This is a genomic window from Pedobacter sp. AC464, assembly GCF_979253075.1.
On record NZ_CEEDBV010000001.1, the window covers coordinates 1,037,659 to 1,095,329 of the forward strand.

At 39.3% G+C, this 57,671-nt stretch carries 51 protein-coding genes, 1 tRNA gene and 1 other RNA gene (1 of these 53 running past the window's edge); 20 read left to right on the top strand and 33 right to left on the bottom strand.

Annotated features, from left to right (window positions below):
* Both lepA and AC0IWT_RS04475 read left to right on the top strand, forming a co-directional pair.
* Positions 1 to 1,640, top strand: the 3' portion of a protein-coding gene (gene lepA, locus AC0IWT_RS04470) for a translation elongation factor 4 (protein WP_056872297.1). It extends 148 nt beyond the left edge of the window; 1,640 of the gene's 1,788 nt are visible here — the last part of the coding sequence; its start codon lies beyond the left edge, outside the window; it ends in the stop codon at positions 1,638 to 1,640.
* A 130-nt stretch (positions 1,641 to 1,770) separates the two neighbouring features.
* The gene (locus AC0IWT_RS04475) at positions 1,771 to 2,652 is read left to right on the top strand and encodes a bifunctional 5,10-methylenetetrahydrofolate dehydrogenase/5,10-methenyltetrahydrofolate cyclohydrolase (RefSeq protein WP_471796163.1); all 882 of its coding nucleotides are present in this window, start codon (positions 1,771 to 1,773) and stop codon (positions 2,650 to 2,652) included.
* Between the two features lie 173 nt (positions 2,653 to 2,825).
* Here the strand turns inward: AC0IWT_RS04475 and AC0IWT_RS04480 are convergent, their stop codons facing one another.
* On the bottom strand, positions 2,826 to 3,161 hold the full coding sequence (locus AC0IWT_RS04480) for a Rieske (2Fe-2S) protein (RefSeq protein ID WP_471796164.1): 336 nt from the start codon (positions 3,159 to 3,161) through the stop codon (positions 2,826 to 2,828).
* A 106-nt stretch (positions 3,162 to 3,267) separates the two neighbouring features.
* Here AC0IWT_RS04480 and AC0IWT_RS04485 point away from each other — a divergent pair, with 106 nt between their 5' ends.
* Both AC0IWT_RS04485 and AC0IWT_RS04490 read left to right on the top strand, forming a co-directional pair.
* The gene (locus tag AC0IWT_RS04485) at positions 3,268 to 3,891 is read left to right on the top strand and encodes a 7-carboxy-7-deazaguanine synthase QueE (protein WP_471796165.1); all 624 of its coding nucleotides are present in this window, start codon (positions 3,268 to 3,270) and stop codon (positions 3,889 to 3,891) included.
* Between the two features lie 38 nt (positions 3,892 to 3,929).
* Positions 3,930 to 5,816, top strand: a complete 1,887-nt coding sequence (locus tag AC0IWT_RS04490; protein WP_471796166.1) for an OmpA family protein — start codon at positions 3,930 to 3,932, stop codon at positions 5,814 to 5,816.
* Positions 5,817 to 5,834: 18 nt separating this feature from the next.
* Here the strand turns inward: AC0IWT_RS04490 and AC0IWT_RS04495 are convergent, their stop codons facing one another.
* The 3 genes from AC0IWT_RS04495 to recQ all read right to left on the bottom strand — a co-directional run bounded on the left by AC0IWT_RS04495 (position 5,835) and on the right by recQ (position 9,640).
* A complete protein-coding gene (locus AC0IWT_RS04495; protein ID WP_471797204.1) occupies positions 5,835 to 6,536 on the bottom strand; it encodes a YqjF family protein in 702 nt (233 codons plus the stop codon).
* A gap of 17 nt (positions 6,537 to 6,553) precedes the next feature.
* Positions 6,554 to 7,366, bottom strand: coding sequence for a 3-deoxy-8-phosphooctulonate synthase (kdsA, locus tag AC0IWT_RS04500; protein ID WP_471796167.1), 813 nt, complete (start codon positions 7,364 to 7,366; stop codon positions 6,554 to 6,556).
* Between the two features lie 84 nt (positions 7,367 to 7,450).
* Complete coding sequence (recQ, locus tag AC0IWT_RS04505) at positions 7,451 to 9,640, bottom strand: DNA helicase RecQ (RefSeq protein ID WP_056872303.1); 2,190 nt, start codon at positions 9,638 to 9,640, stop codon at positions 7,451 to 7,453.
* Positions 9,641 to 9,731: 91 nt separating this feature from the next.
* Here recQ and AC0IWT_RS04510 point away from each other — a divergent pair, with 91 nt between their 5' ends.
* Positions 9,732 to 10,700: a KpsF/GutQ family sugar-phosphate isomerase gene (locus tag AC0IWT_RS04510; RefSeq protein ID WP_471796168.1), complete on the top strand. Its 969-nt coding sequence runs from the start codon at positions 9,732 to 9,734 to the stop codon at positions 10,698 to 10,700.
* Positions 10,701 to 10,714: 14 nt separating this feature from the next.
* Positions 10,715 to 11,806, top strand: coding sequence for a mannose-1-phosphate guanylyltransferase (locus AC0IWT_RS04515; RefSeq protein ID WP_471796169.1), 1,092 nt, complete (start codon positions 10,715 to 10,717; stop codon positions 11,804 to 11,806).
* On the opposite strand, the gene AC0IWT_RS04520 is transcribed toward AC0IWT_RS04515, so the two are convergent.
* Both AC0IWT_RS04520 and rlmB read right to left on the bottom strand, forming a co-directional pair.
* Positions 11,803 to 12,552 carry a DUF5995 family protein gene (locus AC0IWT_RS04520; RefSeq protein WP_471796170.1) on the bottom strand — a complete coding sequence of 250 codons (750 nt, stop codon included), beginning with the start codon at positions 12,550 to 12,552 and terminating at the stop codon, positions 11,803 to 11,805. The two genes, AC0IWT_RS04515 and AC0IWT_RS04520, sit on opposite strands and share 4 nt — an antisense overlap.
* 53 nt (positions 12,553 to 12,605) lie before the next feature.
* On the bottom strand, positions 12,606 to 13,373 hold the full coding sequence (gene rlmB, locus AC0IWT_RS04525; RefSeq protein ID WP_471796171.1) for a 23S rRNA (guanosine(2251)-2'-O)-methyltransferase RlmB: 768 nt from the start codon (positions 13,371 to 13,373) through the stop codon (positions 12,606 to 12,608).
* Positions 13,374 to 13,571: 198 nt separating this feature from the next.
* Between rlmB and dnaB the strand changes: the two genes are divergently transcribed.
* Complete coding sequence (gene dnaB, locus AC0IWT_RS04530; protein WP_471796172.1) at positions 13,572 to 15,134, top strand: replicative DNA helicase; 1,563 nt, start codon at positions 13,572 to 13,574, stop codon at positions 15,132 to 15,134.
* A 62-nt stretch (positions 15,135 to 15,196) separates the two neighbouring features.
* Here dnaB and chrA read toward each other — a convergent pair whose 3' ends face one another.
* Both chrA and AC0IWT_RS04540 read right to left on the bottom strand, forming a co-directional pair.
* Positions 15,197 to 16,414, bottom strand: a complete 1,218-nt coding sequence (gene chrA, locus AC0IWT_RS04535) for a chromate efflux transporter (protein ID WP_471796173.1) — start codon at positions 16,412 to 16,414, stop codon at positions 15,197 to 15,199.
* Between the two features lie 40 nt (positions 16,415 to 16,454).
* Positions 16,455 to 16,790 carry a tetratricopeptide repeat protein gene (locus AC0IWT_RS04540; RefSeq protein WP_471796174.1) on the bottom strand — a complete coding sequence of 112 codons (336 nt, stop codon included), beginning with the start codon at positions 16,788 to 16,790 and terminating at the stop codon, positions 16,455 to 16,457.
* A gap of 61 nt (positions 16,791 to 16,851) precedes the next feature.
* Here AC0IWT_RS04540 and AC0IWT_RS04545 point away from each other — a divergent pair, with 61 nt between their 5' ends.
* From AC0IWT_RS04545 to AC0IWT_RS04565, 5 genes are all read left to right on the top strand, one after another.
* Positions 16,852 to 17,589 (top strand): electron transfer flavoprotein subunit beta/FixA family protein, encoded by a 738-nt coding sequence (locus AC0IWT_RS04545; RefSeq protein ID WP_471796175.1) that lies wholly within the window; start codon positions 16,852 to 16,854, stop codon positions 17,587 to 17,589.
* 68 nt (positions 17,590 to 17,657) lie between these two features.
* A complete protein-coding gene (locus AC0IWT_RS04550) occupies positions 17,658 to 18,629 on the top strand; it encodes an electron transfer flavoprotein subunit alpha/FixB family protein (protein ID WP_471796176.1) in 972 nt (323 codons plus the stop codon).
* Between the two features lie 71 nt (positions 18,630 to 18,700).
* Complete coding sequence (locus AC0IWT_RS04555) at positions 18,701 to 19,315, top strand: bifunctional nuclease family protein (protein ID WP_471796177.1); 615 nt, start codon at positions 18,701 to 18,703, stop codon at positions 19,313 to 19,315.
* A gap of 176 nt (positions 19,316 to 19,491) precedes the next feature.
* Complete coding sequence (locus AC0IWT_RS04560; protein ID WP_471797205.1) at positions 19,492 to 20,877, top strand: nucleoside permease; 1,386 nt, start codon at positions 19,492 to 19,494, stop codon at positions 20,875 to 20,877.
* Positions 20,878 to 20,897: 20 nt separating this feature from the next.
* Positions 20,898 to 22,019, top strand: coding sequence for a DUF3667 domain-containing protein (locus AC0IWT_RS04565; protein ID WP_471796178.1), 1,122 nt, complete (start codon positions 20,898 to 20,900; stop codon positions 22,017 to 22,019).
* Between the two features lie 64 nt (positions 22,020 to 22,083).
* Here AC0IWT_RS04565 and AC0IWT_RS04570 read toward each other — a convergent pair whose 3' ends face one another.
* The 9 genes from AC0IWT_RS04570 to AC0IWT_RS04610 form a co-directional block, all read right to left on the bottom strand.
* Positions 22,084 to 23,373 (bottom strand): citrate synthase, encoded by a 1,290-nt coding sequence (locus tag AC0IWT_RS04570; protein ID WP_056872316.1) that lies wholly within the window; start codon positions 23,371 to 23,373, stop codon positions 22,084 to 22,086.
* 135 nt (positions 23,374 to 23,508) lie between these two features.
* Complete coding sequence (locus AC0IWT_RS04575; RefSeq protein ID WP_471796179.1) at positions 23,509 to 24,036, bottom strand: DUF3347 domain-containing protein; 528 nt, start codon at positions 24,034 to 24,036, stop codon at positions 23,509 to 23,511.
* 96 nt (positions 24,037 to 24,132) lie between these two features.
* Positions 24,133 to 24,678: a porin family protein gene (locus AC0IWT_RS04580; protein ID WP_157274976.1), complete on the bottom strand. Its 546-nt coding sequence runs from the start codon at positions 24,676 to 24,678 to the stop codon at positions 24,133 to 24,135.
* A gap of 147 nt (positions 24,679 to 24,825) precedes the next feature.
* A complete protein-coding gene (locus AC0IWT_RS04585; RefSeq protein WP_056872449.1) occupies positions 24,826 to 25,326 on the bottom strand; it encodes a hypothetical protein in 501 nt (166 codons plus the stop codon).
* 122 nt (positions 25,327 to 25,448) lie between these two features.
* The gene (gene miaA, locus AC0IWT_RS04590; RefSeq protein WP_471796180.1) at positions 25,449 to 26,378 is read right to left on the bottom strand and encodes a tRNA (adenosine(37)-N6)-dimethylallyltransferase MiaA; all 930 of its coding nucleotides are present in this window, start codon (positions 26,376 to 26,378) and stop codon (positions 25,449 to 25,451) included.
* Complete coding sequence (locus tag AC0IWT_RS04595; protein WP_471796181.1) at positions 26,375 to 27,175, bottom strand: GNAT family protein; 801 nt, start codon at positions 27,173 to 27,175, stop codon at positions 26,375 to 26,377. Before AC0IWT_RS04595 ends, miaA begins: the two co-directional genes overlap by 4 nt.
* A gap of 56 nt (positions 27,176 to 27,231) precedes the next feature.
* On the bottom strand, positions 27,232 to 27,594 hold the full coding sequence (locus AC0IWT_RS04600) for a hypothetical protein (protein WP_056872321.1): 363 nt from the start codon (positions 27,592 to 27,594) through the stop codon (positions 27,232 to 27,234).
* 42 nt (positions 27,595 to 27,636) lie between these two features.
* A complete protein-coding gene (locus tag AC0IWT_RS04605; protein WP_471796182.1) occupies positions 27,637 to 28,737 on the bottom strand; it encodes an MBL fold metallo-hydrolase in 1,101 nt (366 codons plus the stop codon).
* Between the two features lie 113 nt (positions 28,738 to 28,850).
* Positions 28,851 to 30,203 (bottom strand): Gfo/Idh/MocA family protein, encoded by a 1,353-nt coding sequence (locus tag AC0IWT_RS04610; protein ID WP_471796183.1) that lies wholly within the window; start codon positions 30,201 to 30,203, stop codon positions 28,851 to 28,853.
* Positions 30,204 to 30,365: 162 nt separating this feature from the next.
* Here AC0IWT_RS04610 and AC0IWT_RS04615 point away from each other — a divergent pair, with 162 nt between their 5' ends.
* Positions 30,366 to 31,376, top strand: coding sequence for a LacI family DNA-binding transcriptional regulator (locus AC0IWT_RS04615; protein ID WP_056872324.1), 1,011 nt, complete (start codon positions 30,366 to 30,368; stop codon positions 31,374 to 31,376).
* A gap of 337 nt (positions 31,377 to 31,713) precedes the next feature.
* On the opposite strand, the gene AC0IWT_RS04620 is transcribed toward AC0IWT_RS04615, so the two are convergent.
* From AC0IWT_RS04620 to AC0IWT_RS04635, 4 genes are all read right to left on the bottom strand, one after another.
* Complete coding sequence (locus AC0IWT_RS04620) at positions 31,714 to 31,893, bottom strand: hypothetical protein (protein ID WP_010602585.1); 180 nt, start codon at positions 31,891 to 31,893, stop codon at positions 31,714 to 31,716.
* Between the two features lie 180 nt (positions 31,894 to 32,073).
* A complete protein-coding gene (locus AC0IWT_RS04625; protein ID WP_471796184.1) occupies positions 32,074 to 32,658 on the bottom strand; it encodes a biliverdin-producing heme oxygenase in 585 nt (194 codons plus the stop codon).
* Between the two features lie 65 nt (positions 32,659 to 32,723).
* On the bottom strand, positions 32,724 to 33,143 hold the full coding sequence (locus AC0IWT_RS04630) for a response regulator (RefSeq protein WP_471796185.1): 420 nt from the start codon (positions 33,141 to 33,143) through the stop codon (positions 32,724 to 32,726).
* A 1-nt stretch (position 33,144) separates the two neighbouring features.
* Positions 33,145 to 35,358 carry an ATP-binding protein gene (locus AC0IWT_RS04635; protein WP_471796186.1) on the bottom strand — a complete coding sequence of 738 codons (2,214 nt, stop codon included), beginning with the start codon at positions 35,356 to 35,358 and terminating at the stop codon, positions 33,145 to 33,147.
* 139 nt (positions 35,359 to 35,497) lie between these two features.
* Here AC0IWT_RS04635 and AC0IWT_RS04640 point away from each other — a divergent pair, with 139 nt between their 5' ends.
* Entirely contained in the window at positions 35,498 to 35,875 is a 378-nt protein-coding gene (locus AC0IWT_RS04640; protein ID WP_471796187.1) for a response regulator transcription factor, read from the top strand.
* Here the strand turns inward: AC0IWT_RS04640 and AC0IWT_RS04645 are convergent.
* Genes AC0IWT_RS04645 through AC0IWT_RS04655 form a run of 3 tightly spaced genes read right to left on the bottom strand, consistent with a single transcriptional unit; the run spans position 35,872 to position 37,225 of the window.
* A complete protein-coding gene (locus AC0IWT_RS04645; protein WP_471796188.1) occupies positions 35,872 to 36,678 on the bottom strand; it encodes a mechanosensitive ion channel family protein in 807 nt (268 codons plus the stop codon). The two genes, AC0IWT_RS04640 and AC0IWT_RS04645, sit on opposite strands and share 4 nt — an antisense overlap.
* 23 nt (positions 36,679 to 36,701) lie before the next feature.
* Positions 36,702 to 36,854: a hypothetical protein gene (locus tag AC0IWT_RS04650; RefSeq protein ID WP_157274980.1), complete on the bottom strand. Its 153-nt coding sequence runs from the start codon at positions 36,852 to 36,854 to the stop codon at positions 36,702 to 36,704.
* A gap of 5 nt (positions 36,855 to 36,859) precedes the next feature.
* Positions 36,860 to 37,225 carry a SpoIIAA family protein gene (locus tag AC0IWT_RS04655; RefSeq protein ID WP_471796189.1) on the bottom strand — a complete coding sequence of 122 codons (366 nt, stop codon included), beginning with the start codon at positions 37,223 to 37,225 and terminating at the stop codon, positions 36,860 to 36,862.
* Between the two features lie 149 nt (positions 37,226 to 37,374).
* Between AC0IWT_RS04655 and AC0IWT_RS04660 the strand changes: the two genes are divergently transcribed.
* A complete protein-coding gene (locus AC0IWT_RS04660; RefSeq protein WP_471796190.1) occupies positions 37,375 to 38,493 on the top strand; it encodes an alpha/beta hydrolase in 1,119 nt (372 codons plus the stop codon).
* 57 nt (positions 38,494 to 38,550) lie between these two features.
* Here the strand turns inward: AC0IWT_RS04660 and ku are convergent, their stop codons facing one another.
* Positions 38,551 to 39,321: a non-homologous end joining protein Ku gene (gene ku, locus AC0IWT_RS04665; RefSeq protein WP_471796191.1), complete on the bottom strand. Its 771-nt coding sequence runs from the start codon at positions 39,319 to 39,321 to the stop codon at positions 38,551 to 38,553.
* Positions 39,322 to 39,460: 139 nt separating this feature from the next.
* On the opposite strand from ku, the gene AC0IWT_RS04670 reads away from it, so the two are divergent.
* Positions 39,461 to 41,731, top strand: coding sequence for a glycosyltransferase family 4 protein (locus tag AC0IWT_RS04670; RefSeq protein WP_471796192.1), 2,271 nt, complete (start codon positions 39,461 to 39,463; stop codon positions 41,729 to 41,731).
* Positions 41,732 to 41,791: 60 nt separating this feature from the next.
* On the opposite strand, the gene AC0IWT_RS04675 is transcribed toward AC0IWT_RS04670, so the two are convergent.
* Positions 41,792 to 43,267 carry a glycoside hydrolase family 130 protein gene (locus AC0IWT_RS04675; protein ID WP_056872333.1) on the bottom strand — a complete coding sequence of 492 codons (1,476 nt, stop codon included), beginning with the start codon at positions 43,265 to 43,267 and terminating at the stop codon, positions 41,792 to 41,794.
* 152 nt (positions 43,268 to 43,419) lie between these two features.
* Positions 43,420 to 44,505: a metallophosphoesterase gene (locus tag AC0IWT_RS04680; RefSeq protein ID WP_471796193.1), complete on the bottom strand. Its 1,086-nt coding sequence runs from the start codon at positions 44,503 to 44,505 to the stop codon at positions 43,420 to 43,422.
* Between the two features lie 140 nt (positions 44,506 to 44,645).
* Here AC0IWT_RS04680 and AC0IWT_RS04685 point away from each other — a divergent pair, with 140 nt between their 5' ends.
* Complete coding sequence (locus AC0IWT_RS04685) at positions 44,646 to 45,848, top strand: DUF763 domain-containing protein (RefSeq protein WP_471797206.1); 1,203 nt, start codon at positions 44,646 to 44,648, stop codon at positions 45,846 to 45,848.
* A gap of 55 nt (positions 45,849 to 45,903) precedes the next feature.
* On the opposite strand, the gene AC0IWT_RS04690 is transcribed toward AC0IWT_RS04685, so the two are convergent.
* Together AC0IWT_RS04690 and gltB are read right to left on the bottom strand one after the other, a co-directional pair.
* Positions 45,904 to 47,370: a glutamate synthase subunit beta gene (locus AC0IWT_RS04690; protein ID WP_471796194.1), complete on the bottom strand. Its 1,467-nt coding sequence runs from the start codon at positions 47,368 to 47,370 to the stop codon at positions 45,904 to 45,906.
* 3 nt (positions 47,371 to 47,373) lie between these two features.
* Positions 47,374 to 51,873 (bottom strand): glutamate synthase large subunit, encoded by a 4,500-nt coding sequence (gene gltB, locus AC0IWT_RS04695; RefSeq protein WP_471796195.1) that lies wholly within the window; start codon positions 51,871 to 51,873, stop codon positions 47,374 to 47,376.
* A 422-nt stretch (positions 51,874 to 52,295) separates the two neighbouring features.
* On the opposite strand from gltB, the gene ffs reads away from it, so the two are divergent.
* An RNA gene (gene ffs, locus AC0IWT_RS04700) (signal recognition particle sRNA small type) lies at positions 52,296 to 52,395 on the top strand.
* Positions 52,396 to 52,480: 85 nt separating this feature from the next.
* A complete protein-coding gene (fsa, locus tag AC0IWT_RS04705; protein ID WP_056872338.1) occupies positions 52,481 to 53,140 on the top strand; it encodes a fructose-6-phosphate aldolase in 660 nt (219 codons plus the stop codon).
* Between the two features lie 65 nt (positions 53,141 to 53,205).
* On the opposite strand, the gene AC0IWT_RS04710 is transcribed toward fsa, so the two are convergent.
* The 3 genes from AC0IWT_RS04710 to AC0IWT_RS04720 all read right to left on the bottom strand — a co-directional run bounded on the left by AC0IWT_RS04710 (position 53,206) and on the right by AC0IWT_RS04720 (position 55,148).
* Positions 53,206 to 53,700 carry a D-glycero-alpha-D-manno-heptose-1,7-bisphosphate 7-phosphatase gene (locus AC0IWT_RS04710; RefSeq protein WP_471796196.1) on the bottom strand — a complete coding sequence of 165 codons (495 nt, stop codon included), beginning with the start codon at positions 53,698 to 53,700 and terminating at the stop codon, positions 53,206 to 53,208.
* A gap of 107 nt (positions 53,701 to 53,807) precedes the next feature.
* A complete protein-coding gene (locus AC0IWT_RS04715) occupies positions 53,808 to 54,101 on the bottom strand; it encodes a hypothetical protein (protein ID WP_471796197.1) in 294 nt (97 codons plus the stop codon).
* Positions 54,102 to 54,104: 3 nt separating this feature from the next.
* Positions 54,105 to 55,148: an MFS transporter gene (locus tag AC0IWT_RS04720; RefSeq protein WP_471796198.1), complete on the bottom strand. Its 1,044-nt coding sequence runs from the start codon at positions 55,146 to 55,148 to the stop codon at positions 54,105 to 54,107.
* Positions 55,149 to 55,509: 361 nt separating this feature from the next.
* Here AC0IWT_RS04720 and AC0IWT_RS04725 point away from each other — a divergent pair.
* Positions 55,510 to 55,582: transfer RNA gene (locus AC0IWT_RS04725), tRNA-Lys, on the top strand.
* A gap of 170 nt (positions 55,583 to 55,752) precedes the next feature.
* Here AC0IWT_RS04725 and AC0IWT_RS04730 read toward each other — a convergent pair.
* Positions 55,753 to 57,618, bottom strand: a complete 1,866-nt coding sequence (locus AC0IWT_RS04730; protein ID WP_471796199.1) for an alkaline phosphatase — start codon at positions 57,616 to 57,618, stop codon at positions 55,753 to 55,755.
* Positions 57,619 to 57,671: the final 53 nt, after the last annotated feature.

Here is a 57,671-nt window from a genome sequence, read left to right on the forward strand (position 1 = left end):
GAGGCATTACGATTAAAAGTCATGCCATACAAATGAACTACAAAGTTGGAGATATCGAGTACAATTTCAATTTAATTGATACACCCGGACACGTAGATTTTTCATACGAAGTTTCGCGTTCAATAGCGGCCTGCGAAGGGGCTTTGTTAATTGTTGATGCTTCTCAGGGAATTCAGGCACAAACGATTTCGAATTTATATTTAGCTTTAGAACACGACCTTGAGATTATTCCGATCTTAAATAAAATGGACCTTCCGGGTGCAATGCCTGAGGAAGTTAAGGATCAGATTATTGATTTAATCGGTTGTAAGCGTGAAGAAATTATTCCTGCATCCGGCAAAACCGGAATGGGTATTCCTGATATTATTCAGGCTATCGTAGATCGTGTTCCTGCACCCGTAGGCGAACCTGATGCACCTTTACAAGCCTTAATTTTTGACTCCGTTTTTAACTCCTTCCGCGGCATTATCGCTTACTATAAAGTGGTTAACGGTGAAATCAAAAAAGGCGATAAGGTTAAATTTATCAATACCGGTAAAGAATATCTGGCTGATGAGGTTGGTATTCTAAAACTAGATATGGCTCCCCGCAACGTGGTAAAAACCGGAGATGTTGGTTATATAATTTCCGGCATTAAAGAAGCGCGTGAGGTAAAAGTTGGGGATACGATTACGACCGTTGCCAGACCTTCTTTGGATGCAATACAAGGCTTTGAGGAAGTTAAGCCAATGGTTTTTGCAGGAATTTATCCAGTTGATACGGATGAGTTTGAAGAACTTCGCGAAGCGATGCACAAACTTCAGTTAAATGATGCATCTATAGTTTTCGAACCGGAAAGTTCGGCGGCACTTGGCTTTGGTTTCCGTTGCGGATTCTTAGGCATGTTGCACATGGAAATTATCCAGGAGCGTTTAGAACGTGAATTCGATATGACCGTGATTACGACCGTTCCCAACGTTTCATACATTGCCCACACCACTAAAGGCGATGAAATTATTGTTAACAATCCTTCAGATTTGCCAGACCCTAGCAAACTGGATTCGGTTGAAGAACCATACATCAAGGCAAACATCATTACCAAAGCTGAATTTGTTGGTCCGGTAATGTCTCTTTGTATTCAAAAACGCGGAATTATCGTAAACCAGTCCTACTTAACCTCTGACCGGGTAGAATTGGTTTTTGAAATGCCAATGGGTGAAATTGTATTCGATTTCTACGATAAACTAAAAACGATTTCAAAAGGCTACGCATCTTTTGATTATCATCAAACGGGTTATCGCAAATCAGACTTAGTTCGTTTGGATATGCTATTGAATGATGAACCTGTTGATGCCTTGTCATCACTTATCCATCGTAGTAATGCCTACGATTTTGGAAAGAAAATTTGTGAGAAGCTGCGAGAATTAATTCCCCGTCAGCAGTTCGAAATTAAAATTCAGGCATCAATTGGCGCAAAAGTCATTGCCCGCGAAACGCTTAGTGCTTTGCGTAAAGATGTTACAGCCAAATGTTATGGCGGCGATATATCGCGTAAACGTAAGTTGTTAGAGAAACAGAAAAAAGGTAAAAAACGGATGCGCCAGGTTGGAAATGTGGAAATTCCACAAACAGCCTTCATGGCCGTTTTGAAATTGGATTAAATAGGTATCAAGATACAAGTGTAAGGTATCGAGATTTCCTGCGAATTTAAATAGTACTTAAAATCATAAAGTGTAATCAAGTAGAAAATTAATTTTTGATACTTGATTTTCTTTACCCGATGCTTTTAAAATGGAATTATTAGACGGCAAATACGTATCAGAAAAAATTAAAGTTCAAATTGCTGAAGAGGCTGCAGAGTTTTTAACTAAAAGCGGTCGCAAGCCCCATTTGGTTGCTATTTTAGTTGGTAACGATGGAGGTAGCGAAACATATGTGGCCAGTAAGATGAAAAACTGCGAAAAGGTTGGTTTTAAGTCGTCTCTGCATCGGTATGATAATTCGGTTACAGAAGCTGAATTATTGGCAAAAATTGAAGAAATTAATCAGGATGATGATGTTGATGGGTTAATTGTTCAATTGCCTTTACCGAAACATATAGACCCTGAAAAAGTCACTGAAACCATCGATTACCGCAAAGATGTTGATGGTTTTCACCCTGTTAATTTAGGAAGGATGATGCGTAATCTACCTTGTTTCATCCCTGCTACGCCTTATGGAATTTTATTAATGCTTCAGGAATACAATATCGATACCACCGGAATGCATTGCGTTGTGGTGGGAAGAAGCAATATTGTTGGCAGTCCGATGAGTATTTTGATGGCCCGCAACACAAACCCAGGCAATTGCACGGTAACGCTTACGCACTCCCGCACTAAAGATTTAAAAGAGCAGGTGCTACAAGCTGATATCATCATCGCTGCGATTGGAAAAAAGAATTTTATTACTGCGGATATGGTAAAACCTGGTGCAGTTGTTATTGATGTCGGAATCAACCGCGAAAATTCCTCTGAAACAAAATCGGGTTTCAAACTTTATGGTGATGTAGACTTTGAAAACGTCGCTCCGAAATCGTCATTTATCACCCCGGTTCCGGGTGGAGTTGGTTTAATGACAATTGTTGGCTTATTGAAAAACACACTGGCTTCAGCCAGAAAAGAAATATATGCTTAAGCGAAAAGGTAATCAAGAAAGATATAGCAAGCTTTAAGACACGGAATAATAAAAAAGCAACCTACAAAATAGGTTGCTTTTTTATTATAGCCTTTAATGCACATTTATCCAGCTAGATTTAAATAGATAAAAAGCTTAGACTAAATTAGTTTAACCTTTTAGAGCTTACTAATCTAGCCCCAAAGTTTAGTCCACCAGCTTTCTTCAAACCCAATATAAAGTCCATCTTCACGTACTTCATTTGCGTAAATATTAATGTAATCGCCTTGCCCCTCTGCACCGCGGCCGGTTTCAAGGTTGTAAGCATAGCGGTGTATAGGGCAAATCAAGTGACCATTTTTACACCAGCCACCAGAAAAATGACCTCCGGCATGGGGACAAGAAGATTGTGTTGCGATAATTTTGTCGTCATTATTGATAATGCAAAGCTGTTTTCCACCAACTTCAACAGTTTTTATCGTGTTAACGTGAGGAATTTGAGCTTTATTCAATGCCTTAAACCACTTCATGGTACTAAAATAGCTATTTAAATATCAGTGTTATTTCATCTTTGAGTTAATTTTTGAAAGAGAAACTGCTTGCTGGTATTTTTTTAAGATATTTGCATCCTCAAAAATGAAACAAGACATACCAGAAGACGGCACATTACTTCCTTTAATGGAAGAATTTTATACGATACAAGGCGAAGGGTTTAACACTGGCAAAGCGGCTTATTTCATTCGTTTAGGCGGTTGCGATGTGGGTTGCCATTGGTGCGACGTTAAAGAAAGCTGGGATGCTGAAATGCACCCCTTAACAACAGCTGACGTTATTGTCGAAAATGCCGATAAATTCCCAGGCAAGGCTGTTGTAATTACTGGTGGAGAGCCTTTAATCTACAACCTCGATTACCTCACTAAAAAACTAAAAGAACGTGGCATTTTGACTTTTATCGAAACTTCGGGCGCCTATCCACTTTCTGGCACATGGGATTGGATTTGTTTATCACCAAAGAAGTTTAAGGCTCCGCGACCAGACATTACCCAGTTCGCACACGAATTAAAAGTTATCGTTTTTAACAAAAGTGATTTTAAATGGGCCGAGGAATATGCCGCCATGGTATCTCCTACCTGCAAATTGTATTTACAGCCCGAATGGTCTAAATCGAAAGAAATTACGCCATTGATTATTGAATACGTTATGGCAAACCCAAAATGGGAAATTTCGCTTCAAACACACAAATTTTTAAATATTCCTTAAATAGTTTACATTAGCTTTGGTAAGCAAATGTTAATGTAATGAAATTCTGGTTTCTCTTAATCCTTATTCTGCCGGGCTTTTTCTGCGATGCGCAAAATGCTCCAAATAGAAAAGCCCAAACGCTTTTTGATAGAGCTAAACCACTTTTAGAGCAATCGGATTTTGCAGGTGCTGAACAAGCATTAAAAAGTGCTGTTGAGATTGACAACAACTTTCAGGAGGCTTACATTTTATTGGCAGATGTGTTTAAAAGGCAAAAGAAATACGCAGATGCTAAAGCAGCATATCAGCGGGCGATGGTCATCAATAAAGACGTTGCTCCAGCTGTTATCTATAACCTTGCGGAAATGGAATTTGCAACTCAGGATTACCAAAAGGCAAAACAAGATTTTGGCGTATTTCTGGCTTTGGATGGTTCATCTGACAGGGCAAAGCGGGCTAGAAAATACCTTGTAGACTGCGATTTTGCGGCCTTAAACATTAAAAATGCGGTAACCTACACACCAGTTAATCTTGGGAATGGGGTAAATACAATTGATTCAGAATATTTCCCCGCCCTGACGGCTGATGGAGAAAGTTTGATATTTACCCGCCAGATAAATGGAAATGAGGATTTTTGGACCGCAAAGTTTAACGGCAATGTGTGGAGTGCCGCCACGCCTTTATCAACTAATATCAACACACCCAAATTTAATGAAGGTGCCCAAACCATCTCCCCAGATGGGAAATACTTGTTCTTTACCGGATGTAACCGCCCCGATGGACTAGGCCGATGCGATATTTATGTTTCCCATCGTGAAGGTAAAGATTGGGGCGAGCCTTATAATGTGGGCAAACCTGTAAACTCCGAATATTGGGAATCACAACCGGCAATAAGTCCTGACGGCAAAACCCTTTATTTTATTAGCAACCGGCCCGGAGGTTTAGGTGGATACGACATTTGGAAAAGTACAATTACCGATGATGCGAAATGGGGACCTGCCATAAACCTAGGCCCTGAAATTAATACGCCATTTGACGAAAACACACCGTTTTTACATGCTGACGGAAAAACGCTCTATTTTTCTTCTGATGGTTGGCCGGGCTTTGGCAATAAAGATATTTTTTACAGCAGGATGGATGAAGCCGGTAAGTTTCAAAAGCCTTTAAACATAGGCTACCCAATAAATTCTTTTGATGATGAAAGCGGCCTGATTGTAAGTGCTGACGGAAATTCCGGAATGTTTTCTTCAAACTTAAAAGATGGTTTCGGCAAACAGGATATTTATAATTTTGGAATACCGGAAACGGCCAAACCGAAAAAAATATCTTACGTAAAAGGAATTGTAAAAGATAAGGATACCAGGAAAACTATCGAAAGTAACGTTCAGGTTATCGATTTAAAATCAAATAAAACGGTTTTCGGCGATTACACCGACCCCGAAACCGGTCAGTTTCTGGCCGTAATGCCGATTGGAAGCGATTACCTCTTCAATGTAAATGCAGAGGGTTATCTCTTCTACTCCGAAAACTTCGCTCTCAAACCGGAAGATATTAAGAAGCCTTATCAGATAGAAGTTTATATTGAAAAAATAAAACAGGGCGGAAATGTGACCCTTCGGAATATCTTTTTCGATACCGATAAGTACAATCTCCTCCCACAATCGATTAGGGAATTGGATCTGTTAATCGACTTCCTCAACCACAACGAAACCGTCAACATCGAAATCCAAGGACACACCGATAGCATGGGCGATGCGAAATTAAATCAGAAACTATCATTAAACCGGGCTAATGCGGTTTACGAATACTTAATTAAAAATGGTATCGGTGGTAGTAGGCTTACATTTAAAGGTTTCGGAGCAAGCACTCCTGTCGCTAATAACAACACCGAGGTTGGAAGAAAAAGTAACCGCCGGACCTCTTTTGTAATCACGAAAGTTTAGTTATTGAAGAAACCCGGGTTAAAACTTCTTCCCCTTCAAAACCCTGATTTCAGAACCTTCGGCAAGCATTACCGAATCAGGTTTTGCATGGTTTAAAAAAGCAAAGTCTTCACCATAATTTGTGCCAAATTCGACTTCTATAGTGTAATCTTTTACTGAATAAACTTGCCAGCGAGGATGCTCTACGCCATACTCGGAGGTTTTACCTGGGCCAATTTCAGTATAACCCCAATAATGTTCGGTAATAAATTCCTCTTCACTTCCGACAGCAATTTCTTCTGCTTTTGATGCAGCCGTAACAGAAAACTTATGCCAGCTTTTGTTTTTCCAAAGGTAGTTCACTTCAAGCTGATGCTCTTGGTCAATCCATACATGCTTCATGGGCAATGTTTGGTAATTTTCTTTATAAATTGTGTTTGCCACAAAAGTTATCGCAGGCAGAGGAACAATTTCTTTGATAAAAACAACTCCGCGTTTCCACTCGTCACCATCTTTAAATTTAACGTAAAAACGCAAATTTACCTCTTCAAAATTAGTATGAAACGGAATGTTGAAGCCCCGCAGTTTCACATCAATAAACATAAAGCCTACCAAACTCACATAATATTTGCCTTGCCAGTCGTCTAGATCAGTGTGTGGAGGTAAGTACTTCGACAATATATTTTTATCGACCTGATATTGCGCCAAGGCTAATTTGCGCCATTCGGCTGTTAGAAACACTTTAGAAGCTTCCAAAATTACAAAATTGCTTGTCTGATGCGGATTAATTTCGTCAACGTGTCTTCCAGCAAATCAAGATGCAACATATTGGCGGCATCTGATTTTGCGTTTGCGGGGTCTGGATGCGTTTCAATGAATAAACCATCTGCCCCTACTGCAATCGCTGCTTTTGCTATCGTCGAAATAAGCTCTGGCTTACCGCCAGTTACACCGCTACTTTGATTGGGTTGTTGCAGAGAGTGCGTACAATCCATTACAACAGGCACACCGAAACTTTGCATTTCTGGCAAACCCCTGTAATCAACAATTAAATCCTGATAGCCAAAAGTGTTCCCCCTATCGGTTAAAATTACTTTTTCGTTTCCAGCTTCCTTAATCTTTTCAACGGCAAATTTCATGGAACCGGCCGATAAAAACTGACCTTTTTTTACATTGACAACCTTACCAGTTTCTGCAGCTGCAATTAGCAAATCGGTTTGCCGGCACAGAAAAGCAGGAATCTGCAGTATATCAACATAGGCAGCAGCCATGGCAGCTTCTCCACTTTCATGTATATCAGTTACCGTTGGTACGCCAAACTCGCGGCCAACACGCTCCAGAATACGCAAAGCTTTCTCATCGCCAATCCCGGTAAAAGAACTTCCTTTACTTCTGTTTGCCTTTCGATAAGACCCTTTGAAAATATATGGAATTTGAAGTTTATCCGTAATTGTGATGATCTTTTCAGCAATCCGCATCGCAATGTCTTCGCCTTCAATTGCACAAGGTCCCGCCATTAAAAAGAAATTGCCCGATTCTGTGTTTTTAATCTTATCTAAATAATTAAGCATAGCTGATGTTTGAGACCTGAGATGCAACAAGCAAAATTAAAAACGGTTACGCTTCAATTTAAATAGCTGCATCAAAAGCCTAAGTTAGTTTCCTAGTTCCGACATGAACTTTATCCGCATTAATTGTATTTCCTCACGAGTGTAGTCTGTTTCACCCAATTCGTTTAATGCCTCATCAATCGAGTCGCTTTCTGCAGCTCTGAAATAATCGAAGACTTCATCCTGCCTATCATCGTCAATAACCTCATCAATGAAATAGTTCAGGTTAAGTTTTGTACCAGAATTTACAATTGATTCTACTTCTTTAAGTATTTCCTCGTAGGTAATACCCTTCGAATCAGCGATATCTTCTAAACCAATCTGCCTGTCGATGTTTTGGATAATCGATACTTTCATTTGCGATTTATTGGCCTGAGTTTTAATAATCAGGTCAATTGGGCGCTCAATATCATTGTCTTCAACATACTTTTTTATCAATTCTATAAAAGGCGTCCCAAACTTCATTGCCTTACCAGAGCCTACGCCAGAAATCTGACGAAGTTCTTCCATCGTAACCGGATAATGTGTACACATTTCTTCGAGCGATGGGTCTTGGAAAACAACAAAAGGCGGCACACTTTTTTGCTTCGCGATTTTTTTCCGCAAATCCTTAAGCAGTTGCAGCAAATGAGTGTCTAGCGCACCAGTACCGTGCTTCAAATCATCATCGTCATCATCTGCACCGGTTTCAATCGGCTCATTCAAAATGAATTTCAAGCTATAAGGGTTAATGATAAAATCTTTCCCTTGTTTGGTCAGTTTTAATAAGCCATAGTTATCAATATCTTTAAAAAGATAATTATTTAAAACAGCCTGGCGGATGACTGATTTCCAAAGCAATTCACCTTCTTGTTTGCCAATACCAAATTCAGGAACCTTACTGTGCTCGTAAGCGATGGTTTGGGCAGTTTCCAAACCTAAAAACACATTAAGTAAGTGTGCATCGTCGAATTTTTCGCCGGTTTTATCAATAAACTTTAAAAGTGTTGAGAGTTGCTCCTCAGCATCAAACTGCTTTTTCGGTTTCTTACAATTGTCGCACATGCAGTTGCAACCCGTTTCGTTAAAATTTTCTCCAAAATAGTGAAGGATCTGTTTACGGCGGCAAACGCCAGATTCCGCATAATCAATTACTTCTTTCAATATTTGGGTACCAATTTCCCGCTCAGAAACAGGCTTGTCTTTCATAAACTTTGCAAGCTTGTCTACGTCTTTCTGAGCATAAAAAGCAATACAAACACCCTCACCTCCATCCCTTCCGGCCCTGCCAGTTTCCTGGTAGTAGCCTTCCATGCTTTTCGGCACGTCGTGGTGTATAACAAAACGCACATCTGGCTTATCAATGCCCATCCCGAAGGCGATAGTTGCAACAATTACCTCGGCATCTTCCATTAAAAATCTATCCTGGGTTTCTGCCCGTACCTTTGGTTCGAGGCCGGCATGGTATGGGAGCGCACTGATTCCATTAAGATTTAAAGCTTCAGCAACTTCTTCCACTTTTTTTCTGCTCAAACAATAAATAATACCAGATTTTCCCGGGTTGGATTTTATGTATTTGATAATTTCTTTCGTGATATCTCTTTTAGGCCGGATTTCATAAAATAAATTTGGCCTGTTAAACGATGATTTAAATAAAGTAGCCTCAGTCATTCCAAGGTTCTTCATAATATCCTGTTGTACCTTTGGAGTTGCCGTTGCGGTTAACGCAATGATTGGAATATTGTTACCTAACCCGGCAATAACTTGTTTAATTTTACGGTATTCGGGCCGGAAATCGTGACCCCATTCAGAAATGCAATGTGCTTCATCAACGGCGACAAAAGAAATTTTTATCAGGTTTAAAAACTCAATATTATCTTGTTTCGCCAGAGACTCCGGTGCCACATAAAGCAATTTTGTCTGACCGCTCAAGAGGTCAGATTTGACCTGTGTAATTTCTGATTTGTTTAGGGATGAATTAAGAAAGTGAGCAATGCTGTCATTTCCACCAAATGCCCTGAGTTGGTCAACCTGGTTTTTCATTAATGCTATCAATGGCGAAATAACAATAGCTGTTCCTTCACTCATTAAAGCTGGTAATTGATAGCAAATAGACTTCCCTCCGCCCGTTGGCATAATAACGAAAGTGTTATTGCCTTCTAAAATATTTGTAATGATCGACTCCTGATCACCTTTGAAATTATCAAACCCGAAGAAATTTTGCAGGTTATCAAATAACGACTTTTTCACGTCCATTTTGTGTAATAAAATATGCGATGCTATTTTTCTATCCAAAATAACATAATTTTACAAGAAATTCAAGTATCAACAAACAATTTTTTTCTCTTTGAAAAGTAAAAAATCAATTATCCAATCAGCTATAAGCACATTGGAGCTGGAAGCCGCGGCAATTTTAAACGTTGCGAAAAACCTAAGCGACGATTTTGAAAAAGTGGTATCAACCATTTTACAGTGCAAAGGTCGCGTTATCGTTACCGGCATTGGCAAGAGTGCCATAATTGCCCAGAAAATTGTTGCAACCTTTAATTCTACAGGTACACCTGCGATTTTTATGCATGCAGCAGATGCAATACACGGCGATTTGGGAATGATCCAGATTGATGATGTGGTAATTTGCCTGTCGAAGAGCGGCAATACCCCGGAAATCAAGGTGCTGATACCGTTGTTAAAAGGCGCAAAAAACAAGCTCATTGCCATGGTTGGAGAAACAAAGTCGTTTTTGGCCCAGCATGCCGATTTTATACTAAATACTTCGGTGGAGAAAGAAGCCTGTCCGCATAATTTGGCGCCAACAACCAGCACCACTGCACAGTTAGCCATGGGCGATGCGCTTGCAATTTGTTTATTGGAGAGCAGGGCGTTCAATGAATCTGATTTTGCAAAATACCATCCTGGCGGTTCTCTAGGCAAAAAACTTTACCTGAAAGCCGGCGATTTAGCTTCTTCAAACGAAAAACCTTCAATAAGTCCGTTGGCATCAGTTAAAGAGGTTTTAATCGAAATTAGTAAAAACCGTTTGGGTGCAGTTGCTGTTATTGATGAGAAAAATGAGGTCTTAGGAATCATTACAGATGGTGATATTAGGCGGATGTTGGAGAATAATACTGACATTGCAAATTTAAGCGCTCAACAAATAATGGGGAAAACGCCTAAAAGCATTCAACGTGAAGCGCTTGCGGTTGATGCGCTCGCCATGATCAAAAGAAATAACATTACGCAACTATTAGTTTTAGACAAAAATACCTATTTTGGCATCATACACCTGCACGATTTATTGAATGAGGGCATTGTGTAGATTTAAATTTTAAAATGAATAAAGACTTTTATGCTCTAATTATGGCCGGCGGCGTTGGAAGCCGTTTCTGGCCGGTAAGCCGTACAGAATACCCTAAACAGTTTATCGATTTTTTTGGTGTTGGTAAAACATTAATCCAAAGCACGTACGAGCGGTTCCTTCAAATCTGCCCACCTGAAAATATTTTCATCGTTACTAACGAAATCTATTCGGATTTAATTAAGACTCAAATACCGGAAATTACTGAAAACCAAATACTCGCCGAGCCGTTGTTGAGAAATACAGCGCCTTGTATTGCCTACGGCTGTATGAAAATTTCAGAACTGAACCCGAACGCTACAATTGTTGTCGCACCTTCAGATCACACAATTGCCGACATGCCGGGTTTTGTTTCTTCAATAGAACAGTCGTTGAGCGCTGCTTCAGGAAACGACTGCCTGATAACCTTGGGTATAAAGCCTAACCGTCCGGATACGGGTTATGGGTATATTCAACACACAGACCATGTTCTAAATATAGATAAAGACCTGCATAAGGTTAAAACATTTACCGAAAAGCCGAATCTTGAACTTGCCAAGTCTTTCATTCAAAGCGGGGATTTCCTATGGAATGCTGGTATTTTTATCTGGTCGGCAAAGGCTATTTTAAAATCGTTTCAAAAATATCTGCCTGATATGTATGAGATTTTTAGCTCCGGAAGAAACGAAATGAACACTCCAAGGGAAAAGGCCTTTATAAATAATGCTTACTTTCAATGCACCAATATCTCCATCGATTTTGGAATTATGGAAAAAGCGGAAAATGTTTACGTTCTGCCGGCTGATTTTGGATGGTCTGATTTAGGAACCTGGGCTTCGATATACGAAATGGCAGATAAAGACTATGTTGGCAATGCTGTTATTCCGTCTGACCAGGTAATTATGTTCGATTCATCTAATTGTATGGTTAATGTACCAAAGGATAAATTGGTTATTTTGAATGGCTTGCATGATTTTATCGTTGTTGAAAACAATAATATGCTTTTAGTTTGTCCACGCGATGAAGAACAGCGGGTTAAAGAATTTGTTGCCGAGGTGAAATCGAGGTTTGGCAATAAATACATTTAGTCTTTCAAAAACTTAATAATTTCGCCAACGTCTTTTGGCTCAAATGTTCTAACGGTTCTCAATATAAAACTTTGAGAAAAGTTAGGATTTTTTATGCCATTTGCAACCAATGCTATTTTGGAATCAAGGGTGTTAATGTACGGGATGTACATGCCGGGTAAAACCTTCGATAGGCCCACCGCGTTAGCCCAGGCAGCATCTCTTGCTGCAGTAATGCTAAAATTTATTACGGATTCTTTACTTTTATTATCCACATATTTCAACATCTTCATTGGCAGGCAAATCTCCTCCAAATCCTTTTGAACAATATTTATCAGGCTGGCAATGATATCATTTATCAGGTTAAAGTCTTGCTTAAGTAACTGAATGTCTACAGCTTTACTGGTCTCAGCTGCAGCAACGCCTAAGTCGAGATTTATATGCGCATTCATTCCTAAAAGCAAGTGCTGAATTACTGTATAAGGTTGAGAGGCTGCAGCAAAGGCGGCATTCCAAGATGAACTTAATGGCTTCCGTTGCGATTGACAATGATAGGCATCGATATACCTGTTTGCAAAAATAACATCCAGCTTTTCCATTCGCTGCCCGTCTTTAAATAAGCCATCATTAATGCCTTTTTGGACGGCGATGGTCATTTTTCGATAAAGGCAGGCAAAGTATCCGTTTCGTGATTTAACTTTAATACTATCAATGATGATATCATCTAAACGTGATATCACTTCGATTATGGTATTGGCAGGTTGCATAGCGATAATTTTGTTAATAAATTTAACAAATTATCGGCCTAAAAATCAACAAATTATAAAGTTCTTTGTCTTACGGCCTCATACAAAATTACCCCTGCGGCAACCGATACATTAAGTGATTCAATTTTTCCTGCCATCGGGATTTTAGCCAGATGATCCGCTACCCTTAAAAGTTCATTAGAAATGCCTTCGTCTTCGGAGCCCATTACAATTGCAGTGGGCATTGTATAGTCAGGCGCATAAATGAAGTCGTTCGTTTTTTCTGTACAAGCAACAATTTGTAAGCCACTCTCCTGCAGAAAAAGACAGGTTTTATGAAGATTTGAATGCCTGCAAATGGGAATGCTGAAAAGTGCTCCGGCCGATGTTTTTATGGCATCGGCATTAATTTGAGCTGCATTTTTTAACGGCACAACGATAGCGTGAACACCCACGCAAGCAGCCGTACGGGCAATTGCACCCATATTACGTACATCAGTAACGCTATCCAATACTAAAATCAGCGGCACCTCTCCTTTTTCAAAAACAGAAGGAATAATATCTTCAATATTTTGATAAGTGATAGGCGAGATTACCGCAATAACACCCTGATGGTTCTTTTGCGACATCCGGTTCAGCTTTTCAACCGGTACAGAGTTTAATGGAATCAATGTTCCTGCTAACAATGCTTTCAATTCAAGAAATAAATCACCACCCAACCCTCTCTGCACATAAATGGTTTCGATATCCCTTCCTGCTTTAACGGCTTCTATTACCGCCCTTATACCGAATACAAATTCATTATTTTCTTTTACGCGTTGTGGTCTTCTAAAATTATCCATGTTTAAAAATTGTTAGGCAAAAGTATTCAAATAAATGTTTTAGCACTAATCTATAATCTTCTTATTAACATATAATTGTTTAAAAATTTTCCATTTTCCTAAAAACGAAAGAATTTAAATTTATTCTGGATCAATTTGTTAACAAACAACTCAAAACTTATTAAAACAAACCGCCTAACTTTTATCTACTTTTGTTGTATGAGTATCGAAAACGAACAAGGAGGAAAAGGCAACATTTTATCCCGAAAAGCAAGATTGACAAGTACAGTAAGTTCGATGGGTAAACTGCCGCCTCAAGCACTGGATTTAGAGGAAGCAGTTTTAGGCGCACTAATGCTTGAAAAAGATGCCTTGTCTGCCGTTATCGATATCTTAAAGCCTGAAATTTTTTACCAGGAAGCACATCAAAAGATTTTCGCTGCAATACATATGCTTTTCGAAAAATCTAAGCCTGTAGATATTTTAACGGTTACTTCAGAATTACGCCAGCAGGGTACCTTAGAAATGGTTGGCGGTGCATATTACATTACAAATTTAACAAACCGGGTAGCCTCGGCGGCAAATATTGAGTACCATGCCCGGATTATATCTCAAAAATATATTCAAAGAGAACTCATCAGAATTTCTACCGACATTATTACGAATGCTTACGAAGATACCACAGATATTTTCGATTTGTTAGACCATGCGGAGAAAGGTTTGTTCGACATTGCCCAAAATAACCTGCGTAGAGATACACAGAAAATGGACGATATCATTAAACAATCTTTGGCCACGCTTGAGGAACTTAGAACTAAAACAGACGGCTTAACCGGCGTTCCAACAGGTTTTACCGGGCTTGATAGAATAACCGGCGGTTGGCAAAAGCAGGATTTAGTAATTATTGCTGCACGTCCGGCGATGGGAAAAACTGCTTTTGTATTAACCTGTGCAAGAAACGCTACAGTCGATTTCCAAAAACCAACTGTAGTTTTCTCCTTGGAGATGTCATCGGTTCAACTTGTTAATCGTTTAATATCTGGAGAGGCTGAGATTGAGCAGGAAAAGATTAGAAAAGGAAACTTGCAAGAATGGGAATGGCAGCAGTTACACAGCAAAATTGGCCGTTTAACTGAAGCCCCGCTATTGATAGATGATACACCGGCCTTGAATATTTTCGAATTTAGGGCAAAATGCAGGCGACTTAAATCGCAATACGACATTCAATTGGTGATTGTCGATTATCTTCAGCTGATGCATGGCAAAGGCGAAGGTGGAAAAGGTGGCGGAAACCGTGAGCAGGAAATCGGTAGCATTTCGCGGGCTTTAAAATCTGTAGCGAAAGAGTTAGATGTTCCGGTTTTGGCATTATCGCAGTTAAGTAGAGCGGTAGAAAGCAGACCAGGTTTACAGGGAAAAAGGCCAATGCTTTCGGATTTAAGGGAATCTGGTTCGATTGAGCAGGATGCGGATATGGTTTTATTTCTTTATCGCCCTGAATATTATGGAATTACCGAAGATGAACAAGGAAGATCGCAGGCTGGTATTGGCGAGGTAATTATCGCTAAACACCGTAATGGGGAAACTGGAATTGTTCCACTTAGATTCATTGGTAAGTTTGTTAAATTTACCGATTTAGAAGAGGATTTTACCGCTCCGGCCTCATTTTCAGCAGACCCATCGGCTGGCATGTATCCTTCGCAGGATTTTGAAAAGCAAAGTAACGTTATCATTCGCCCATCTAAAATGGACGATTATAGTGATGAAGAGCCACCGTTTTAACCGAACAAGAATTGCTTTAAGATACAGTATTTGTAATTGAGCCTTAAATTAATACATCCGCCTTAAAAAATATAACCAATTAAAATCCCGGCCAAAACAATTACCGGCGGACTTATTTTCGTATAATTAAGCAACAGGAACGTTGCCAGCATAATGGCCAAAAAAAGCCAGTTAAAACCCATTGGAATTAACAGTAGAATAAAAGCCGCGATAATAAAACCAACGCTAACGGCATTGATACCCGAAAGGCTGTGACGAATTCGGGAAATCTTTTTTAGATCATCCCAGAAAGGCACAATAAAAAGAACCAAAATGAGTCCGGGCAGATTAATGCCGACCACACCAATTAAACCTCCAAGTATCTGTCCCCACATGCCATAGCCGAAGTTTTTCATGCTCAGCGCCCCCAGGTAGCTTGTAAATGAAAACGTTGGACCAGGCAAAGCTTGTTGTAAAGCAAATCCAGATAGAAACCCTGATGCATGAAGATAATGCTTCATTTCAACAAACTCTGTGTACATCAGCGGAACCAAAACCTGCCCGCCGCCAAATACAAGTATTCCGTTTCGATAAAAATTTTCGAGTAAACGTATTGGCAAACTAAAAGGAGATGTTCGGTTTATAATTGCGCCAACTAAGGCAAACAAAAGCAATGCACTGAAAAAGTAAATTAACTTTTTAGGGTTAACATTTGAAAACAACTTAACCCTTAACTCTGCTTCCTCTTTGGGCGTTTCAATTGCTGATGAAATCATGCCGCCCACAAGAATTGCCAGCGGAAAAACGTAGGCATTCTTCAACACAAATGTAGCAACCACAGCAGCAATTGAAAGGAAAACAGACATTTGAGAAGTAAGCACTTTTTTAGCTAACTTGAAGGCTCCAAAGGCAACAATTCCCAAAGCAATCGGTTGTATGTATTCCAGGATATCGATAAATTTCTGCTTTTGATCAAGCATCGCATAGCTAATTGCGGCAAAAGTCATAATTGCCGCAGTTGGCAAAATCCAAATCAAAAAGGTAACGATTGCAAGTTTCAGTCGCCCAACTTTCCAGGCGATACCTACCAGAGTTTGCGTAGACGCCGGACCAGGCAGCACCTGCGCCAGAGCGTTTAGTTCCAGAAGTTCTTCTTCTGTTATAAATTTTGTGTTATAAACAAAGTACTTTAAAAGCAGTGCCAGGTGTGCCTGAGCACCTCCAAAAGAGGTAAAAGTAAAAAAAAGTACATTCCTTAAAAAAAGTAACTGCTTTTTAAATTGTAAAGGTTTCGCCTGCATTAATATTGTTTTTTACCCCGCTGTTTTAAAACCTGTACCTTTAATCATCTTCGTAATCTAACCCGGCAGCAGTGTTGTAGGCTCCCTGTAGTTCAGAAAATGCATGCATATCTCTTTTGGTTCTGGCAACTGTCATTCCCTTTTGATAAATTTCGATTGCTTTCTTTTTTGCACCATCCTTTTCGTATAATTTCCCTAAATGGTAGTAAGTTCCTACATAATCAGGATGTTTATCAGTTAATTGAAGGTAAAAAGAATAGGCCTTTTCCTTATCATTTTGAGCGTTATACTCTGTGGCTAAGGCATATAGTATAAATGGATCATTCGGATCGCTCTCCAAAAATTCTAATAACTTACTTAAACGGGTTGATGACATTTTATTTCCTTGCTTTTTTAATTAAATTTGCAGAAAGACCTTATATATTAAACGTAATTATATGAAAATATTAGTTTGTATCAGTAACGTGCCAGACACGACGACAAAAATAACTTTTACCAACGATAATACCGAATTCAATACTGCAGGTGTACAATATATTGTTAACCCTTACGATGAGATTGCGTTATCCAGGGCAATTGAATTAACCGAAGGCGGAAAGGGTACTGTAACTGTAATAAATGTTGGCGAGGCAGGCAACGACCCAACCATTAGAAAGGCGCTTGCCATTGGCGCAGACGACGCCGTAAGGGTGAACGCGGCGCCTAGAGATGCTTATTTTGTGTCAAAGCAGATTGCTGAATATGCAAAAGACAAAGATTTCGATATTATACTTACAGGTCGGGAATCTATTGATTACAATGGTAACCAGGTTGCAGCCATGGTAGGCGAGTTTTTGGATATTCCTTCCATTTCAATCATTAAAAAATTAGACACTGATGGTACTAATGCTACCATAGAACGAGAAATTGAAGGTGGAAAAGAAGTGGTTACCGTGACAGGTAAATTTATTGCAAGTTGCGCTGAAGGCGTTGCTGAGCCAAAAATTCCAAATATGCGTGGCATTATGTCGGCCAGAACGAAGCCATTAAACGTAGTTGAAACTGTTTCGATTGAAGAAGTAACCAAAGTTGCGAAATACGAAACCCCTGCCCCACGTGGCACCGTTAAATTAATACCGGCAGAGCAAACAGAAGAATTAATTAATCTGTTACACAGCGAAGCCAAAGTTATCTAAGCGGCATTATCAATTAACTAAATAATTTATCACAAGTCCTTTTCTTTGAGGGATATAGAATTAAATATATGTCAGTATTAGTATATGTAGAACAAGCTGAAGGAAAATTTAAGAAATCGGTTTTCGAAGCTGTTTCTTATGCCAAAGCTATCGCCGATCAGCAATCAACTAATTTAACAGCAATTTCTATCGGCGACGTAGCAGAAAGCGAGTTGAACGAACTGGGAAAATATGGTGCTTCCAAAGTATTAAATGTAAGCGCAGCGCAATTAAAAACTTTTGTTAACCAGGCTTATGCCAGTGTAATTGCTGCAGCTGCAGAAAAAGAAACTGCCGACATCGTAGTGCTTTCCAATTCGTTTTCAGGAAAAGGTCTTGCTCCCCGCATCGCGGTAAAACTGAAAGCTGGTTTGGCTGATGGCGCAGTAGAGTTACCAAAAATTGACGGCTCAAAATTCGAGGTGAAGAAAACAGCCTTCTCAGGAAAGGCTTTCGCCATCACAGAATTAACTTCTGCAAATAAAATTATTGCTTTAAATCCGAATGCTTTTGGTGTAAAAGAAAATGCAACTGAGGTAGCTATCGAGAATTTCTCAGCAGACATAAAACAATCAGATTTAGGAACGGTAATTAAAGACATTGTTCGTGCAACTGATAAAGTATCATTACCAGATGCAGAGTTGGTTGTTTCTGCCGGCAGAGGCTTAAAAGGCCCCGAGAACTGGGGAATGATTGAAGAATTGGCGGGCTTACTGGGGGCAGCAACGGCTTGTTCTAAGCCAGTTAGTGATGCCGACTGGAGACCGCATTCAGAACACGTAGGCCAAACTGGAATAGCGATTAGTCCTAATTTATATATCGCGATTGGTATTTCAGGTGCTATTCAGCATTTGGCGGGCGTAAGTTCGTCAAAAGTTATTGTGGTGATAAATAAAGATCCGGAAGCACCGTTTTTTAAGGTTGCCGATTACGGTATTGTAGGTGATGCATTTGAAGTTGTTCCAAAATTAATCGAGGCTTTAAAGGCACACAAAGGATAATCATGTTATTAAGAGTGTTGGCTAAGTGCTTAATTAAGCATTTCGTCAGGCCTTAAATGACAGTTTGAAATATGAAAAAAGTAAAATTAGATATCGTGGGCTTATCGTACAGCCAAACTCAGTCTGGGGCTTACGCATTAGTTTTAGGTGAAGTAAATGGCCGAAGACGCTTGCCTATCATTATCGGGGCTTTCGAGGCGCAGGCGATAGCCATTGAGATAGAGAAAATGACGCCTAGCAGGCCGCTTACGCATGATTTGTTCAAGTCGATGGCGGAAACTTTTCATATTCACATTCAGGAAATTATAATTTATAACCTGGTAGATGGAGTCTTTTATGCTAAGTTGATTTGCAGCGATGGCAAAAACACACACGAAATTGATGCGAGAACCTCTGATGCAATAGCCCTAGCCGTTAGGTTTAATGCATTGATTTATACCTATGAATTTATTTTAGCCTCGGCAGGCATTGTGATTGAAGGCAATGATTTTCTTTTTCTTGAAAACATGGATAGCATTGCCAAAGAACCTGATGCGGATACCATTCCAATCGCTACCAGTCAGCAGGGTTTTACAGACCTCACGGTAGAAGAACTGCAGCAAAAGCTTCAGGAAGCAATTGCAGACGAGGCTTACGAAAAGGCAGCCAGGATTAGAGATGAGCTGAATAAAAGAGGCAAATCTTAATCTTCGTAATTCTCTTCGAATACGTTACAAAGCTTTGATTATAGCATTAATCAACAGAAGGAAAATGGATTTAGACCAGCCCAAATTGTTTAAAATAATTTGGGCTCATTTTTTAATTATGATTCAAAATAGTTCTATATTCAGCCTTTACTTTCAAAATCAAACAAAACTATATGATGAACGTTAAGTTTCGCTTAACCATAATGAGCTTTATGCAATTTTTTGTGTGGGGTGCATGGCTTATCACGATTGCGAATTATTGGTTTGGAACAAAACAATGGGACGGAACCCAGTTCGGTGCAATTTTTGCAACGATGGGTTTTGCGTCGCTCTTTATGCCAACCTTAACTGGCATCATTGCAGATAAATGGGTTAACGCAGAAGTTTTGTACGGCATTCTTCATATTCTATATGCCTGTGTTTTGTTTTATCTACCTCAGGTAGAAAGCCCAAATGCCTTCTTTTGGACTATCCTTATTGCCATGTGTTTCTACATGCCAACAATATCATTAAGTAACTCCATCTCCTATACCACTTTAAAATCGGGTAACCTGGACGTGGTTAAAGATTTTCCTCCAATCAGGGTTTGGGGAACGGTCGGCTTTATCGTTGCCATGTGGATTACAAATTTAACGGGAAACAAAGCAAGCGCTTATCAGTTTTACATAGCTGGCTCGGGTGCACTCCTCTTAGGCTTATATGCCTTTACATTACCAAAATGTAAACCTAGCAAGTTAATTTCTGAAAAGGCATCCGTTATACAAACACTGGGTTTAGAAGCTTTTAAGCTTTTTGCAAACTATAAAATGGCCCTTTTCTTCATCTTTTCTATGTTTTTGGGCGGTGCTTTACAGCTTACCAATGCATATGGTGATGTATTTTTGGATGAGTTTAAGCATTTTCCAAAATATGCAGATTCTTTTGTAGTTAAGTATTCTACAATTATCATGTCTATTTCGCAGGTATCAGAAACGCTCTTCATTTTGGCCATTCCATTCTTTTTAAAACGTTTCGGCATTAAGAAGGTAATGATTATTGCAATGCTTGCCTGGGTTTTCCGCTTCGGCCTTTTTGCCTACGGTAATCCTGCAGGTAATTTATGGATGATAATTTTATCATGCGTAGTGTACGGTATGGCTTTCGATTTCTTTAATATTTCGGGCTCATTATTTGTAGAAACTTCGACAACTGCAAAAACACGTTCGTCGGCACAAGGCATGTTCATGATGATGACAAACGGATTTGGTGCCGTGTTCGGGAGTTTGGTTTCCGGTTGGATGATTGATAAATACTTCACTAAATCGTTCTCTACAATTCAGGCAACCTCAGAATTTGTAGGTTCAGAGCCTACAAATAATCATTTACTTGATTTCGTGAAAAGTCAGGGCGTAAGTATTTTAAACAATGGCACCTTCGATAAAGCTATCCATATGAAAGACTGGCATAGCATATGGTTGTCATTTACCATTTATGCATTAATTATAACAGTCCTTTTCGCCTTGCTTTTTAAGCACAAACATACCAGAGCCGAAGTTGAAGCCATTGAAGCAATAAGTCACTAAAATTATTTTCGAAATCCCCTATGTCTGCAGGTAAATACAGAAAAGAACATAATTGTTTAAACTGCGGTTCTCATGTAGAAACGCATTATTGTAGCAACTGTGGTCAACCTAATTTAGAGTTAAAAGAAAGTTTTTGGGGATTCATAAGTCATAGTATCGCTCATTATTTCCATTTCGACAATAAGTTTTTTCAAACGCTAACTCCACTCCTAACCAAACCCGGACAAGTTACGCTCGATTATTTAGCTGGTAAAAGAGCTAGATACATCAATCCGGTGAGCATGTACATTTTTGTTTCTATCGTTTATTTTTTGGTGGCATATTCACCAGAGCACAGCACAAACAACGAGGATCATGTTGATGCAAAAACAAGAGTTCAGCAAAAGGCTACAATAGATACCGTTAATAATAAGCTTGAAAAATCTGGAATTTTTGGCAAGGCACCGGGAATTGCAGACAAAGTTAAAGCAAAAATTAAAGAGGATTTTGACAGAAGTACGTTTAAAAATCTTGATTTTAAAACGCAGACTGTTGTTCTCGATGATTTGAAAAAACAACAAAAAGCGAAGAAATCAGACTCCTTGCAGAAAATTATTGAAAGGTTTAACACCATTCATAACGATAGAAATGATTCAACTTATGATGCATATCTATCGAGACAAAAAAATTTACCATTGATTGAAAGAGACAATTGGTTTGAGCGAATGGTTACAAAACGTTCAATTACAATCGGACAAAAATCTGAAGTGATACAGGAAACTTTAGAGCATAACAGGCCGAAGCAATACTTTTTGCTGATGCCTTTACTTGCGCTATTTATTATGTGGAATTTTAGAAAAAATCATATTTATTACCTTGACCACTTGATATTTACCATACATGGGATGACAGCGTACTTTATCGTCTCCATTTTTACCAAACCACTTATGAAGTATGTATTTGGTGAAGACTCAATAATTTCAAATCTAATTGGACTTGCTATTATAGTATGGATTTGCTGGTATATGTTTAATGCATTGAAGATATTTTACCAGCGCAAGAAAGTGATTTTCAAAATGATGATGATTTTTGTGCTGTATGCTATCGCATTTAAACTAACAGAAATGGTGATGTTAAATTTAATTTATTACGTAGCAACATAGATGAGATTATCAGGCAAAAAAAAAAGCTTCAGAATTTCTGAAGCTTTTTTTTTGCCTGATTGGATTACTTTCTGTCTTTCAAGGCAACGAAATCTCTGTCAGTTTCACCAACATAGATTTGTCTCGGACGCCCAATTGGTTCTTTATTCTCGTGCATTTCTTTCCATTGTGCAATCCATCCAGGTAAACGTCCAAGTGCGAAAAGAACCGTAAACATTTCTGAAGGGAAACCTAACGCCCGGTAAATAATTCCTGAATAAAAATCTACGTTAGGGTATAATTTTCTGTCGATAAAATATTGATCAGTTAAGGCGGCTTCTTCGAGTTTCTTAGCGATTTCTAAAATTGGATCATCGATTCCCAAATTTTCTAAAATATCATCACAAGCTTTTTTAATTATCTTTGCACGAGGGTCGAAATTTTTGTAAACCCTGTGCCCAAAGCCCATCATGCGGAATGAGTCATTTTTATCTTTGGCTTTGTTAATCCATTTTTCAGTATCGCCACCATCAGCTTTAATTAATTCAAGCATATCGATAACGGCCTGGTTAGCACCACCGTGAAGCGGCCCCCAAAGTGCTGCAATACCTGCTGAAATTGAGGCGTAGAGATTACAATCTGATGAACCCACAATACGAACCGTAGATGCAGAACAATTCTGCTCGTGGTCTGCATGTAAAATCAATAACTTGTTCATTGCGTTAACAACGATAGGGTTTACATCATAATCTTCAGTACGCTGACCAAAGGTCATCCAAAGGAAATTTGTTACGTAATCGTATTTATTTTTTGGATAGATAAGCGGATGGCCTAAAGATTTTTTATAGATAAACGAAACTATCGTCGGCAACTTGGCCAACAATTTAATAATTGTTAAGTTTTGCTCCTCAGCAGTTTGATTTGGCTTTAAACACTCTGGATAGAACGTTGACAAAGAGAAAATTAGCGAACCTAACTGACCCATTGGATGAGACCTTGATGGATAACCGTCGAAGAATTTTTTCATATCTTCATGAATCAGCGTGTGTTTACTGATATCGGCCTGAAAACTATCTAGTTGTTCCTGGGTAGGTAAATTGCCGTATACGATAAGATAAGAAACTTCTAAAAAGCTAGACTTTTCAGCAAGTTCTTCAATAGAATACCCTCTGTATTTTAAAATCCCCTTCTCTCCGTCTAAAAAAGTAATTTTACTTTTGGTAGAGCCTGTATTTTTAAAACCTGTATCTAAAGTTACAAATCCGGTTAAATCTCTTAATTTAGAAATATCAATGGCTTTCTCGTCTTCTGTTCCTGTAATTACCGGTAACTCTATCGTTTTACCATCAACTTTAATCTCTGCAATATCTGACATATTATTGTGTTGTGTTTATAGCTTTCTAATTTATATAAAATTAATATACATGCATAGCAAATCTGTTAATTTAATATGAAATATTAGTCAGGACGACGTAACAATCATGATTTATAACAGTGCACTTTAGCAATCCTACTTTGCCTTTATTTCCTCAATAACCCGGCCGCAGGTTAACATTTCTTTCCCATAATACGGGTTTTTAATATCCTTTTCGGTTGATAGCCAATCTCCCCCATCACCCTTGTTAGCCATCGGACAATGCTGAACATAAATTGTTCCTTTTTCAATTTCGCCTGATTTGATGAAGGCTATCAAATCCATGCTTAAAGCGGTAAAGTTTTTTCTTTGTGCGACAAGATTTTTCGTTTCACCAATTTTTTTGGCAATACTGGCCGTAGTTTCGCAGCCCTCATAAGTAGCCAGGCTTTTTTCGAGTTTGAGACCATTTGTTTGAGCGGCACCAGCATCTGAATTAACCAAAGCATCTTTCAAATCTTCGTACTGAGCAAAAATTTCCATTTTTTTCTCGTCCTTAATTACAATGGGTGCTTGAGTTGAAGAACTAACTTGAGTAGAATCATTTTTCTCAACCGTTTTGTGCTCACTTTGGTTACATCCCATTAACACGGTTAATATTGCAACTCCGGCTATTCGTTTCATTGTATTTGGTTTTGGCCTCAAAATAGCAATTTTAAAGTTAAATAAATAAAAAAAGCCCCCGAAAAATTCGGAGGCTTCTATTAAATGATGTTTCGATTATAATTTGAAATTATATCCAAGTCTTAATGCGTACTGACCAGTTTTCATAAAGTACAAGTCAGAAGAACTATTATTAACGTAACCTTCATACTTCACGCCTACTTCAAGTCCGTTGGTCCACTCGTAACCCAAGCCACCAGTATAAATAAAGTTCATATTAGCACCGTCTTTTAATGCTAAGCCAGTACCTGCGCCACCAGTTAAAAACATTCTGTCTACAACGAATGCTTTAACGCCGCCCATTAAAGGAATAAATTCAAAATTTAGCGGACTGCTTTTCCATTTCAATTTTGTATAACCGCCAGAAGCTGTAATGGCCACCGAAGGGCTTAAATCGTATTGCAGTCTAACATCTGCTCCATATCCGTAATCCATTTCAGATTTATCAGGAAAAAGACCGCCCTGTACACCTACGCCCACTTTAAACGCCATGCCACTATTTGCCGGCATCGAAGTGGTAGTCATTGTTTGCGCTTTTAAGTTTGTTGTTGCAAAAACCGCAAAGACGGAAGCGGCTGCTAAAAATTTAGTAATTGTTCTCATTTTGGATGTATTTAAGTTATTAATTAAGGGTTTAATAATACTTACGTAGATAAAATGAAAACAGATTTTGTAAAAATTATTTTTTTTGAAAATACTGAAAATAAAAAAAGCCCCCGAGTATTCGGAGGCTTAAGATAAGTTTTAAACTTACAATGAAAAACCGTAAGCTAAGCGAATGCCAGCAAAGCCAATACTTCCATTATTTGAATAACCTTCATATTTAGCGGCTAAATCAAGTCCGTTACTCCAAGCGTAACCAATTGCAGGAGAATAAACGAATGCAGTACCAGACCCTTTGTTAGTTCCGAAACCAGCACCTAATTCAGCCAAGCCATATGCACCTGCACCAGAATCATTAAAGAAATATTTTGCACCAACTTTTACAGGGATGATACCAAAACTACCACCACCAAAAGAATCTTTAATAGAGAAATTATTATAACCTGCAGTAACAGGGATTGATAATTGCTTATCTACATTAAATTGATATCTGATATCGCCACCGATAACCAGTCCGTAACCTGTAGTAGTTCCTGCGCCAACATTTAAACCAATACCTAAGTTTCTTGATTGAGCATTAACGTTGGTAGAGAAAAATAAAGCTACTGCAGCTACTGAAGTTGCCATAATTTTAGTAATTGTTTTCATTTTGATATTTTTTTTTGAGTTAAACGAATATGCCTCAGCAAACACAAACCCTGTGCCAAACGACAAAGAATTGGTAGCTTAAGTTTACAATTAGGTCATATTTAGCACACAAAACAGAAAAATCACCAGTTTAAAACCTTTTCAACAATTTGTTGTTTCAAAAGGTTGTTTGATTGAGCGGCATCTAGCCAGTTTATCTTAACACCGTCTTTTTCCATCTTCCTAAAAAAAGTGTTCTGTCTTTTAGCAAACTGGCAAATTGCAGTGCCAAGTCTGAGCTTCAGGTCATCAAAGCTAAGTTCTCCTGATAGATATGAAACGATGAATTTATACTCCAACCCGTAAAAAATCAGCATTTCCTTACTTACTCCGTTGTTGAGCAAAGTTTCCACCTCTTCTATCATGCCATTGCTTAGCCTGAATTCAAGCCTTGCCAAGATATTTGCTCGTGTTTGTTCGACTGCGTTTTTCAAACCAAAAACAACAGGGGTAATCTTTGGCCTCGAAATTTCCGGAATGGTATGTTCACGAAGGTATTCAACGATCTCAATAGCCCTTATTAACCTTTTCTTTGAAGAAAGATCGACATTCCTGGTAAATTCCTTCGGATGTTTCTCCAACTCATTCATCAAAGTTTCACGAGGCAGACTTTCCAGTTGCAATCTCAATTCGTTATTAACGGGAACGGCTGTAAAAGGTTGGTTTTGCAAAATGCTGTGAATATACATTCCGGTGCCACCACAGAGAATTGGTAAATGATCACGACTTAATATCTCCTGAAAGGAAGCATAAAAATCGTTTTTAAAAGCATCAACATTGTATCGCTCGCCAGGCTCCAGAATATTGATTAAATGAAATGGTATCGATTTTTCTCCAATCTGATACTCCTCCAAATCTTTACCTGTTCCAATATCCATCTTCTTAAAAACCTGTCGACTGTCGGCGCTGATAATTTCTCCATTTAGCTCATCCGCAATTTGTACCGCCAGTTTGGTTTTACCAGATGCAGTTGCACCTAAAAGTATAAGTAAAGGGTTTTCGGGTGTCTTCAAAATTTTAAAATAAATTTTAAGCTGCCAGTGTTGAAAACTTGCAAACCATGGCTTTCAGAACCTTCTTTAATCAAAATTCGATTGAATCTATCGTCTAAAACAAAATGCTGTGGTTCTAAAACCGCAACTTTTTGAAAGCCCAGTTTTAAATAAGCGTCGCCGGAAGACCAGTCGCAATCTGCATAGGTCATTATATCTGCAGGGTTATGCACGTTTTTTGCATGGTTGATTAGTTTGCTCAGTCCTCCGGTTATCGAAAAGCCACCAGAAACCGCAAATCTTATCAACTCTATTGATTTGTAATTAGCCGAATGGTTCATTTTCCGAAGTGCAGAAAAAGTAGCAACGGCAACCAGCTCATCTAAATAATATAAACCATATTTATATCGGCTACTTACAGCTCCCTGCAAATGGTTTTCATTTAAAAACTTATCAGCGATGGCTTTATCGAGTCTTAAACAGTTTGTCTTTCTACCGTGAATGGTTTTGTTTAAACCGAGAAGAGATTTAACCCTAAAAATGACTTGTTTTGCTTTGCTTAGCCACACGTCTTCCCATAAATTTATGAGCTTAACACCCTTATGTAGCTCAAAATTTTGAAGGGCAATGAGTTCTGCCGGGAAAAAGCGGTTTTCAATATTAATGAGGTTAATAGAAAGATTGTGTGCTGGGAACGATACAACAGTAAAATAATCATCGTTGCAATCAAAAACAATTTTTTGTTCTGGAAGTGCAGCCAAAAAATTATTTTTCCAGGTATCAGGAAATATTTGCCGGTTCGATTGCGCTGTAGTCAATAAGATTAATTAAAGATATTGAACCACAAATTTAGAATTTCAAACCGACAATGGGTCTAAATCCACTCCTTTTCTTTAAAGTTTGTGTGAATAATTTCTATAAGTGTTTCCACCTCTTTAAGTCTGTCATCAGTTAACTCAGCAATTGATAAGCCGGCCTTATTATCTCCAAATTCGGTGAGGTTTTGTTTAGACGATTCGAATTCAGTTGTATTCAACTTTACTTCGACGGCGTTACCACTAATGTAAATTCCGGCAAAAAATCTTTCAGTTACTTTCTCTCCATCTATCTCTACATTCTTTTCACTGTACAAATCGTAACCAGTTTCCGAATTTTCGTGTACGGTATAGCCACGCGTTGCGTAGGGCTGTAAACTTGCTCTGATGGTTTGGAAAATTTCTACTAAATCGGTTTTCATAAGCTTAATTATAGCTACTAAACACCCGCACAATGTAATTGTTTAATCAATATGATTTATCCACCATTTTTTTTGAGGAAAACTTTCGCCTAAAACTACCGTTTCACCAAGTTTTGGGGTGATTACCGGTAGATTCCTTTTTTCAGCTTCGAGCGTGAGGCGTTGAATTGGCTCATTCCATTTATGCATTGCCAAACTAAATTTCGCCCAGTGTACAGGCATTAAAGTCTTAGATTTTAAATCGATAGCAGCCTGCACTGCCTGTTCAGGAAACATGTGAATATATGGCCATAACTCATTGTATTGGCCACATTCGAGCAGTGCGAGATCGAAAGGCCCATATTCATTTCCAATTTTTTGAAAATGTGTATCGTAACCTGAATCTCCTCCTAAAAATAATTTGTACCCGGCAACTTCTAACACAAAAGCCGACCAAAGTGTTTGATTACGCTTAAATTTTCTTCCCGTAAAATGGCGTGCTGGCACACCGGTAAGTTTTATCAAGTTTGATAGGTTTATTTCCTGATACCAGGAAAGCTCAGTGATCTTGTTGGTTTCGATACCCCATTTTTCGAGGTGCGACCCCACACCAATCGAGGTTACAATGTTTTTAACCCTTGGTGCAATTTCGAGGATGCTTTTATAATCGAGGTGGTCATAATGGTCATGGGTAATCACTAAAACATCAATATTTTTAAAATCAGCAGCCTGAACAAACTCAGTGCCGGGGAAAGCTTTGCTACCGATGAATGAGAATGGAGACGCTGTTTTGCTGAAAACCGGGTCGACCAGTATACGCTTACCATTAATTTTTATAAGATATGAGGAATGGCCAAACCAGATTATTTCAGGCTTGTTACTTTTGGCTACCGCGTCTAAATCCGGCATTACAAAAGGAAGAGCTTTGTTTGGCACTTTTTCAGGTTCCTTATTAAATATGAATTTTGTTAACAAGGTAAAAAAGCTAACGCCTTCTGGCTGCATCGGCGTGTAGGATAAATTTTGAATAGCGCCCGCCCTGTAATTTGGTAACTGATGAATTATTTTGAGTCGCGAGCCCTGAGGCAAACGGCCGAAAACAGGCAAATTAACAATGATAGCAAAGCTTAGAATAATAAAGGCTAGAATATAGACAACGATCATTTATTTTTTTGGTGTAATGTAAGCCGAATTTCAACATAAAAAAAAACGCTCCTGAAAAAAGGAGCGTTTGAATGCTTTGTTAAGAAAAATATGGTTTTTTAGTGGCAATTGATTTAATATTCGTCTGATAACGCAAATATTGGTTTCCTGTTCATCCACTGTCCACCGGTAAAATCAGGGAAATCGACGGTTCCATTACCCATTTCGATGGATTGCTCGCTCAAAGGCGTGATTGCACTCCAAGCCGCCGCGTCGTAAACGTCCAAAGGCGTAGGTTCATCACGCTTTGCGGCCTCAATAAATGCATGGATTACGAAAAAATCCATACCACCATGTCCGGCACCCTGTGCATCATCACCAAATTTTTTCCAAAGTGGATGATCATATTTGTCGAGCCATTGCTTCGCGTCATCCCAGGTATGCGGTTTGCTCACGCCTTCAACATAAATGCCTTTATTTACATCCATCCATAAGCCCTTAGTTCCTTGAAATCTAAAGCCCAAAGAGTACGGCCTCGGCGAATTGGTATCGTGTTGTAAAATGATTGTTTCGCCGTTAGCGCAGCCGATGGTTGTGGTTACGATATCACCGAGCTTAAAATTAACTTTAGCATTGGCGTGTGCCGCACCACCTTTTTCTACAATGTATTTGTGTAAACCAAGGGCTTTGGTAGAGAAAGAATTCAGCTTAACAAAGCGATTACCACGATTTATGTTAATGCATTGCGCCACGGGCCCGATGCCATGGGTTGGATACAAATCTCCATTGCGATAAACGGAATGATTCGTTCTCCACTTCGCTTCCGAAAAACCTTTTTCGCCAAACTCTACACCATGCCCATAAGGATTAATGCCATCGTTAAACTTTACCTCCCGTAAATCGTGTTGGTAACCACCTTGAAAATGCAGCATTTCTCCGAAAACACCCTGACGAACCATATTTAGCGCCGCCATCACATCTCTGCGATAGCAAACGTTTTCGAGCATCATTACATGGGCATTATGTTGCTCTGCGGCATGTACAATATCCCAATGATCCTGTAAGTTTATGCCTAAAATTACTTCGGTGCCGACGTATTTGATGCCTGCATTTATTGCACCTAATATCATTGGCTTATGCAACTCCCAGGGTGTAGCGATTACAATAGCTTTGATTCCCTTCAGTTCGAGCATTTTTTTCCATGCATCATTGGTGCCGGTAAAAATTTTCGGCATTGGCTTTCCGCTTTTGGCGATAATGGCTTTACTCATTTCGAGCATTCGGCTATCCACATCACAGATGGCAACTAAATTTACATCCTTTCTTTTTAAGAGCAAATCAAGATGATTCTGACCACGCAGGCCAACACCAATCATTACAACATTAATTTTTTCGTTAGATTCTGAAGCGAATAACGCTTTATCCGGTACAACCGCAAAAGCAGCTGTTGTTAATCCGGCATCTCTTAAAAAGTCTCTTCTGTTCATAAATAGTTTTAGAAATTGATTTAATAAAGTGGTCTTATCTTGCCGAAAGTATAGATATTAAAGCTTCAATTGAAAAAAATGAGGCAAAAAAAACAACGCAAACGTTTGATTAATTTTGTATTATTACATCACTAACAAATTTTATATAGTTTAGCAACTTAAATGCAATCGAAACCAACAACCATAAAGGAGATAGCCAAACTTTTAAACCTTTCGCCGTCCAGCGTATCCAGAGGTTTACACGACCATCCGAGCATAGGTGTTGTTACCCGTGAACGTATAAAAGAGCTCGCTAAATCATTAAATTACGAGCCTAATAATGCTGCAATTCTTTTTCAGAAGGGGAAAACATATACTATAGGCGTAATTTTACCCGAATTATCTGAGCACTTCTTTTCCGTTGCAATCTCCGCTATTGAAGATGAAGCTTTAAAGAAAAATTACACGGTAATCTTTGCCCAGTCTCATGATGATTTTGCGAAAGAAGTTCGCTTGGTTGATAAAATGAAATACCAGCGGGTAGATGGCCTTTTGGTTTCTATAACTAAAGATACGTCTAACTTCGACCATTTCGAAAAATTGAAAGCCCTGAACATACCGGTCGTTTTTTTTGATAGAATTCCACCCTCTAAGAATGTGCATTCAGTGGCTTGTTCGCTTGAAAGCGCTACCATTAAAGCGGTTAATTTCCTGTTAAAGAAAGGTCACAGAAGTATTGGATTGATAAATGGCCCAACTACGCTTTTTGCGAGTGGTGAACGAAAAGATGGTTATATGCATGCCATTAACTTCAACCGGTTAAAGTTCGATCCATCGCTGGTAATAAACTGCGACCTAACTGAAGAAGGTACCATAGATGCTGCTAATCAGTTAATTAATCATAAAAGAAAGCCCACTGCAATTGTTGCTTTTAATGATTATATCGCCCTTTTCTTAATCAGATACCTTAAAAAACTCGGCCTTTCTGAAACGATAGATATCGTTAGTTATGCAAATCTGCCTATCATGGCTTACCTGGATTATTCGCCAATTGCATCAGTTGAGCAAAATCCTTATCTGCAAGGGCAGAAAGCCGCTAATATTTTGCTGGATTTAATTAACAGCCCTACAACCGAAACGCAAGCTTATTATAACACAATTGTAGAGTCAGATTTGGTGATTAACAATAAGTAACTGCGGCACAATCAAACGTTTGCGTGGAGAAACTTGGTTTTTTTTGGGCTTTCAGGTTAAATCTTGTACATTTTTTTTTAAAAATCACCCGTAAAGTGCTGTGCGTTTTATCACCGACAAGAAAGGTAACTCCGCAAACCGTTTTTCACAGCTAAATGATGAAAAGCCTTTTCCATCCTTATTTTATTCAGAGCTAATATAATCAAACCGTTAAGGGCTTTAAATCGAACCCTGTTGAGTCGTGTTTTTTAAAGCGAATTACAGCCTCTTGGCATAAGTTCAAACGCAAAAAGGTCTTGACGTTAATCAAGACCTTTTCGTTCATACTCGCGAAATATTATTTTCCAGAGTTTTTCTTGTCAGTTACTTCTGCACGGATTTCTTGTGCTAAAACTTTAAGATCTTGCATTGCTTTACGCACACGAGTACCAGCAGCTGCATTGCCAGCGTTATAAAATTTTTCTACATCTGCTTCAATAGCAGCAACAGCAGCTTTAACTTTTGAGAATTTTTCCATCGCTAATTGATGTTTTTAAGGTTTAAAAAATTTATTTTTTCAATAATACATATTTACCTTGAATTAACAAGAGAAAGCAAATTTTAATTTGAAAGAAGTTTTGCACATTTATAAAGTGCTAACATGCCCTTAGAACTATTTAAAAGTATTTTTTAGTTTCCTTGCTAACAGATCCTCTGATTATTGAAGCTGTTCTGCCAGGCGAATCAGATTATCGAAGGTGCGATTTGCACTGGTTACGCAGAGCGCATAATCCTCCTCTTTAACCGTTTCATTCAATACACTGAGAAATGTTTTCCATTTTGCGCCCAATTGCTCACCATAAACGCCGTAATAGTTCAGTCCGGCTTCATGTCGCTCAAAATTCGGGTTAGAAAGCAAGTGCTTTTTTATAACGTTACCACCAAGTGTAGCGCCCTCCAGTACATAAAATGCACCTAATACTGCTGCATTGTTTTTCTCAGGAATGAAAAGCTCGAAATCTAAAGCCGGCAAGGTGAGCGGGTCGATGTTCCAATAGGTCAGATCGCGTTCCAGTGAAGTGAGTTTAAGCCGCGAGTTCATTTCCAGCTTATTTGCAATGTTTGCGTCTAAACTATTCGCGAGCGTATTTTCTAATGTTTGATGAACAATGTAGTTAACGGTGAGCAGTGTTTTATATTCCTCAACGCTGAGCGAACGGTTCATAATTTCGTTTACGAACATCATTGCTTCAAGCGCCTTATGCCTACCAGCAGTTTCGGTTCTTAATAAATTGGAAATCATACAGGAGATAATTTTAAAAAACAAAAGATCCGAATTAGTACTCGAATCTTTGCAAAAATGTACTATTAATTTAACCTTAGGTGCTGATTAAACCAAAAATCGTGTACGGAGTGTACACACTTTACAAGCTTGTCGTAACCATCGGGTTTTGTTAAATAGGCATTTGCACCGAACTCAATTGAAGCTTTTACGTCTTCAGGATTATCTGAGGTTGAAAAAAGAATAACCGGGATGGATTTAAGATAGGGAATATCTTTAATAAACTTTAAAAGGTCTAAGCCTGATAAACCCGGCAAGTTTAAATCAAGCAAAATTAACTTTGGTTTTATTTTGCTGTCGGCAAAGTTTTGCAGTCTTGCAAGCGCTTCCACCCCATCTTCAACAATGGTTAAATTTAAAGTTTCCTTAACTTCCTGAATGGCACTTTGCATAAAAAATGCATAGTCCACATCATCCTCTACATAAAATATATCCGGCGTTTTCATTTTAATTATTCTTAAAAGCTACATAAAAAGTAGAACCAACATTAAGTTTGCTTTCAAACCAAACTCTTCCATTATGCTTTTCAACTACCCGTTTTACAATAGCAAGCCCTACTCCTGTTCCCTCAATGTCTTTAACGTTATCCATCCGCTTAAAAAGCTCAAAAACTCTGTCGTAATAACGGTTATCAATTCCTATACCATTATCTTTAACAGCGTAAATAGTTTCATTACCATCTATATACGCAGAAACCTCAATCTTGGGTTTATCAACCATCAGCGAATATTTTACAGCATTGCCAAGTAAATTTGTAAATACCTGGGCAATCATCGTTTTATCTCCTTTTATATCTGGCAATTGCCCTAAAATAAGTTCGGCTTTGTCTGCTTTAAAAGCCGACCATACCTCAAGGCTCACCTCCTGAACGAGGGCTTGCATTTCGACGGTCTCAAAATTGATTTCAGAGCGGCCAACCCGGGCGAGGTTGAGAATTTCTTTTATCAAAAAATTCATCTTATCTGCGCCTGTTAAAATCCTGCCTAACATTTTTCTTCCGTTTTCGTCGATGCTTTTATTCTTGAGCATCAACTCGGCATACGTTTTTATTGAGGTTAAAGGCGTTCGTAAATCATGAGATATGGTGTAACTAAAGGTATCAAGCTCCTCGTAAGCAGATTGAAGCTTTTCATTTAACAACCTTATCTCATTGGCCTTTTTGTTCAAATCTGTAATGATTATCTCCCGGATACGCAGCACGGATGAAATCTCCTCCTGAAGCCACTTTTCAGATGTATTATTTACGACCTGAGCCCAGGTTTCGAAAGATTTTCTGGGCGACAAACTCAGCAATCCGTTTTCTGACGGTGTTACTGGTTTTTCAGGATTACCAGCCCAGTTAACAGTTTCTATTTGCTCAGGTTTAAACCAGATAATCATTTCATTAAGTTCTTTACTTAATGAACAGGATAAAATCCCTGAAGCAACATTCTTATAGTTTTTCGCCGGATGAAATATTTCGGATAACCTGTGTGTATAATAAACGGATTCATCGGTACTTGATTTCAACCATTCGGCCAACTCCAAAATATCTGCGCTGTCGGGTACTTCGCCAATTGTTTTTAATTCGTTTTCAAAAATGAGCGCAACACCGGTTGCTTTTGTAACATTTAATATTGTTCGTTTATGGCCCGTTAACGCAACCGTTAAATACTTGTCGCGGTTTAACTGGTCTGAAAGTATATTTGCGGTCTCTTTAAATTGTTGCACAATTTCAGAATCTTCCTCACCCTGGCGATATTCAAGTGCTGAAGAAAGAATTTGCCCGATTAATTTAGAACCTTCGCGGGCCTTGTAATCTATAAATTTCGGACTGTAGTTGTGGCAGGCAATCAGCCCCCACAATTCGCCATGCGAAATCAGGGAAATACTAAAGCTGGATTGTACGCCCATATTTTTCAGGTATTGAATATGTATCGGCGAAACGGCTCGCAAACTGCTGTTTGTTAAATCCAGTGGATGCTCATCCTTAAAGGTTATAATTTCGGCATCCAGTGTGTTAACGTTTGCAATTAGCCTGGTCAAATTGAGTTTATAAAGTTCTCTGGCTTGTTTTGGAATATCAGAAGCCGGATAGTGCAATCCAAAAAATGGCTCCAGCTTTTCTTCTTTTTCTTCCGCAACAACTTCGCCATGGCCATCATCGAGGAACTTGTAGATCATTACGCGGTCGTAACCGATTAGTTGTTTCACCTCGGTAGCTGCACGCTTTAGCAATGCAGAAACGCTTTTTCCCTGCAACATAGCAGAAGCCGAACGCCCGATAGAGCTTTGTAAATCGTATTGTAAGGTTACTGGCTCGAACTCCAAGAGCCAGTCATGCGAAGAAGATGTTATTACTAAATAGAACGGACGATCGTTAATTTCCAGGGGATGAGGAGCAATTGCATCGAAGCTTTTTCTTATGATGCCAAGTTTTAACAAATCCTCTACACTAAAATGTGGGTCTTGTTGTTTAATAAATTTATCGATGATGTTTAATGGCATCTCCAACAAATCTTTTGGCGGGCAATTGAGAAAGGCCTGCGCATTCTCGCTGATGTAAGAAATTTTGCCTGTTGATTTATCGACAGCAATTAAAAAACCATGAGATTGTACTTTTCCGGGAATGTGGATAGGTTCTTTATCACAATTCGTTAGATCTACAGAGAATTTATTCATAAATAATTGTTGCTACAAAAATATTAGAAATTTCCAATTATCAAATATGTAATTCATTTAAGAAAAATTCTATTTTAGTAATTTCGGTTTTGCTGTTTACTTTTTATTATATATTTGTTAAAATTTTAATGTTATCCCGTTGGCGAAAAAAAATATTTTGGTTGTTGAAGATAACCATGCAATTTTAGATGTTATTACACTTATTCTGGAAAGTGAAGCCTTTAATGTTACTGGTTTAAATAAAGGTGCTGATTTTATAACTCATGTTCAGGATTTTAAGCCCCATGTTATTATAATGGATATTATGCTTCCTGATATAGATGGACGCGTTTTATTGAAGGAGTTGAAGAATGATGCCACAACGAACCACATTCCAGTGTTGATGATATCGGCCAGGTATAATTCTACAAATTACATACTGGATGACATTCCTGCAGATGACTTTATGGCAAAGCCCTTCAATATAGATGAGTTGATGGATAAAATCTATTCGCTGTTGAAGCAATCTGCAATTTAATCGGGCATACCCGGAAGTTTGATACCACCATTCTTTAAGTTTTGCATTAATTCCTTTTGGAAAACTAGCTTGGTATCCATAAAGCCATGCGCCTTTACCCAAACGTTCAGGCTCACTTTGAAGCCGCTATCGTCTAAAACAGATACACCTATTCTACGCTCAGGTGTTTTTAAACAGTTTTTAAATTCGTCGACCGTTTTGTTAAAAATTGCTTCGACCTTGTCGTAATCTATGCCGTAACTAAACTTAATTTCGATATCCAACCTGCGGCTGCCCTTTTTACTTATGTTGAGAATAACCTCATTAGATAGCTTCGAATTCGGAATCACCACCGTCCTGTTATCGAAAGTTGTAATGATGGTATAAAATATTTCAATTGAGGTAACAATGCCTTCCTGCCCTTGTGCAACAACATTATCGCCGACTACAAATGGCTTTAACAATAAAATTAGCACGCCGCTGGCGAAGTTTTGAAGTGTACCAGATAAGGCGAGTCCGGCGGCTACTCCAATTCCCCCAATTAATACGGTGAGAAATGTAAGCTCTATGCCGATAATTTGCATTACCGTTAGAACCAGCAATATTCTAAGCGTGATTACAGTAAGGCTGGCTAAGAACGGCCTGAGCGAGGGATTTACATCTTTGCGGTGCATCCCGTTTGCAAGCCATTTCCCTAACAACTTTATTAGCCACAGCCCAATAAAAAGCAGAACAATACCTAATATAACCGACGGTCCTTTTAATATTAACCAATCATACACTTTATCATAAAATCGATCAATAGTACTTGCATCTAATTTCATAAAACGGGTAACAGCAGATATTTTTATGGTTTTTTATGTTTTACTGATGAATCTTTGTTAACACTAACTTTCTTAGCGTCTTTTGCGGAGGTGGTATTTTCATCAGCACCTTTTGCTTTTGACGTTTTCGGTGCAGTAGCCTTGCTACGCTCTGCCGAAGTTTTAGAACCTTTCATAATTATTAATTTTCTATTAACCAAGCTTTAGCCTCTTCAAGCTCTTCTGGCTTAAATCCTTTAGAGGTGCCCGGTGTGGCAACTGTAAATACATCCGTAAACCACTCCACTCCCCTCTCGGCAGTTACTACCGCTATTTTTTTCCATTTTGTAAAATTCTGCAAACCTGCTTTCGCATCTTGTACCCAGGCACCGGCAGTAAACTGTTTTACATCGGTTTCTAAAACCAATAAATATCGTATTTCATCGAACTTTTCCGCAGTTCTTTTAAGTCCGGGTAGCAAAACATTTTTAATGTCCTCACTATCAACTTCGCCTGTTGCCCTTACTCCAAATACGTTATCCGGTAATCCTGTAATCTCTGTCAACATAATTTTATTGTTTGTAGATAGTAGAACACCCTTTTAGTTGAAGATGTTTGAAAATTGGCAAAATTCTAAGAAGTTGTAAGTGAGCTAAAACAGTTATCTGCCTGACAGCGTTATAGAATCATCATTTAATTAAAATAAAAATTAACCTTATGAAAAACACTTATCCAATCCTTACTGCCCTGGCGATATCGGCCACACTAGCCATGTCTGCCTGCAACAGTGAGCAAAAAAATAAATCGCAAAGCGATTCTTCTGTAAAAGACTCGATCGCATCCGCATCATTAAAACCTGCCGGACCAGCACCTGAATGGGGCAAAAGTATAAAACCCGAAATGCAGACTGTAATTGAAAAGCTGGTGAGCTACGGAGATAAGCCAATTGAAACATTAGATGCAACCTCGGCCCGCAGAAACCACACGCCAACAGATGCTGTTATGGATGTTGCGAAGTTAAATAATATTGCTATTCCGGCTGCAAAAGTAGATACAACCGGAAACGACATCCCAGTTTCAGGCGGAAAAATCCATGTAAGAATATACACGCCGAAAGAAGGAAAAGGTCCGTTTCCATTGATTGTTTATTACCATGGCGGCGGCTTTGTAATTGCAGATCTCGATGTTTATAATGCATCGGCACAAGGGTTAGCGGAACAGGTTGGTGCGATTGTAGTTTCTGTTGCCTATCGCCTTGCACCGGAGCATAAATTTCCGGTTGCACACAATGACGCTTTTGCAGCCTATGAATGGGCGGTTAAAAATGCCGCATCTTTAAAAGCAGATCCTGCAAAAATTGCCGTAGTTGGCGAGAGCGCCGGCGGAAATTTAGCCGCGAATGTTTCAATAATGGCAAGAGACAAACATATAATGGTTCCGGTGCATCAGGTTTTGGTATACCCAATTGCTCAGGCAAATATGAATACCGAATCTTATAAAATGTACGCGGATGCAAAACCACTGAATAAAGCAATGATGAGCTGGTTTACTGAAAAGTATTTAACCACAATGATTGAAGCACAGAATCCGAAAATATCATTGGTTAATGCAAACCTGAAAGGATTGCCAACAACAACGATAATTACCGCAGAAATTGACCCTCTGCATGATGATGGTGTTATGCTGGCAAACAAACTTTCTGATGCTGGCGTTAAGGTAAACAGCAGAAACTATGAGGGTGTTACGCATGAGTTTTTTGGAATGGCACTCGTTGTACCAGAAGCTAAAGCTGCTCAGGCTTATGCTGCAGAACAATTAAAGGCCGCATTTAAATAATTATAAAGCGCAAAAAAAAGGGAACCAATTATGGTTCCCTTTTTTGTTGTGTAATTATTAAGCTCCTTTCTTAGAACCCAAACTCTGCATAAGTTGATCGTATAAGTCATCACTAGTGGCTTTCTGCGGCTTGATTTTCTTCACCGTTGCCCGTTTACCTTTGGCTTTTGCTTTAATTATTTTAAGTAGCTCATCACTGTAATCATCCTTAAAAGCACTCAAATCGAATTTTGAACTATACTGCTTTATTAGCGCAAGGCCAACATCCATTTCTTTCTTTGTAATCGAAATATCTTCAACTTTAGTAATTTCAGACAAATCTCTAATTTCCTGTTGAAAGCGTATTTTTGTAACAACGATAACGGCATCCATGGGATGAATTACGCAAAGGTTTTCAGTGTTTCGAAGTACAAACCTAGCTACACCTGCCTTTCCTGATTTCTCCAAGGCCTTTAACAATAAAGCATAAGCTTTTCTGCCCTGTTTTTCAGGCTCCGTGTAATATGATGTTTCGTAGTATACAGGATTAATTTCCTTGATGTCAACAAAGTTCTCTAGCTCAATGATTTTTGTTTTCTCTGGTGCCGCTTCTTCAAAGTCGTGCTTATCAAGAATTACGTACCTATCTTTTAAGAAATACCCTTTAACAATTTTATCATAGGGAACCTCCTTCTGGCTATTCTCATTAACGCGAAGAAATTTAATTTTCCCGTGGTCGCGTTCGTCAAGCATATCGAGATCCAGGTTGCTATTTTGCACACCAGAAAACAACTTAACAGGGATATTTACCAATCCAAATCCAATGGAACCTTTCCAAATCGACCTCATATTAAAATTTTTTAGAAATTGCCTTATTAACAAGTTTGCAAATGGTATTGTTTGAATTTTGTTGGTTCATAATTTCCCCAATTCCAAACCATTTGTGTGTTTCAATGTTATTTCAATATCTAATCTTTTGAAATAGTATATGAAAATTGCCTACATTTCCACCTATCCACCACGAGAATGTGGTTTAGCAACGTTTAATCAGAATTTGGTTAATGCTTTAGGTTTAAATCCATCCTACGATGCTGATAAAAGTTTCATCGTGGCAATGAACGAATCGGATAATCTTGACGAACACGCCTATCCAAAAGAAGTTAAATTTATTATCCGACAGCAAAACCAACAAGATTATATAGACGCTGCCGACTTTATCAATAAAAGCGATGTTGACACCTGCATAATCGAACATGAGTTTGGTATTTATGGCGGCAACAGTGGTGTATTTCTACTATCATTGATAAATAATTTACAAAAGCCTTTTATAACAATCCTGCATACGGTTTTGAAAGACCCAAGTTTTATGCAGCAAACTATTATCAAAGAGATTTCATTGAAATCGTCTAAAATAGTAGTGATGAGCAAAAAAGCAGTGTTATTTTTAACAAGCATTTACCAGATTCCTCAAAAATCGATTGAGTTAATTGAGCATGGTGTTCCTGATTTGGAACCAATTCCTAATAATGAGGTTGCTAAAAGTGATTTATTTAAACAACGAAAAGTCTTGTTTACCTTTGGGTTGATAAGCAGAAATAAAGGACTGGAAACCGTAATCAAGGCGCTTCCGTCAATTGTTGAGCGTCATCCAGATGTGCTGTATGTTATTTTAGGAAATACTCATCCTGGTGTTGTAAAGCATAATGGAGAGGAGTATCGCGACAGCTTAAAATCTTTAGCCAAAGAACTGGGCGTAGAAAATAACATCGCATTTGTAAACAAATTTGTTTCGGAAGAGGAGTTGCACCAATATTTAACGGCCTGCTATGTTTACATTACGCCATACCTGAACGAGGCGCAAATTACCAGCGGAACGCTTTCTTATGCAGTTGGTGCAGGCGCCGCCGTGGTTTCTACACCTTACTGGCATGCGCAGGAACTCCTTGCAGATAACAGGGGCAAATTGTTTGATTTTAAAGACGATATCCAACTTGCTCAAATCGTTAACACGCTTCTTGATGATGAAAACAAACACCGTGAACTAAAGAACAATGCTTACCAATATGGGCTAAAGTTGCGCTGGCCTGCAATTGGCAATGTTTACCTCAAAGTTTTAAGAAACGCACTAACAGATGGTAAAAAGCCGGGAAGAACGATACCCCCAATCATTGATGTAGACAATATGCCGGCTTTAAACCTGAATCATGTTGCCCTACTTACTGATGATACCGGTATTATTCAACATGCAAAGTTTGGAATACCAAATCTAAAAGAAGGTTATTGCATTGATGACAATGCCAGGGCACTAATTTTATCGCTGTTAGCTTACGATCAGGATAAAAATCAAAAAGCCTTAAAATTGATGCCCGTTTACCTAAGTTTCATTCAATATATGCAACGTGAGGATGGAAATTTCAGAAACTTTTTAAGCTTTAACCGTAGCTATCTTGATGAGGTCGGTTCTGAAGATTCGTTTGGCAGAACAATCTGGTCTTTAGGTTACTTAATCTGCACCGGCCCGAATAACTCTTACAGAGAATTTGGTAAGGAATTATTCTCGAACTCGGTGCCGCATTTCAAAGACTTGAAATACCTTCGTGCTATTGCAAACACAATTATTGGTATATCATACTATCTCTGTGCTCACCCTGGTGATGAACTTTTAGTAAAAGAAATCAACAGACTGGCGAAAACCTTGACCGAATCGTACAAACAACACAAAGATGGAGAATGGACCTGGTTTGAAGACATCCTGACCTATGACAATGCAATTTTGCCACTAGCCTTGCTCAGTCACTATGAGGCAACCAACAATAAAGAATCTTTTAATATAGCAATGGAAAGCATCGCGTTTTTAAATAGCTTTTCATTTGAGAATGGATATTTAAATCCGGTTGGAAATGATGGCTGGATGAAGAAACATGGCAAGAACCCGGTTTACGACCAGCAGGCACTGGAGACCATGGCAATGGTTTTAATGTATTCGAAAGCATTCGAAGTTACAAAAGACGATAAATACTTAAGTTTAATGCAATTAAGCTACGAATGGTTTTTAGGGAAAAACAGTTTGCACATTCCACTCTATGATTTTGAAACGCATGGTTGTGCAGATGGTTTACAGTTTAACAGTGTGAACAGAAACCAGGGCGCTGAAAGCACACTTGCCTATTTTATCTCACATCTTACTGTTTTAAAGGCTGCTGAAATTGAATTTCAGACTTTATCATCTCCACTAGTGGATGAAGAGAAATGTATTTGAGCCGCTGAAAGTTAAACAATAAAAAAAGGCTGACAAATTTGTCAGCCTTTTTTTTTGAACTTAGTTGTTACCACTATTTTCGAGGAGCTTATTTAATAAAAGCTCCAGGTTTACTGTCGCGAACGTTGAACTGTAATCTGACAAACCGTATGGAATTATCAGCTCTCCATTGCTAATTATTGAACCGCACGAATAAACAACATTGGGTACATAGCCTTCGCGTTCATCATTATTAGGGATAATTAATGGCTCTTTTAAGTGACCAATTTCCTTACTTGGATCATCCAAATCAAGTAAACTAACCCCAATGCAGTATCTTCTCATCGGGCCAACCCCATGCGTGATTACAATCCAGCCTTTCTCTGTTTCTATCGGCGAACCACAGTTTCCAATCTGCACTAAATCCCAATCGAACCTGGGCTGTTTTAACAAAATTGGATTCTCCCAAACATTAACTTTATCAGAAAACATCAGGTAATTGTTCCAGCCGTCAATTCTGCTCATCATTACGTACTTGCCATTAATTTTACGGGGAAACAGCGCCAAATTTTTATTTTGGGCCCCGTCACCATAGAGCGGAATCACTTTAAATTCATAGAAATCTTCAGTTTTTACCAGTTTAGGAATAATCAGAGAGCCATCGAAAGCAGTGTATGTTGCATAATAAACAATTCCACCATCATCCTTAATAAATTTCACAAAGCGTGCATCTTCGATACCTTTACGTTCAAATTCCGAGATTGGAAAAATTACGCGGTCTGAAATGTCGGTATCTTTCGAAAAGGTAATGGTATGGTAGGTATCAGACAACCAAAGCACCTTGTCATATTCCATTAACCGCTGTGGATTATCTTTATGTAGCGTCTTGGAATCTTTGATTATGTTACTTAAACTTGTGTATTCGAACTTTTCATCAAGTTTAGTTTCCATTTCTTCCAGAACCGAAACGTCTATTTGTGCGTAGGCTGCTTTTTTCAAAAACATCTTTTTTACATAAATAGCGTTTTTTACAACCTCAGCCTCATCAACATAATTTCCTACAGGTAAAACCTGAATATTATTCTTCGCATCGATAAGGGCACGCCTAAAAACAATTGATGAAATATGGCCTTCGCCCACGGCCCTAAAACTGATGATAACACGCTTTTCGCCTTCCACCAAATCTTTCTGATCGGGATCTTCAATTATGCTTGGATTAAAAAACGCCGCTGATTCTATAGAGTACTCGTGGGTGAAGTAAGCACCAATCAGTAGCTTTGTGTAAGGATGTAAATCTTCCGGTTCTACGTTAAGTTCAATAAACTGCTTTTTTAGCTTTTTGCAGTGGCGGTTAAAAATTTTTGTTATGTTTCGGTGCCTTTTGGAATACTCCTGAAGTATAGGTGATATTATCGAAAAGACCTTTTCATCCGAAAACTCAAGCACTTTCTTTATCACCTGAAGTGCTCTTTCATCACCATTAAAGAAGAACCGGGCGATAACTCTCTTGGTATCCGGATTTACTTTTACGGGTTTTCGTTCTATGTATAATCTCATTTCGTATTTTTTTGTGTGTTGTGAAATTAAATATCCTCGGGATTTTTATATTAATAGAAACTAAAATATACGGTATTTGTTTCAGTATTTGTACTATAACACCCCGGGATTTCTAACAAATTTATTCAGGAAGAGCGATCGTCAATACCTAATCATTCAAGCAGATTTTTTAAACCCATTTCCTCCAGCACATATCTTTGTGGATGCCCGCTTTTTTGATAAGACCACTTGATGAGTCTTATTTGTCCTGATTCGATTTCGATGCCGGTAATATCGCCATCATTGAAGCAGCAGCAACCCGAATTAAAGTAACCAGACCGGTATTTATTAGAAATTGTTGAATCCTCTCCTTTCGCCTGAAGTCCGGTCAGTTCCTTATTAACCGCCTCAACTGCAATAGCATCATGCGCAGCTGTTGCTTTCGTTAGCTTAACATACAGTCGTTCTAAATGGGTTAGCGAGGCGAAAACCGGCTGATGGGTGTGACCGGTAATTAAGGCAATATTTTTTTGTGCCTGAACCCAGTTATACATCAAAGTATTGTGCACCGTTTTGAGCTGATTATTATATGCCGGCGTATTTAAATTGATGCGGAGATAAGACTGCAGCGGTGCCCAGATTGTACTTACAAACCACTTGCTAAACCAGTTGCCATCGCTTTGGAGGTCGCCCTGGTGCCCGTGAGTTAAGAAAACATCGAGCGCCGTTCCATCAAAGTCGAAGCGTAAAATTGCGCCCTCGTATATCCGTATTACTTCTCCGTAAATTCTTTTTAAGTTAAGTTGCGATAAAGGGTCGTTATCCCAATACAAATCGTGGTTGCCGAAGATTTTTGTAAAGGCCTCTCGATTTATAAATAACTTTTCGGCTTCAAATGTTTGCTTATTGTGCCTTATGATTGTTTCCATAAGGTTTTCCCAAAGTTCTTCACTGTCGCCCAGGTTTATGTAGTGAAATTTTTCTGATTCGTAAAACTGAAGCGCCCCGAGGTAATTTTTTTCGGCAAGGGCAAAATCATCTGCAAAATCCCTTGCGCCTTTATGCTGGTCGGAAAGAATGATGAACTTATCACCTGCTTTGACTTCAAATATTTCGCCCCTCTTGCCCGGATTCGAGTAAATGTTTTCATAGAGCTTGGATAACGCTTCCTGAATGCGCTGGTTATCCGGCCTCGATCCAAATCTGTTAGACATTCTGACAATCCATCCGGTTAACAATTTCTGTAATAGTTTCCTCATTAACAATTTTGGGTATTTAGCAAAGTAACAAAAATTGGGAGCTTTAGTTTAACTGAACTAAGCAAGTTTATATGCTCAAGGCTGGAAAAAAAATATGGAAAATACAGGAATTGCAAGAAGAATTACTAATTTTGTTAGTATTGAAAAGGTCAGGAAGTACAGATTTACCATTACATTACGGTCACGTTCCGCCCTGGCTTGCAGAACGTATGGCCAAATTAGGTTTGGCAATCACTGAATCAATTTTGGCAGAGTATGGGAAGGCAGAGGTAATTAGAAGAATGAGCAATCCATTCTGGTTCCAAAGTTTAGGCGCAGTTATGGGCATGGACTGGCATTCTTCAGGCATTACAACCTCTGTGATGGGTGCCTTAAAAAAGTCTATCAATCCACGCTCAAAAGAACTTGGTATTTACATCTGTGGTGGAAAAGGGAAACACAGCAGGGCCACGCCTGATGAACTTTTGAGAATTGCGGATAAAACGGGATTGAATGGAACGGAGTTGGTACGAGCGAGTAAACTTAGTGCGAAAGTCGATAATACCGCCATTCAGGATGGATTTCAGCTTTATCTCCATAGTTTTATTTTGAGCAGCGAAGGCGATTGGTCTGTTGTTCAGCAAGGCATGTGCGATTCCACATCGACGGCCAGACGCTATCACTGGCATTCAGAGAATTTAAAATCTTTTGTTGAAGAGCCTCATACTGCCGTTTGCGGTATAAACCAAGGCAAAATTTTAAATTTAACTGCTAATGAAGCAGCTGAAACGCGAACCAGCATGTTGGTGATTGCGGATGAAAAACCAAATAAAATGCTCGCTGAAGTTCAGAAGTTAGTTATGCCTTCACATCACGATGTGCGGGCAAAAGACGTTGATTTAAAAAGATTGGGTAGTATTTTGTGGTTGGCTCAGGAAAAAAAACCTGCTGATTTTGAGTCACTTTTGATGCTTGAAGGTATGGGACCGAGAACGCTACAATCAATGGCTTTAGTTAGTGAAGTGATTTATGGAACGCCTTCGCGTTTCAGCGACCCGGCCCGCTATTCTTTTGCAAACGGTGGTAAAGATGGCCACCCATTTCCTGTACCCGTTAATGTTTACGACGAGACAATTGATGTTTTGCAGAAAGCCGTTGAGATGGCAAAAATCGGTAACACTGATAAACAGCAGGCCATTAAGGCTTTACATCAGATTGCTAAAAATGCCGAGAAAAACTTTATTCCAAATATGGATTTCGACAGGTTAATAGAAAAGGAAAGAGCGGAAAGCTGGAAATTTGGTGGACGCACAGTTTTCGGAATTGAAAAGCCACCTTCTGTGAAGCAGCTAAGCCTGTTTTAAAACTAAAAAGGTCGCGACTTGAAGCCGCGACCCTATGAAATAGTTGTTTTTAATTTTAAGCGTAAGCCACCGCATCACGGGATGCGAGCTTAGTTGTTCCCATCAAATATTCATCAACTTTCCGGGCGGCTTCCCTACCCTCAGAAATTGCCCAAACAACCAGAGATTGTCCGCGGCGAACATCGCCAGCGGCAAAAATTTTGGCTATATTAGTTTGATAAGTATGCTCCGAAGCCTTCACATTTCCACGGTTATCCAGCTCAACGCCTAACTTCTCTATTAAACCTTCTTTTTGAGGATGCAAGAAACCCATAGCCAGTAGCACAAGTTCGCAAGGCAAATCTCTTTCTGTACCGGCCACTTCTTTAAAACTCACCGGTCTGCCATTCGCATCAATTTCCCATTCAACATCAACAACTTTTAAAGCTTCTAAATTACCATTCTCATCGGCAATAAAATTTTTGGTATTTACCGACCACGCTCTTTGAGCACCTTCTTCATGCGATGAGGTGTTCTTCAGCAACATCGGATAGTTTGGCCAAGGCATATTTTCATTGCGGACCTGTGGCGGCATCGGCATAATTTCGAATTGCGTTACAGATTTTGCGCCGTGTCGGTTAGAAGTTCCTATACAGTCAGAGCCCGTATCGCCTCCACCAATTACAATTACATCTTTGCCACTGGCTAAAATATCTTCAACATCAAAAGTTCTGTCTGCCACCCGCTTATTTTGTTGTTTAAGGAAATCCATCGCAAAATGAACGCCTTTTGCTTCCCTGCCTGGAATCGACAAATCTCGGGGGATTGTTGAACCACCGGCTAAAACAACGGCGTTAAAATCTCTTAACAAGGTACTTATCTCTACGTTTTCGCCAACGTTCGCGTTACATCTAAAGATTATTCCTTCCTCTTTCATTAAATCTATGCGCCTGTCGACGATATTTTTTTGCAGTTTGAAATCGGGAATTCCATACCTTAACAATCCGCCTGGCGCATCATCACGCTCGAAAACGGTTACTTCGTGGCCCACTTTATTTAACTGTGCAGCAGCTGCTAAACCCGCCGGACCCGAACCGATTACAGCAACTTTTTTACCTGTTCTGATTAGCGGTGCTTTCGCTTGTATGTAACCTTTATCAAAGGCAATTTCAATAATGTGTTTTTCAATCTCTTCAATTGATACCGGCGGGCGGTTGATGCCTAATACGCATGCAGATTCGCATGGTGCAGGACAAATTCTTCCTGTAAATTCCGGAAAATTGTTGGTGCTCAATAAAATATTAGCAGCTAGTTCCCATTTAGCCTGGTAAACTGCTTCGTTAAATTCGGGTATTACATTCCCCAACGGACAACCCGATTGGCAAAATGGAACCCCGCAATCCATGCAACGGGCTGCTTGTCTGTTTAATTCCTGTGCAGGCAATTCATTTAAAAATTCGCCATAATGTTTTACTCTTGTTGCGGCCGCTTCTCTGGTCGGGGCAACTCTATCGTACTCTTGAAATCCTGTTACTTTTCCCATGACCTAGTGTGTGTTTACTTGTGACGCTCTTCTGCTTAAAACTGCTTTGTATTCTTTAGGGAACACCTTAATAAAATTGCCCGACTGATTTTTCCAATCGCTTAATATAAACTCCGCAACCTTACTATCTGTTAAACGGATATGTGTTTTAAGTAAAGCCAGAATTCTTTCTTCATCCTCGGTTAAAAGCGGATCTAAATCAACCATTTCTTTATTGCATTTTCTGGCAAAAGTTTTATTAGGGTCGTAAATCCAGGCGATACCACCACTCATACCTGCAGCAAAATTGCTTCCCGTGTCGCCTAAAATCAAAACTTCACCACCTGTCATATATTCACAACCATGGTCGCCAACACCTTCAACAACTGCGGTAGCACCAGAATTGCGGACGGCAAAACGCTCGCCAGCCTTACCGCGTGCAAACAATTCGCCTGAAGTTGCGCCGTAAAGTGCCACATTACCAATAATTATATTTTGTTCGGGAACGAACGTTGAGTTTGAGAATGGATAGATAGCCAATCTTGCGCCTGATAAACCTTTACCAACGTAATCATTGGCTTCGCCTTCAAGCGAAAGCGTAACGCCCCTGGTGTTGAAAGCGCCAAAACTTTGTCCGGCAGAACCAACAAATTTGAAGTTAATTGTATCTGGTGGAAGTCCGGCGCCTAAATGCACCTTCGATATCTCATTTGATAACATGGTACCCAGCGCACGGTCTGTATTTTTTACCTCAAAGCTTGCGAAAATTGGTTCGTTATGGTCTATCGCGGGCTTAGCGGCAGCAATAAGCTGATGATCCAAAACATTTTCAAGTCCGTGGTCCTGACCCTCGGTATTAAATAACGGCAATCCGTTTTCTTCAGCTTTAAATAAAATTGGTGATAAATCCAGATACTTTAGTTTCCAGTCTTCAGCAGGCAACTCGCGTACTTTCAAAATATCTGCCTGGCCAACCATTTCGTTAATGCTTCTAAAGCCAAGTTCGGCCATTATTTCGCGTAACTCTTCTGCCAAGAAATGGAATAAGTTAACCACATGATCTGCATCTCCTGTAAATAACTTTCTCAGTTCAGGATCTTGGGTTGCAACACCAACCGGACAAGTATTTAGATGACATTTGCGCATCATGATACAGCCTGCAGTAACCAAGGCGGCAGTGGCAACGCCAAATTCTTCGGCGCCAAGTAGCGCGGCAATGGCAATGTCTCTACCTGTTTTTAGTTGCCCATCGGTTTGCAGTACGATTCGGTTACGCAGCTTATTTTTTACTAAAGTTTGATGCGCCTCTGCCAAACCAAGTTCCCATGGTAAACCAGCATGTTGGATAGAAGTAAGTGGCGAGGCACCTGTTCCACCGTCAAAACCCGAAACCAGAATCACATCTGCGTGGGCTTTTGCCACGCCTGCAGCGATGGTTCCAACACCCGCTTTTGAAACTAGTTTAACGTTAATCCTGGCCGCACGATTAGCATTTTTTAAATCAAAAATTAATTGTGCCAAATCTTCGATTGAATAAATATCGTGGTGTGGCGGTGGAGAAATTAAGCCAACGCCAGGCGTTGAGTGACGAACTTTCGCAATCCAATCGTCTACTTTATGTCCCGGTAATTGTCCGCCTTCGCCAGGTTTTGCACCCTGGGCCATTTTAATCTGCAATTCATCAGCGTTGGTTAAGTAATAACTGGTTACCCCGAAACGTGCTGATGCAACTTGCTTAATCGCAGACCGCATGCTGTCGCCATTTGGCAATTTTGTATAGCGCATTTCATCCTCACCACCTTCACCAGTATTACTTTTTCCGCCAATGCGGTTCATTGCAATTGCTAAAGTGGAATGTGCCTCGTGAGAAATGGACCCGAACGACATTGCTCCTGTTGCAAATCGCTTTAAAATCTCCGTTGTAGATTCAACTTCATTTAAGGGCACAGACGTGCGACTGTAATTAAACTCGAACAAACCACGAATCGTGTAAGCCTGCTGTGTTTGCTCGTTCACGAGTTTCGAATACTGTTTAAAAATATTGTAATCGTTTTTACGCGTTGCGTTTTGCAGCAAATGAATGGTTTGCGGGTTAAACAAATGCGCTTCGCCACGGCGGCGGAATTTATAAGTGCCGCCGGCAGGCAATAAATTTTCTGTTTGCGTTGCCGGACCAAAACTACGGTGATGTTTAACCAGTGTTTCTTTCGCAATTTCATCCAGCCCTAAACCGCCGATTCGGGAAACTGCACCTGTGAAATAGGTATTAACCACCTGTTTGTTTAAGCCTAAGATTTCGAAAATCTGAGCACCCTGATAAGACTGGAGGGTGGAAATGCCCATCTTCGAAAAGATTTTCAGCAAGCCACTATTCACGGCATAAATGTAATTTTTAGTTAACTGCTCAGCCGATAATCCAGATTCGCTTTGGAAACCATTTATCGTTTCTAAAGCCAGATAAGGGTTAATAGCAGTTACGCCAAAACCCAGCAAGGTCGCGAAGTGATGGACCTCCCAAATATCTCCACCTTCGATTACGATACCCACAGCACCACGATAACCTTTACGGATCAAGTGATGATGTACAGCTGAAACTGCTAATAAAGATGGCATTGCAGCATGTTCCGAATCGATTGCCCTATCGGTTAGAACAATAACCTGAAAGCCATCTTCAACAGCATCAACGGCATAACGACATAAGCGATCTAATGCTTTTGCCATAGCGCCGGGCTTCCCATCGGCCCTAAAGTATGTTTGTAAAGTTTTAGCCTGGAAAACGCCCGTATCAATACTTCTAAGTTTTTCAAGTTCCTGGTTGGTTAATATCGGATGCTTAATTGCCACACAATGTGATTGTAGTGGGTTTTCTTCCAATAGATTCCCATTACTTCCCATAAAACTGGCCAAACTCATCACTACTTTTTCGCGGATTGGGTCGATTGGTGGGTTGGTAACCTGGGCAAAAAGCTGCTTAAAGTAGTTTGATAGGTGTTGCGGCCGCTTAGATAAAATTGCTAACGGTGTATCAGTTCCCATCGAACCAATTGGTTCTTTCGCTTCGATAGCCATAGGTTTAAGCAACAGATCGATATCTTCCCTGCTGTAACCAAAAACCTGCTGATATTTAAAAATCGATTCTTCGGATAAGCCTGTAAACATTACACGTGGCTCTGGTAACTCTTCTAAACGAATTTGATATTGATTTATCCAATCGGCATAAGGGCTTTTACCACAAACCTGAGTTTTAATTTCTTCATCGCTGATAATACGGCCCTGTTCCATATCTACAACAAACATTTTGCCCGGTGTTAATCGCCCTTTCTCAATAATTGTACTTTGGTCAATCGCTAAAGCCCCGGCTTCAGAGCCCATAATAACGCGGTCATCGGAAGTTATTGCATAGCGTGAAGGACGAAGGCCGTTGCGGTCTAACGTTGCGCCAATCAACTTACCATCGGTAAAGGCAATCGCCGCTGGTCCATCCCAAGGCTCCATTAAAGTAGCATGAAATTCGTAAAATGCCCGCTTCACCGGATCCATATCTTCATTGCCATCCCATGCTTCCGGTACAAGCATCATTAGCACATGCGGCAGCGTTCTGCCCGCGTGAAGTAATAGTTCAATAACATTATCTAAACAGCCTGAATCTGAATTGGTTTCGTCGATTACAGGAAGTAACATATCTAACTCTTCGGGGGTAAAGTATGCCGATGCAAAAGATTTAACGCCAGCTCTGAACCAGTTTAAATTTCCCTGTAAAGTATTTATCTCACCATTATGCGCTATAAAACGGAATGGTTGTGCAAGCCTCCAGGAAGGAAAAGTGTTGGTAGCAAAGCGTGAATGGACAAGTCCTAGCGCAGAAACAACCCGCTTATCACTTAAATCAGTAAAATAAGTGCGCACCTGCAGTGATGTTAACTGCCCTTTATAAATAATGGTTTGCGCAGAGAGCGAAACAATATAAAAATCTTTGCCACCGTGGACCGTGTTGGTGATTAACTTTATCAGATAGTTTTTAAAGATGTAAAGCTTTCGTTCAAAATCTGCACCTGGATTAACTGCGTAAGGACGGGCAATAAATACCTGTTCAATTTCCGGTTCTACCGAAAGCGCCATATTTCCGATGTCATTGGTATCGGTTTCTACCTTTCTAAAACCTAAAATTTCCAGTCCAAGTTTCTCTGCAGCCCGATATATAAGCTCTCTGCATTCTTCTCTTGAACGAATATCTTTTGGCATAAAAAGCATGCCGACACCATAGTTATCGGTTGCTGGAAGGCTAAAGCCTGCCTTGAGGCACTCGTCGTAAAAAAATTCGTGCGGAATCTGAATCATAATACCTGCACCATCGCCTGTATTTGGTTCGGCCCCACATGCCCCTCTATGATCTAGATTCTCTAAAATAGTAAGTGCATCGGAGATTATTTGATGCGATTTTCGCCCTTTCACATGCGCAACAAACCCGATGCCGCAGGCGTCGTGTTCAAATTGCGCATTGTACAATCCACTGTTTGGTTCCATTCTTTGCTCGTTAGTTGTTAGTGTATAGGAAACACTAAGATACAAAAAAGAAAGACGAGATTACAGGATTGACACCATTTTTAGAATAATTTTAGCCATAAAGCAATAATAACTAACTAAATTAAAATTTCGATAACGATGGACCCGATAAATTAATAAAATCATAAAGCCAATATTTATTTAAAATCGTTCTAAAAATCAATTTTAAAAGCTAAACCGATTTACGTCTATATTTAATAATGAATGTAAATTTTATAAATGAATAAAATTACCATATTAATTATTTTCGTTTGCTCCTGTAATTTCTGTTATAGCATCAGAAAATGAATTTTATCAATTTACTAATCAATGATATAGCATTAATGACTAAAAAATTAGAAAAATGCATTTTGCGAAACAACATCTTTTTCTACCTTTGTGGCGGGCAAGTCTTTTACGACCAGCTCCCTTTGAACTCCCCCAGGGTGGGAACGCAGCAAGGGTAGAAGGTTGTAGCGGTGCGATAGAAGGTGCTTGCCCTTTTTTTTCTTTTCCCTTAATCCCCTGAAGGGGGAATTAAATTCTTCAGGGTTGAATCATAAACTCAAATATTTAAGAATTTATAACCATGAAATTTTTTATCGACACAGCAAACCTTGATCAAATCAGGGAAGCGCAAGATTTAGGCATTTTAGATGGCGTAACTACTAACCCTAGCTTAATGGCTAAAGAAGGTATTACGGGTGATGAGAATGTAATTAACCACTACAAGGCGATTTGTGATATTGTTGACAATAACGTTAGCGCTGAGGTAATCTCGACAACTTTCGACGAAATTGTTAAAGAGGGCGAAGCTCTTGCGGCACTTAACCCAAAAATCGTTGTGAAAGTTCCCATGATTAAGGATGGCGTTAAAGCGATAAAATACTTTTCATCAAAAGGAATAAAAACAAATTGCACACTAATTTTTTCAGCTGGTCAGGCTTTATTGGCAGCGAAAGCCGGTGCAACCTACGTTTCGCCATTTTTAGGTCGTTTAGACGATATTTCGAGTGATGGACTTGTACTTATTGAAGACATCAGGACAATTTTTGATAACTACGGTTACGAAACTCAAATTTTAGCTGCATCAATCCGCGGACCGTTACACATTGTAAACTGCGCAAAATTGGGTGCCGACGTTATTACAGCACCTTTAGCTGCAATTGTTGGCTTGTTGAAACACCCGCTAACGGATAGCGGTTTAGCTACCTTCCTGGCAGACCATGCTAAGGCGGCCGGTAAATAACTAAATACAATATTTCAAAAAATGCCTTAAGCTATAAAGTTTAAGGCATTTTTTTTATCTTACTTTTACGAAGCTAGTACGTTCTTCACTGTTTCGTAATCAATTTGCTCATCAGGCTCAATCAAGATTCCCTTAACCCCTGCCCCATTTGCGGCCTCAACATCCCTTGGCTTATCGCCTATCATAACCGATAATGCCGGGTCGATATCATACATATCTATCGCATCTAAAATCATCCCCGATTTAGGTTTACGGCATTTGCATTCGCCACCAACTGTTGGGTGGTGCGGGCAATAATAAAAGCCGGCAATATCTGCGCCCTTTGCTACAAAAGCATTTCTTAGCATTTGGTGCATAATGGCCAGCTCCTGTTCGGTATATCGCTTTAGCGCAATGCCACCCTGATTTGTGATAACAATTAACAGATAGCCTTCATCATAAAATCTTTTCAGAACCGGAATCTGGTAATCTAATATTTTAAAATCTTCAACGCGACAGATGTAATCGTATATTTCGTGATTCAGAACGCCGTCACGGTCGAGAAAAATAGCTTTGTTCATTTATGGATTGTGATTTATAAACACAAGCGGGTTTAGCCGATTCGTGTTGTAAATGATTGCTCAAATTAACTGAAAATTACCCGCAATGGAAAATCTCAGCAAATCTATCATGCCTTTTTACCAAGTTTATAACCACTCACAGCAAAATATAAAATGAACAGGTATGCCGGAATCATAATTACGTATGCTTGCTGGGCACTTCCAATTTTTTCTGATACATAACCGTAAACTGGTGGCAGTATGGCGCCACCCACAATAGCCATAACAAGCAAAGCAGACCCAATTTTTGTAAATTTGCCCAATCCATCAATTGCCATAGGAAAAATTGCCGGCCACATTACCGAATTGGAAAAGCCCAGGAGTGCAAAAATCCACACTGCCGGGTGACTAGGAATCTGCATGATTTAACCAGCTAAATTCAAACTCACAAAATCAGGGTTTGATTTTATCATCATCACTAAAACGACAAGGAGTATGCTGAGAACACAGGAAATTACAAGAGCGTTTCGTTGTGAAATAAGCTTTGGAATCGATACAATGCCAACAGTATAGCCAAGCAGCAAGCCATAACCGGTGTAAGTTGCGAAACTTTTAGACACATCAAGCGAATAACCCAAATGCGTACCAAATGCAGCGAAAGTATCGTAACTAATCACCTCCATGCCGACATAGAAAAATAAGGCCAGTACGCCAATTATTAAATGTGGAAAATTCAGAACTGTTTTTTCCTTAACGCCTTTAAAACTACTCTGCGGATCACCTTCAAGAATTAGTGAGTCGTCTGCTTCATCAACTGCCGGAAGTTTAATAACCAGCAATAGTATACCCACCAGCGCAAAAGATGCTGCAATAACGATGTATGGCACAACAACTTTTTCAGCAAGTTGATTAAGGGCTAGATTCTTTGCCGCATCATTCATCGTTTTTAAACTTGCCTCAAAAGCATCGCTATCTTTGAGTATGATGCTGCCCAAAGCATAAACCGCCATGATGCCCGCGATTTTATTACAAATACCCAGGATGCTGATTCTTTTGGCAGCACTTTCCTTAGGCCCAATTGCCGCAGCGTAGGGGTTTGATGCAGTTTGAAGTAAAGCCAAACCGCTTCCAATTACAAATAACCCAATTAAAAATGTTGGGAAACTTCTTGAATATGCTGCAGGGATAAAGATTGCGGCGCCAAGAGCCATAACAAACAAACCGACCGACATGCCGTTTTTGAAGCCGGTAAATTTTAAGACATAAGATGAGGGAATTGACATTACAAAATAAGCTGCAAAGAAAGTAGAAGCCACGTAATACGATTCGGTACTTGTAAGCTGACAAGCGATTTTTAAGTAAGGGATGAGCTGGCTATTGGCCCAGGTGATAAAGCCGAAAATGAAAAACAGAATGCAGATAATAAATAGCGCAAAGCCATAGTTCTGATCTTTTTGAGTAGTTGCCATGAATTGTTTGGTTTGGTTGATACCGCCAAACTAAACAAATAATTCATCTTTTTAAGCAACAAACGTTTGCGTAATTTTAACTTCAAAACCAGCATAGGTTGACCAGTTAAAATTAGAGACAATTGAAAAAAGGTTTAACTAATATGGTGTGGGAAGGTAAATTCAATTAAAAAACAGTTTAAAGGTGCCGCGAACAATTTCAAATTAATGCCTTCTATACCGGAAATTTTAGTCGAAATAAATTAATTGCCCTATAAATCAGTAATGTAGAATATTTCACTGTTTTTTATTTGCACCAGATACATCATAACCCTATATTTGCACCACTTTAAAGGAAACGATTAAACGTCTCTTTTAAATTGATTCCGTAGCTCAGCTGGTAGAGCATTACACTTTTAATGTAGTGGTCCTGGGTTCGAATCCCAGCGGGATCACATCAAAGACTATCAAAACGTATAAAACCCTGCAATCGCACGATTAGCAGGGTTTTACTTTTAGAGATAAGTTCATTTGAACGTTCTCCGACAGAAAAAGTATGGTTGCTGTCTAATCAACTTTTGCCAACTTTCCGCCTAATCCTTCCCTCAATTAACGGTAAATTATATCACTTTTTCCCGCTGTTTTTAGGAGCTGAAAGAACCGAAAGTATTTTGTAAAAAATTTCATTGTTTTGATAGACACCTTTGAATATCGCAGATTTAGGCCCGTAAGCAAAAACGGGTACCATAATATTTGTATGATCGTCTGTACTAAAATGTCCGGTTATCTGCCCGTTTCGCGTGTCTGCATCTAAAAGGGTCAGGCCACCAGTTTCATGGTCGGCAGTAACAATAACGAGCGTTTCGCCGTCTTTATCTGCAAAACGGAGTGCAGCTTCGATTGTTTTATCAAAGTCGTGCATTTCGGTAACTACAACAGGCAAATCGTTTGAATGGCCGCCATGATCAATTTGCGCTGCTTCAGCCATAATGAAAAAGCCATTTTTATTTTCGCTTAAAATTTCGATGGTTTTATTAAGTGATTGCTTCAAAACATCACCACGGCCTTTTAATACCGAGCTTGTAGCTTCTTTGGGCAACAAAACCAACTGTTTGCCAGCTACCTGCTTAACGAAACTTTCCAAATCTGTATTTAGCTTGAAACCAGATTTAGCTAGTTTATCCATCAAACTATTGTCTTTGTTTTTAAAAAAAGCATCCTGGTTAGAACCGACTAGAACAGAAACCTTCGATTGCTGAAGGTCTGCAGCAATAGCGTTGCTCATTGTCCGCTCTGTCTGGTGCGCATAAAAGGCTGCCGGAGTTGCATCGGTGATGTCGCCAACGCTGATAATGCCGCTCTTCATTCCAAAATGGGCAAGGGTATCTACCAAATTGGTTAACCTTTGCTCATTGGCATCCATGCCAATAAAACGGTTATTCGTTTTTTTACCGGTAGCCATCGCCGTGGCGCCAGCTGCCGAATCGGTGTTATCAGAATTGGCGGCGGCGGTTTCTGAGAAGCCAATACTTTTGAACCTGCTTAAATTTAAATCGCCATGGTTAGCTATCAAACCTGCATGAATTTGTGCCAGCCCCATTCCATCGCCAATTAATAAAATAACGTTTTTAACGCGACTTTTTTTATCATCACTTCGATAGCTTGGTGTGTAAACCGGATATGGCTGTGGGTTGGTGTAACTGAGCTTTTGTTGGTTGCTGTAAAATTCGGCAAGCTTTTCCGGATGGTCGGTATTTAGCCAATCGGCACCAAGGCGACTTAATACCAGCCAGGTATTCGGATTGTCAGCTGTTCCCCAAAAGCGAAAGGGTTTTCCAGCCTCATGTGCAGCGGTTAACACTTGTTTTAACTTTGCATAATCTGTTGGTGTTGGCACACCTTTTCCATTCCAAACGGTATATTTTTTAATGTCCTGGCTTATCATTGCAACCCGTTTAAATTGCTCGGCAGTATACTTTGTTTCGGGCCGGCCATCGAAATAAATAAATGGAGGCCAGTTTTCAAAGTTGGCAGGTACAGGCATATCTCCACTGATTACAATCCTGATTGCGTTTTCATTTTTTTCAGCATTGAAAACATCACCAAATGGCGCTAACTCACTTATCAGTTTTTTCAATACATTTTGATGATCCTGTTTAATATCTATTACCAACTGAAGTTTCTGCGCTGTATTTTTAAATGCATGGTTTCCGTTATCCTTGTAAAGTTCTGCAAGTGGCGACAAATACAACTTAGTTAGCGTTTTGCCCGCTTTAATTTCAGCAGGTTCATGAGCTACCGATAGCTCATTGTCTTTTAAAAATACGTCGGCCTCGATAGAGCCCATGCCCGAATAGTAAGCCTGGAGAAGCGGAATATTCTGATGATAATCGTTGTGACTATGCCCATGCGTAACCTTAATTGTTTGTGCGCTGCTTACTGCCGCAAACAGAAAAAGTACAACCAAATATGGTAAGAAAGAAAGTTTCATTAGTTTTTGTATTAAAAGCAAATGGATATTATGGCAAAACAAGGCATTTTAAA

What these genes read in the sequence shown, in the direction of transcription:
- AC0IWT_RS04645 (WP_471796188.1), bottom strand. Translation starts at nt 36,678, where the DNA reads ATGAAATTAGATGCAAGTACTATTGATCGATTTTATGATAAAGTGTAT.
- AC0IWT_RS04710 (WP_471796196.1), bottom strand. Translation starts at nt 53,700, where the DNA reads ATGAACAAAGCTATTTTTCTCGACCGTGACGGCGTTCTGAATCACGAA.
- AC0IWT_RS04545 (WP_471796175.1), top strand. Translation starts at nt 16,852, where the DNA reads ATGAAAATATTAGTTTGTATCAGTAACGTGCCAGACACGACGACAAAA.
- AC0IWT_RS04540 (WP_471796174.1), bottom strand. Translation starts at nt 16,790, where the DNA reads ATGTCATCAACCCGTTTAAGTAAGTTATTAGAATTTTTGGAGAGCGAT.
- AC0IWT_RS04575 (WP_471796179.1), bottom strand. Translation starts at nt 24,036, where the DNA reads ATGAAACGAATAGCCGGAGTTGCAATATTAACCGTGTTAATGGGATGT.
- AC0IWT_RS04560 (WP_471797205.1), top strand. Translation starts at nt 19,492, where the DNA reads ATGAACGTTAAGTTTCGCTTAACCATAATGAGCTTTATGCAATTTTTT.
- AC0IWT_RS04615 (WP_056872324.1), top strand. Translation starts at nt 30,366, where the DNA reads ATGCAATCGAAACCAACAACCATAAAGGAGATAGCCAAACTTTTAAAC.
- AC0IWT_RS04605 (WP_471796182.1), bottom strand. Translation starts at nt 28,737, where the DNA reads ATGATCGTTGTCTATATTCTAGCCTTTATTATTCTAAGCTTTGCTATC.
- AC0IWT_RS04620 (WP_010602585.1), bottom strand. Translation starts at nt 31,893, where the DNA reads ATGGAAAAATTCTCAAAAGTTAAAGCTGCTGTTGCTGCTATTGAAGCA.
- ku (WP_471796191.1), bottom strand. Translation starts at nt 39,321, where the DNA reads ATGAGGTCGATTTGGAAAGGTTCCATTGGATTTGGATTGGTAAATATC.
- AC0IWT_RS04610 (WP_471796183.1), bottom strand. Translation starts at nt 30,203, where the DNA reads ATGAACAGAAGAGACTTTTTAAGAGATGCCGGATTAACAACAGCTGCT.
- AC0IWT_RS04675 (WP_056872333.1), bottom strand. Translation starts at nt 43,267, where the DNA reads ATGAGATTATACATAGAACGAAAACCCGTAAAAGTAAATCCGGATACC.
- AC0IWT_RS04550 (WP_471796176.1), top strand. Translation starts at nt 17,658, where the DNA reads ATGTCAGTATTAGTATATGTAGAACAAGCTGAAGGAAAATTTAAGAAA.
- AC0IWT_RS04715 (WP_471796197.1), bottom strand. Translation starts at nt 54,101, where the DNA reads ATGCAGATTCCTAGTCACCCGGCAGTGTGGATTTTTGCACTCCTGGGC.
- recQ (WP_056872303.1), bottom strand. Translation starts at nt 9,640, where the DNA reads ATGGACGTGAAAAAGTCGTTATTTGATAACCTGCAAAATTTCTTCGGG.
- AC0IWT_RS04565 (WP_471796178.1), top strand. Translation starts at nt 20,898, where the DNA reads ATGTCTGCAGGTAAATACAGAAAAGAACATAATTGTTTAAACTGCGGT.
- AC0IWT_RS04475 (WP_471796163.1), top strand. Translation starts at nt 1,771, where the DNA reads ATGGAATTATTAGACGGCAAATACGTATCAGAAAAAATTAAAGTTCAA.
- kdsA (WP_471796167.1), bottom strand. Translation starts at nt 7,366, where the DNA reads ATGCTTAATTATTTAGATAAGATTAAAAACACAGAATCGGGCAATTTC.
- dnaB (WP_471796172.1), top strand. Translation starts at nt 13,572, where the DNA reads ATGAGTATCGAAAACGAACAAGGAGGAAAAGGCAACATTTTATCCCGA.
- AC0IWT_RS04650 (WP_157274980.1), bottom strand. Translation starts at nt 36,854, where the DNA reads ATGAAAGGTTCTAAAACTTCGGCAGAGCGTAGCAAGGCTACTGCACCG.
- AC0IWT_RS04585 (WP_056872449.1), bottom strand. Translation starts at nt 25,326, where the DNA reads ATGAAAACAATTACTAAAATTATGGCAACTTCAGTAGCTGCAGTAGCT.
- AC0IWT_RS04660 (WP_471796190.1), top strand. Translation starts at nt 37,375, where the DNA reads ATGAAAAACACTTATCCAATCCTTACTGCCCTGGCGATATCGGCCACA.
- rlmB (WP_471796171.1), bottom strand. Translation starts at nt 13,373, where the DNA reads ATGGATAATTTTAGAAGACCACAACGCGTAAAAGAAAATAATGAATTT.
- AC0IWT_RS04555 (WP_471796177.1), top strand. Translation starts at nt 18,701, where the DNA reads ATGAAAAAAGTAAAATTAGATATCGTGGGCTTATCGTACAGCCAAACT.
- AC0IWT_RS04630 (WP_471796185.1), bottom strand. Translation starts at nt 33,143, where the DNA reads ATGAAAACGCCGGATATATTTTATGTAGAGGATGATGTGGACTATGCA.
- AC0IWT_RS04580 (WP_157274976.1), bottom strand. Translation starts at nt 24,678, where the DNA reads ATGAGAACAATTACTAAATTTTTAGCAGCCGCTTCCGTCTTTGCGGTT.
- AC0IWT_RS04635 (WP_471796186.1), bottom strand. Translation starts at nt 35,358, where the DNA reads ATGAATAAATTCTCTGTAGATCTAACGAATTGTGATAAAGAACCTATC.
- gltB (WP_471796195.1), bottom strand. Translation starts at nt 51,873, where the DNA reads ATGGAACCAAACAGTGGATTGTACAATGCGCAATTTGAACACGACGCC.
- AC0IWT_RS04600 (WP_056872321.1), bottom strand. Translation starts at nt 27,594, where the DNA reads ATGAAAACCGATTTAGTAGAAATTTTCCAAACCATCAGAGCAAGTTTA.
- AC0IWT_RS04490 (WP_471796166.1), top strand. Translation starts at nt 3,930, where the DNA reads ATGAAATTCTGGTTTCTCTTAATCCTTATTCTGCCGGGCTTTTTCTGC.
- chrA (WP_471796173.1), bottom strand. Translation starts at nt 16,414, where the DNA reads ATGCAGGCGAAACCTTTACAATTTAAAAAGCAGTTACTTTTTTTAAGG.
- AC0IWT_RS04730 (WP_471796199.1), bottom strand. Translation starts at nt 57,618, where the DNA reads ATGAAACTTTCTTTCTTACCATATTTGGTTGTACTTTTTCTGTTTGCG.
- AC0IWT_RS04515 (WP_471796169.1), top strand. Translation starts at nt 10,715, where the DNA reads ATGAATAAAGACTTTTATGCTCTAATTATGGCCGGCGGCGTTGGAAGC.
- AC0IWT_RS04670 (WP_471796192.1), top strand. Translation starts at nt 39,461, where the DNA reads ATGAAAATTGCCTACATTTCCACCTATCCACCACGAGAATGTGGTTTA.
- AC0IWT_RS04520 (WP_471796170.1), bottom strand. Translation starts at nt 12,552, where the DNA reads ATGCAACCTGCCAATACCATAATCGAAGTGATATCACGTTTAGATGAT.
- AC0IWT_RS04570 (WP_056872316.1), bottom strand. Translation starts at nt 23,373, where the DNA reads ATGTCAGATATTGCAGAGATTAAAGTTGATGGTAAAACGATAGAGTTA.
- AC0IWT_RS04680 (WP_471796193.1), bottom strand. Translation starts at nt 44,505, where the DNA reads ATGAGGAAACTATTACAGAAATTGTTAACCGGATGGATTGTCAGAATG.
- AC0IWT_RS04720 (WP_471796198.1), bottom strand. Translation starts at nt 55,148, where the DNA reads ATGGCAACTACTCAAAAAGATCAGAACTATGGCTTTGCGCTATTTATT.
- AC0IWT_RS04625 (WP_471796184.1), bottom strand. Translation starts at nt 32,658, where the DNA reads ATGATTTCCAATTTATTAAGAACCGAAACTGCTGGTAGGCATAAGGCG.
- fsa (WP_056872338.1), top strand. Translation starts at nt 52,481, where the DNA reads ATGAAATTTTTTATCGACACAGCAAACCTTGATCAAATCAGGGAAGCG.
- AC0IWT_RS04655 (WP_471796189.1), bottom strand. Translation starts at nt 37,225, where the DNA reads ATGTTGACAGAGATTACAGGATTACCGGATAACGTATTTGGAGTAAGG.
- AC0IWT_RS04485 (WP_471796165.1), top strand. Translation starts at nt 3,268, where the DNA reads ATGAAACAAGACATACCAGAAGACGGCACATTACTTCCTTTAATGGAA.
- AC0IWT_RS04480 (WP_471796164.1), bottom strand. Translation starts at nt 3,161, where the DNA reads ATGAAGTGGTTTAAGGCATTGAATAAAGCTCAAATTCCTCACGTTAAC.
- AC0IWT_RS04690 (WP_471796194.1), bottom strand. Translation starts at nt 47,370, where the DNA reads ATGGGAAAAGTAACAGGATTTCAAGAGTACGATAGAGTTGCCCCGACC.